General features: G+C 65.5%; 49 protein-coding genes, 1 pseudogene and 1 riboswitch (1 of these 51 running past the window's edge). Of the genes and pseudogenes, 19 read left to right on the top strand and 31 right to left on the bottom strand.

The annotated features are described in order from the left end of the window. Positions 1–68, top strand: partial view of an XRE family transcriptional regulator gene (locus BLP96_RS20490; RefSeq protein WP_340147967.1) — the 3' portion only. 247 nt of this gene lie to the left of the window's left edge; only the last 68 of its 315 coding nucleotides appear in the window; its start codon lies beyond the left edge, outside the window; its stop codon occupies positions 66–68. Between the two features lie 107 nt (positions 69–175). On the opposite strand, the gene BLP96_RS20120 is transcribed toward BLP96_RS20490, so the two are convergent. Together BLP96_RS20120 and ilvD are read right to left on the bottom strand one after the other, a co-directional pair. Continuing rightward, complete coding sequence (locus tag BLP96_RS20120) at positions 176–364, bottom strand: hypothetical protein (protein WP_089685644.1); 189 nt, start codon at positions 362–364, stop codon at positions 176–178. A 119-nt stretch (positions 365–483) separates the two neighbouring features. Next, positions 484–2,172, bottom strand: a complete 1,689-nt coding sequence (gene ilvD, locus BLP96_RS09865; protein WP_089685642.1) for a dihydroxy-acid dehydratase — start codon at positions 2,170–2,172, stop codon at positions 484–486. 152 nt (positions 2,173–2,324) lie between these two features. Between ilvD and BLP96_RS09860 the strand changes: the two genes are divergently transcribed. Continuing rightward, positions 2,325–2,999: a hypothetical protein gene (locus tag BLP96_RS09860; RefSeq protein WP_089685639.1), complete on the top strand. Its 675-nt coding sequence runs from the start codon at positions 2,325–2,327 to the stop codon at positions 2,997–2,999. A 5-nt stretch (positions 3,000–3,004) separates the two neighbouring features. Here the strand turns inward: BLP96_RS09860 and BLP96_RS09855 are convergent, their stop codons facing one another. After that, on the bottom strand, positions 3,005–4,393 hold the full coding sequence (locus BLP96_RS09855; protein WP_089685637.1) for an SLC5/6 family protein: 1,389 nt from the start codon (positions 4,391–4,393) through the stop codon (positions 3,005–3,007). Beyond that, positions 4,383–4,499, bottom strand: a riboswitch (TPP riboswitch). (Overlaps the previous gene by 11 nt.) 146 nt (positions 4,500–4,645) lie before the next feature. On the opposite strand from BLP96_RS09855, the gene BLP96_RS09850 reads away from it, so the two are divergent. Further along, entirely contained in the window at positions 4,646–5,332 is a 687-nt protein-coding gene (locus tag BLP96_RS09850; protein WP_089685635.1) for a hypothetical protein, read from the top strand. Between the two features lie 15 nt (positions 5,333–5,347). On the opposite strand, the gene BLP96_RS09845 is transcribed toward BLP96_RS09850, so the two are convergent. Both BLP96_RS09845 and BLP96_RS09840 read right to left on the bottom strand, forming a co-directional pair. Continuing rightward, entirely contained in the window at positions 5,348–5,947 is a 600-nt protein-coding gene (locus tag BLP96_RS09845) for a peroxidase-related enzyme (protein WP_089685633.1), read from the bottom strand. Positions 5,948–6,141: 194 nt separating this feature from the next. Then, a complete protein-coding gene (locus tag BLP96_RS09840) occupies positions 6,142–7,641 on the bottom strand; it encodes a CoA-acylating methylmalonate-semialdehyde dehydrogenase (RefSeq protein WP_089685631.1) in 1,500 nt (499 codons plus the stop codon). Between the two features lie 187 nt (positions 7,642–7,828). Here BLP96_RS09840 and BLP96_RS09835 point away from each other — a divergent pair, with 187 nt between their 5' ends. After that, positions 7,829–8,818 carry a LysR family transcriptional regulator gene (locus tag BLP96_RS09835; RefSeq protein WP_089685629.1) on the top strand — a complete coding sequence of 330 codons (990 nt, stop codon included), beginning with the start codon at positions 7,829–7,831 and terminating at the stop codon, positions 8,816–8,818. A gap of 190 nt (positions 8,819–9,008) precedes the next feature. Further along, positions 9,009–11,192, top strand: a complete 2,184-nt coding sequence (gene katG / locus BLP96_RS09830; RefSeq protein WP_089685627.1) for a catalase/peroxidase HPI — start codon at positions 9,009–9,011, stop codon at positions 11,190–11,192. 136 nt (positions 11,193–11,328) lie between these two features. On the opposite strand, the gene BLP96_RS09825 is transcribed toward katG, so the two are convergent. The 6 genes from BLP96_RS09825 to BLP96_RS09800 all read right to left on the bottom strand — a co-directional run bounded on the left by BLP96_RS09825 (position 11,329) and on the right by BLP96_RS09800 (position 17,019). Then, on the bottom strand, positions 11,329–11,997 hold the full coding sequence (locus tag BLP96_RS09825) for an amino acid ABC transporter permease (protein ID WP_089685625.1): 669 nt from the start codon (positions 11,995–11,997) through the stop codon (positions 11,329–11,331). Positions 11,998–12,000: 3 nt separating this feature from the next. Continuing rightward, a complete protein-coding gene (locus BLP96_RS09820; RefSeq protein ID WP_089685623.1) occupies positions 12,001–12,741 on the bottom strand; it encodes an amino acid ABC transporter ATP-binding protein in 741 nt (246 codons plus the stop codon). A gap of 19 nt (positions 12,742–12,760) precedes the next feature. After that, positions 12,761–13,429: an amino acid ABC transporter permease gene (locus BLP96_RS09815; protein ID WP_089685621.1), complete on the bottom strand. Its 669-nt coding sequence runs from the start codon at positions 13,427–13,429 to the stop codon at positions 12,761–12,763. A 58-nt stretch (positions 13,430–13,487) separates the two neighbouring features. Then, entirely contained in the window at positions 13,488–14,345 is an 858-nt protein-coding gene (locus BLP96_RS09810) for an ABC transporter substrate-binding protein (RefSeq protein WP_089685619.1), read from the bottom strand. A gap of 233 nt (positions 14,346–14,578) precedes the next feature. Beyond that, entirely contained in the window at positions 14,579–16,060 is a 1,482-nt protein-coding gene (locus BLP96_RS09805; RefSeq protein WP_089685617.1) for a protein adenylyltransferase SelO, read from the bottom strand. 89 nt (positions 16,061–16,149) lie between these two features. Next, positions 16,150–17,019 carry a LysR substrate-binding domain-containing protein gene (locus BLP96_RS09800; RefSeq protein WP_089685899.1) on the bottom strand — a complete coding sequence of 290 codons (870 nt, stop codon included), beginning with the start codon at positions 17,017–17,019 and terminating at the stop codon, positions 16,150–16,152. A 107-nt stretch (positions 17,020–17,126) separates the two neighbouring features. Here BLP96_RS09800 and BLP96_RS09795 point away from each other — a divergent pair, with 107 nt between their 5' ends. Continuing rightward, positions 17,127–18,011, top strand: coding sequence for a DMT family transporter (locus tag BLP96_RS09795; RefSeq protein ID WP_089685615.1), 885 nt, complete (start codon positions 17,127–17,129; stop codon positions 18,009–18,011). Positions 18,012–18,017: 6 nt separating this feature from the next. On the opposite strand, the gene BLP96_RS09790 is transcribed toward BLP96_RS09795, so the two are convergent. From BLP96_RS09790 to BLP96_RS09770, 5 genes are all read right to left on the bottom strand, one after another. After that, positions 18,018–19,283, bottom strand: a complete 1,266-nt coding sequence (locus tag BLP96_RS09790) for a TRAP transporter large permease (RefSeq protein ID WP_089685614.1) — start codon at positions 19,281–19,283, stop codon at positions 18,018–18,020. Further along, positions 19,280–19,846, bottom strand: coding sequence for a TRAP transporter small permease (locus BLP96_RS09785; protein WP_089685612.1), 567 nt, complete (start codon positions 19,844–19,846; stop codon positions 19,280–19,282). The genes BLP96_RS09790 and BLP96_RS09785 overlap by 4 nt, the downstream gene beginning before the upstream one ends. A 9-nt stretch (positions 19,847–19,855) precedes the next feature. Next, positions 19,856–20,839 (bottom strand): TRAP transporter substrate-binding protein, encoded by a 984-nt coding sequence (locus BLP96_RS09780; RefSeq protein WP_089685611.1) that lies wholly within the window; start codon positions 20,837–20,839, stop codon positions 19,856–19,858. 240 nt (positions 20,840–21,079) lie between these two features. Further along, complete coding sequence (locus BLP96_RS09775) at positions 21,080–21,532, bottom strand: hypothetical protein (protein WP_089685609.1); 453 nt, start codon at positions 21,530–21,532, stop codon at positions 21,080–21,082. A gap of 95 nt (positions 21,533–21,627) precedes the next feature. Continuing rightward, positions 21,628–22,584 (bottom strand): 5'-nucleotidase, encoded by a 957-nt coding sequence (locus BLP96_RS09770; protein WP_089685607.1) that lies wholly within the window; start codon positions 22,582–22,584, stop codon positions 21,628–21,630. A gap of 226 nt (positions 22,585–22,810) precedes the next feature. Between BLP96_RS09770 and BLP96_RS09765 the strand changes: the two genes are divergently transcribed. After that, the gene (locus BLP96_RS09765; RefSeq protein WP_089685605.1) at positions 22,811–23,740 is read left to right on the top strand and encodes a siderophore-interacting protein; all 930 of its coding nucleotides are present in this window, start codon (positions 22,811–22,813) and stop codon (positions 23,738–23,740) included. Positions 23,741–23,789: 49 nt separating this feature from the next. Here the strand turns inward: BLP96_RS09765 and BLP96_RS09760 are convergent, their stop codons facing one another. The 5 genes from BLP96_RS09760 to BLP96_RS09740 form a co-directional block, all read right to left on the bottom strand. Then, positions 23,790–25,136, bottom strand: a complete 1,347-nt coding sequence (locus tag BLP96_RS09760; RefSeq protein ID WP_089685603.1) for a TolC family outer membrane protein — start codon at positions 25,134–25,136, stop codon at positions 23,790–23,792. Beyond that, positions 25,133–26,491 carry an HlyD family type I secretion periplasmic adaptor subunit gene (locus BLP96_RS09755; RefSeq protein WP_089685601.1) on the bottom strand — a complete coding sequence of 453 codons (1,359 nt, stop codon included), beginning with the start codon at positions 26,489–26,491 and terminating at the stop codon, positions 25,133–25,135. The genes BLP96_RS09760 and BLP96_RS09755 overlap by 4 nt, the downstream gene beginning before the upstream one ends. Continuing rightward, positions 26,488–28,284: a type I secretion system permease/ATPase gene (locus BLP96_RS09750; protein ID WP_089685599.1), complete on the bottom strand. Its 1,797-nt coding sequence runs from the start codon at positions 28,282–28,284 to the stop codon at positions 26,488–26,490. The genes BLP96_RS09755 and BLP96_RS09750 overlap by 4 nt, the downstream gene beginning before the upstream one ends. 228 nt (positions 28,285–28,512) lie before the next feature. Further along, a complete protein-coding gene (locus BLP96_RS09745) occupies positions 28,513–29,067 on the bottom strand; it encodes a heme acquisition protein HasA (protein ID WP_089685597.1) in 555 nt (184 codons plus the stop codon). Positions 29,068–29,154: 87 nt separating this feature from the next. Next, the gene (locus tag BLP96_RS09740; protein WP_089685595.1) at positions 29,155–31,950 is read right to left on the bottom strand and encodes a TonB-dependent receptor; all 2,796 of its coding nucleotides are present in this window, start codon (positions 31,948–31,950) and stop codon (positions 29,155–29,157) included. A 181-nt stretch (positions 31,951–32,131) separates the two neighbouring features. Between BLP96_RS09740 and BLP96_RS09735 the strand changes: the two genes are divergently transcribed. Then, a complete protein-coding gene (locus BLP96_RS09735) occupies positions 32,132–32,536 on the top strand; it encodes an NUDIX domain-containing protein (RefSeq protein ID WP_218118599.1) in 405 nt (134 codons plus the stop codon). Between the two features lie 32 nt (positions 32,537–32,568). On the opposite strand, the gene BLP96_RS09730 is transcribed toward BLP96_RS09735, so the two are convergent. The 3 genes from BLP96_RS09730 to BLP96_RS09720 form a co-directional block, all read right to left on the bottom strand. Further along, the gene (locus BLP96_RS09730) at positions 32,569–33,171 is read right to left on the bottom strand and encodes a biliverdin-producing heme oxygenase (RefSeq protein ID WP_089685593.1); all 603 of its coding nucleotides are present in this window, start codon (positions 33,169–33,171) and stop codon (positions 32,569–32,571) included. Between the two features lie 33 nt (positions 33,172–33,204). Then, positions 33,205–34,197 carry a FecR family protein gene (locus BLP96_RS09725; RefSeq protein WP_089685590.1) on the bottom strand — a complete coding sequence of 331 codons (993 nt, stop codon included), beginning with the start codon at positions 34,195–34,197 and terminating at the stop codon, positions 33,205–33,207. A 102-nt stretch (positions 34,198–34,299) separates the two neighbouring features. After that, a complete protein-coding gene (locus BLP96_RS09720) occupies positions 34,300–34,806 on the bottom strand; it encodes an RNA polymerase sigma factor (RefSeq protein ID WP_089685588.1) in 507 nt (168 codons plus the stop codon). A gap of 246 nt (positions 34,807–35,052) precedes the next feature. Here BLP96_RS09720 and BLP96_RS09715 point away from each other — a divergent pair, with 246 nt between their 5' ends. From BLP96_RS09715 to BLP96_RS09690, 6 genes are all read left to right on the top strand, one after another. Beyond that, the gene (locus tag BLP96_RS09715; protein WP_218118601.1) at positions 35,053–35,520 is read left to right on the top strand and encodes a 2-hydroxychromene-2-carboxylate isomerase; all 468 of its coding nucleotides are present in this window, start codon (positions 35,053–35,055) and stop codon (positions 35,518–35,520) included. Then, a complete protein-coding gene (locus tag BLP96_RS09710; RefSeq protein WP_245682216.1) occupies positions 35,517–36,383 on the top strand; it encodes an AlkA N-terminal domain-containing protein in 867 nt (288 codons plus the stop codon). Before BLP96_RS09715 ends, BLP96_RS09710 begins: the two co-directional genes overlap by 4 nt. 25 nt (positions 36,384–36,408) lie before the next feature. Next, positions 36,409–36,915, top strand: coding sequence for a methylated-DNA--[protein]-cysteine S-methyltransferase (locus BLP96_RS09705; protein ID WP_089685586.1), 507 nt, complete (start codon positions 36,409–36,411; stop codon positions 36,913–36,915). A gap of 90 nt (positions 36,916–37,005) precedes the next feature. After that, positions 37,006–37,953: a D-2-hydroxyacid dehydrogenase family protein gene (locus BLP96_RS09700; protein WP_089685584.1), complete on the top strand. Its 948-nt coding sequence runs from the start codon at positions 37,006–37,008 to the stop codon at positions 37,951–37,953. A 45-nt stretch (positions 37,954–37,998) separates the two neighbouring features. Beyond that, positions 37,999–38,658 (top strand): response regulator transcription factor, encoded by a 660-nt coding sequence (locus BLP96_RS09695; protein WP_089685582.1) that lies wholly within the window; start codon positions 37,999–38,001, stop codon positions 38,656–38,658. Between the two features lie 9 nt (positions 38,659–38,667). Beyond that, positions 38,668–40,050, top strand: coding sequence for a sensor histidine kinase (locus BLP96_RS09690; RefSeq protein ID WP_089685580.1), 1,383 nt, complete (start codon positions 38,668–38,670; stop codon positions 40,048–40,050). Here the strand turns inward: BLP96_RS09690 and BLP96_RS09685 are convergent. The 5 genes from BLP96_RS09685 to BLP96_RS09665 form a co-directional block, all read right to left on the bottom strand. Next, positions 40,019–41,047 carry an AbrB family transcriptional regulator gene (locus tag BLP96_RS09685; RefSeq protein WP_089685578.1) on the bottom strand — a complete coding sequence of 343 codons (1,029 nt, stop codon included), beginning with the start codon at positions 41,045–41,047 and terminating at the stop codon, positions 40,019–40,021. The genes BLP96_RS09690 and BLP96_RS09685 overlap by 32 nt on opposite strands. 3 nt (positions 41,048–41,050) lie before the next feature. Next, entirely contained in the window at positions 41,051–42,559 is a 1,509-nt protein-coding gene (locus BLP96_RS09680; protein WP_089685576.1) for a tripartite tricarboxylate transporter permease, read from the bottom strand. Between the two features lie 13 nt (positions 42,560–42,572). Then, a complete protein-coding gene (locus BLP96_RS09675; protein WP_089685574.1) occupies positions 42,573–43,028 on the bottom strand; it encodes a tripartite tricarboxylate transporter TctB family protein in 456 nt (151 codons plus the stop codon). 64 nt (positions 43,029–43,092) lie between these two features. Further along, positions 43,093–44,091, bottom strand: coding sequence for a Bug family tripartite tricarboxylate transporter substrate binding protein (locus BLP96_RS09670; protein WP_089685572.1), 999 nt, complete (start codon positions 44,089–44,091; stop codon positions 43,093–43,095). A 133-nt stretch (positions 44,092–44,224) separates the two neighbouring features. Continuing rightward, complete coding sequence (locus BLP96_RS09665) at positions 44,225–44,878, bottom strand: flavin reductase family protein (RefSeq protein ID WP_089685570.1); 654 nt, start codon at positions 44,876–44,878, stop codon at positions 44,225–44,227. 101 nt (positions 44,879–44,979) lie between these two features. On the opposite strand from BLP96_RS09665, the gene recC reads away from it, so the two are divergent. The 5 genes from recC to BLP96_RS19855 all read left to right on the top strand — a co-directional run bounded on the left by recC (position 44,980) and on the right by BLP96_RS19855 (position 55,852). Beyond that, positions 44,980–48,630 (top strand): exodeoxyribonuclease V subunit gamma, encoded by a 3,651-nt coding sequence (gene recC, locus BLP96_RS09660; RefSeq protein ID WP_089685568.1) that lies wholly within the window; start codon positions 44,980–44,982, stop codon positions 48,628–48,630. Continuing rightward, positions 48,627–52,571: an exodeoxyribonuclease V subunit beta gene (gene recB, locus BLP96_RS09655; RefSeq protein WP_089685565.1), complete on the top strand. Its 3,945-nt coding sequence runs from the start codon at positions 48,627–48,629 to the stop codon at positions 52,569–52,571. The genes recC and recB overlap by 4 nt, the downstream gene beginning before the upstream one ends. Next, positions 52,568–54,901 carry an exodeoxyribonuclease V subunit alpha gene (gene recD / locus BLP96_RS09650; RefSeq protein WP_089685563.1) on the top strand — a complete coding sequence of 778 codons (2,334 nt, stop codon included), beginning with the start codon at positions 52,568–52,570 and terminating at the stop codon, positions 54,899–54,901. The genes recB and recD overlap by 4 nt, the downstream gene beginning before the upstream one ends. A 74-nt stretch (positions 54,902–54,975) precedes the next feature. Further along, positions 54,976–55,260, top strand: a complete 285-nt coding sequence (locus BLP96_RS09645) for a BrnA antitoxin family protein (protein ID WP_089685562.1) — start codon at positions 54,976–54,978, stop codon at positions 55,258–55,260. 181 nt (positions 55,261–55,441) lie between these two features. After that, entirely contained in the window at positions 55,442–55,852 is a 411-nt protein-coding gene (locus tag BLP96_RS19855; protein WP_176761504.1) for a hypothetical protein, read from the top strand. Positions 55,853–56,422: 570 nt separating this feature from the next. Here BLP96_RS19855 and BLP96_RS19850 read toward each other — a convergent pair. Both BLP96_RS19850 and BLP96_RS19845 read right to left on the bottom strand, forming a co-directional pair. After that, positions 56,423–56,875, bottom strand: a complete 453-nt coding sequence (locus BLP96_RS19850) for a hypothetical protein (RefSeq protein WP_143005093.1) — start codon at positions 56,873–56,875, stop codon at positions 56,423–56,425. Positions 56,876–57,391: 516 nt separating this feature from the next. Next, positions 57,392–57,493, bottom strand: a pseudogene (locus BLP96_RS19845) (IS3 family transposase); the annotation flags it as partial. Between the last annotated feature and the right edge of the window lie 178 nt (positions 57,494–57,671).

Genomic DNA, 57,671 nt, shown 5'->3' with positions numbered 1-57,671 from the left:
AGCACCTTTCGCTGGACGAGCTGCGCCTCGTCTACCGCACCATCGACCCGGATGGCGCCCCGCACTAGCTAGCCAGCCCGCAACAGCCGCTCGAACGAACCACGCCTCGTCGGAAAGACGAGGCGTGGTTCGGCTTGCAGCCAGTGCAACGCGACGGCGGCGATGAAGCGCCCGGTCAGCTCTCGCGCTGCTCGTAGGCTTCGGCCGCCTGGACGGCGTCTTTCTTGTTGTCGTGCTGGGAGACGATGACCTCGTTCTCGGGCTCCGTCTCGTCGACGACGTTCCAACCGGTGACATTGTGGTGGATACCGTCGACCTCGTAGATCGGCTCGATGCGCGCCTGCTTGTTGCTCGCCTTGGGCATTCTGCCTCCCACTCCGATGACAATGTCTGAGGTGTTTTCCGTCAACCTAGCCAAGGTACCGACGGCTTGCCAACCGTCGCGACGGCGAACCGGCTCCCTCGACGGAATGCCGGCCCGCGTCATCCTTCCTGATCGGTCACCGCTCCGGTACTGGCCGAACTGACCAGCCGAGCGTACTTGGCCAACACGCCGCGGGTGTAGCGCGGCGCCGGCTGTCGCCACGCGGCGCGGCGGCGCATCAGTTCCTCGTCGGAAAGCGCCACCTCGATGGTATCGGCCTCGGCGTCGATGGTGATCACGTCGCCATCCTCCACCAGCGCCAAGGGGCCTCCGTCGAAAGCCTCGGGGGTCACGTGGCCCACCACGAAACCGTGACTACCGCCGGAGAAACGCCCGTCGGTGATCAGCGCCACCTCGCTGCCCAAGCCCCGTCCCATGATCGCCGAAGTGGGAGTGAGCATTTCGCGCATGCCGGGGCCACCGCGCGGCCCCTCGTAGCGGATCACCACCACGTCGCCCGCCACCACGGTGCCGTCGTTGATGCGCGCCTGAGCCTCCTCCTCGGAGCCGAACACCCGTGCGGTGCCGGAGAATCGGGTGCCCTCCTTGCCGGTGATCTTGGCCACCGCCCCCTCCGGCGCCAGGTTGCCATGGAGGATGCGCAGATGACTCTCGGTTTTCACCGGACGCTCCAGCGTCGCGATGATTTTCTGATCGTCGGGATAGGGCGCGACGTCGCTCAAGTTCTCGGCGAGCGTCTTCCCCGTCACCGTCAGGCAATCGCCGTGGAGCAGGCCGGCCTCGAGCAGGGTCTTCATCAGCGGTTGAATGCCACCGATGGCCACCAGCTCGCTCATCATGTAATGGCCACTGGGGCGCAGGTCGGCCACCACCGGCACGCGACGGCCGATGGTGGTGAAGTCGGCGAGCGTGAGCGGCACGCCGATGGTGCGCGCCATGGCGATCAGATGCAGCACGGCATTGGTGGAGCCCCCCAGGGCGATCGCCACGGTGATGGCGTTCTCGAAGGCCTTTCGCGTCATGATGTGCGACGGTCGGATATCGTGTGCCAGCAACTCGAGCACGGCGGCGCCGGCCGCCTCGCAGTCCTCGCGCTTGTCGCGGGAGACGGCGTTCTGAGCCGAGCTGCCGGGCAGGCTCATGCCCAGCGCCTCGATCGCCGAAGCCATGGTATTGGCGGTGTACATCCCACCGCAGGAGCCAGGGCCGGGAATCGCCGTCTCCTCGATCTGCTTGAGTTCGATCCGATCGATGTCACCGCGGCTGTAAGCTCCCATGGCCTCGAACACCGAGACGATATCGGTATGTCCCTTGCCCGGCAGGATGGTGCCGCCATAGACGAAGACGCTCGGTCGGTCGAGGCGCGCCAGCCCCATCAGGCAGCCCGGCATGTTCTTGTCGCAACCGCCGATCGCCACCAGACCGTCGAAGCCCTCGCAACCGGCCACCGTCTCGATGGAGTCGGCGATCACCTCCCGCGAGACCAGCGAGTACTTCATGCCCTCGGTGCCGTTGGCGATACCGTCGGAGATGGTGACGGTGTTGAAGATCACTCCCTTGCCGCCGGCCGCATCGGCACCCGCGCAGGCATGCTCGGCCAGTTCCCCGATATGGCTGTTGCAGGGCGTGACCATGCTCCAAGTCGAGGCGATACCCACCTGGGGCTTGGTGAAGTCGTTGTCGGTGAAGCCCACCGCGCGCAGCATGGCGCGACTGGCCGCCTTGCCGGGGCCATCCACCACCGGGGCGGAGTGACGGCGGCGGGAATCCTGCGGGATATCGCTCATGGGCGGCCTCCTCGGTTCGCTCAGGGAATCTTACAGAGGGTGGCTGCCCGAGCGCCGCCTGACAACTCCCCCGTCGAAAGACAGGGGTCAAACGCCGACGTTTGGCTGCTAGGCTAAGGTATCCACCATCTCGAGAATACACAGGAGACGCTATGCGACCTCTCATCACCGGCCTGCTGATGGCCACCGCCCTGCCCGCCCTCGCCGACGGCATGGCCACCATGGAAAGCGGCAGCGGCCAGAATCACGCCGTGGTGGAAGTGAGCTGGGCGGGAGACGACCTGCGCATGGACTTCCCCGATCAGTCGCAGGCTGGCTTCATGCTGCTCAAGGACGGCGAGGGCTACATGGTCAGCAATATGCAGGGGCAGACCGTGATCATGGAAATGGCCAAGCTCCGGGAAATGGCGGAAGGCATGGCCGGCGATGCCGCTGGCGACCCGGCCATTGCCAGCGAGCAGGCCAGCGAGGTCAACTCGCTGGAAGCCACGGGCGAGACCGAAACCGTGGCCGGGGTCGAGGGCGATATCTACCTAATGTCCTGGACGGACAAGGCCGGCAACCGCCACGAAGACGAGCTGGTGCTCAGCGACGACGCCCGGGTGCGCGAACTCTCGACCGGCTTCGACGCCTACCAGCAGTCGATGACCGGCGAAGCGGATGCCGTCGCCGCTGCCCTGGCCGAGCGCGAGCTGGGCCTGCTGCGCTTCGGCGACCGCTTCCGCCTGACCTCGCTCAGCGGCGAGAGCCCCGACACGGCACGCTTCGAACTGCCCGAAGACGCCCAGACCTTCGAGGACATGATGGGCTCGGCACTGTCCCAATAAGCTCTTCAGCGATGCGCCTGGCGGCACGCCGGCCGGCCCCAGGCGATCGACACGCTGACCAGCGTCGAGGCCACGAGCGCCCCCAGGAAAGGCGGCAGCGTCGGCACCCCGCCGGGGAAGCTAGCCGCCACCAGGCCGGCCGTCAGGCTGCCCTGCACCATCCAGCCCGGCAGCACGGCGCCGGCCATGCCCGCCACGCCGCCGGCCACGGCGGCCAGAGGGCTCATGCGCCGCCACAGTCCCAGCAGCACCGGCACCACGATGGCGGCACACAGCAGATCGGCGATCAGGAACAGACGCAACACCGACAACCCCTGCAGCGCCACGACCACCACCGGCACCATTAGCGCCAGCGTGACCCAGCGCGCCCCACGAATCGCCAGCCCCCGGCGACCACTGCCCGCGACCACCAGCGAGGCAATGCCGTTCTGCAGGGTATCCACGCTGGAAGCCACCAGGGTCACCGCCAGTACCAGCGCCGGTAGCGAGAGCCATCCTGGCGCCTGGGAAAGCAGCGCAAAGAAGGGAATCGGCGGCTCGCCCAACGCCACGCCGCTCATGGCGGCCAGCATGCCCAACCCGCCGACCAGCGCCACGACCAGCACGGTGGTACCTCCGCCCAGCCAGGCACCACGACCCAGCGCCCGATCGTCCCTGGCCGCCCAGACCCGCTGCCAGTAGCCCTGATGGAAGAGGTTGGCGGCCGTCACGGCGATGATCAGGGTCAGCGCCACGCCCAGGGCACTGCCGACGGGAACCGACGGCAGTGCTGCGGCATCGGGCATCGCGGGCAGCCGCACCAGTGCCACGCCCCCCACCACCAGCAGCAGGGCGATCAGCAGCCATGCCTGCCAGCGATCGGTCGCCAGGCTCGCGCGCAGCCCACCCACTGCGGTGTAGAGCAGCGTGGTGACGGCCACGCCGATGATCACCAGCCCCGGCGGCACGTCGGAGAGCAGTGCGGTGATCGAGCCGATGGCGGTCAACTCCGCAGCCAGGAAGCAGGCCATGTAGAGGATCGACACCAGCGACACCCAACGGCGCACGCCGACCCCATAGCAAGCCTCGGCGAACTCCCCGATGCTGCGCCCTTCGGGCAGGCGACGACGAATGGCCGGCCCATAGAGCCCCAGCACGATGAAGGGCAGTGCCGAACCGATGGCATAGCCGGCCAGCGCCAGCGGCCCCACGAAGGCGCCGATTTCCGGCGGCGCGAACAGGATCCAGGCCCCCATCCCCGATGCCAGGAAGGAGAGGCCGAGGGTCTGGGCTCCCTGGGAATTCCGGGCCGTCACATAGTCGTCGAGGGGGCCACCGGCGCGGCGCGCTCTCAGACCCAGAACCGCAAAACACAGCAGCGCCGCGCCGAGCACGGCGGACATCAGATAAGGCATGTCGCACTTCCTCCGCCGGTATCAACCGGATCAGGTTCCAGGGTCAGCGCACGGCGCTTTCTCAGTCTCCGGCCCATCGACGGCCGAGACTCCCCTGGCGACAGTGAATGAATGCAAGCCCGGCAGTGCCGGAAGGTTCATCTTCGGTCGTGGCAGTGCCCCTGTAAAGGTCGCGCAGGCTTCCATCGGCCAGCCCCAATGGTCATACTCCCCATTTGATGCCTGTCGCACGCCAACGACACCGAGACCGCCATGCCTTACTCCGAAGCCAAGGAACACGCCCCCGGCCGCCTGCACGACATCTTCGCCGAGCCCTACACCGCCTTCGGCAACGAGGTCATCGAACGCCTGTTGCACCTGCGCGTGGCCATCGACGCGCTGATCCGTCAGCCCATGGACGAAAGGCGGCTCTGGGTGCGGATCATTCATGGGTGGGAGAACGGTGGCTTCGAACCGGCGGACCTCGAGCACAGCGACCACCGCATCGCTTCGCTGGACGACTTCGCGTCCGTGACCCAGCGCTATCAACGCGCCTTCGAGGCCCAGCAGCCGCTGCCGCAGGACGACGCCACTTCCCTGCTGGCCCAGCCGCTGGCCGAGGCCATCGCCCGCGCCGAAGCCCAAGGTCAGTCTCTCGACGAGGAGACGCGCAACAGCCCCGCACGCTGGCCTGCCTTCGAGCAAGGGCTCTACCTGTATACCTTCTTCAAGGTCTACCACCGCCTCACCTACGGCGAAGACGACACCTACCGCTCCATCTTCTGCGAAACGCCCGAAGGCCCTCGTGAGATTCACGAATTCCACGTCGAGGAGGGCGAATTCGCCGTGGTGGCACCCACCCATGGCGCCAGCGGCGATACGCTCATGGTCCTGCACATCAGCCAGCTGGCGCCGGTCCTGCAGTTGCTGGAGGAGTGCCGGCTCGCCGCGCGGCGCTGATCCAACGCCGGGAGGCTACCGCTCCGCTGGCTTCTCTCGCGGCACCCGCCCCATGAGGTAGAACTCCGGATTGGGCGGCGTGCCGGTGAGCGAGACCAAGCGATTGGAGAGGGCAAAGAAGGCAGCGATGGCACCGATGTCCCAGATGTCGTCGCGCGTGAAACCCACCTCGATCAGCCGCATTTCCCATTCGTCGTCGAGCTCGCCCACCTCCAGGCCACAGTACACAGCGAAATCGAGCATCACGCGATGCCGCTCGCTGAGCGGCGCGGTGCGATGGTTGACCGCGACCTGGTCGGCGAGCAGCGGGTTCTTGCCGTAGATGCGCACCAGCGCGCCATGGGCCACCACGCAGTAGAGGCAGCGATTGCGGGCGCTGGTGGTCACCACGATCATCTCCTTCTCGGCTTTGGTGAGGGTGTCCGACTCTCGCTCCATCAAGGCGTCGTGATAGGCGAAGAAGGCACGGAACTCGTCCGGCCGATGTGCCAGCATCAGGAAGACGTTGGGCACGAAGCCGGCCTTCTCCTGCACGGCGAAAATGGCATCGCGAACGTCGGTAGGCAGATCCTCGAGGTTCTCGGGCACGGGGAAACGGCTGATGGCGGCGGTCATGACGACTCCTGGTGTTGTGGTTGTTGCCGACTCCATCAAAATAGCAGTTAACGTCAACGTAAACACTGCCTGCAAAAGTCGAACCCCGAACCTTCCTCATGCCGCTGCCAGTGCAGCACATCCCTACACCCAAACGGCCCCGCCTCTGGCGAGGCGGGGCCGTGGTGATGCCAGTCGTGACCAGGCGAGGAACGTCAGCTCAGCGAGATCGTGCTGTTGATGCCGCTGGAGACGTTTTCCGGCTCGAACCAGCGAGCGGTGACGGTCTTGGTCTGTGTCCAGAAGGCAATGGCCTGCTTGCCGTTGGGTCCCAGGTCGCCCAGCTTCGAGGCCCGCGAGCCGGTGAAGCTGAAATAGGCCACCGGCACCGGAATCGGCACGTTGATGCCCACCTGGCCGACGTCGATGTCGGTCTCGAAGCGGCGTGCCACCCAGCCGGAATTGGTGAAGATGGAGGTGCCGTTGCCGTTGGGGTTGGCATTGATGAACTCGATCGCCTCGTCCAGGGTGTCGACGCTCACCACGCACAGCACCGGTCCGAAGATCTCCTCGCGGTAGATGGTCATCTCGGCGGTCACATCACTGAACAGGGTGGGGCCGACGAAGTTGCCGTCGGGATAGCCCTCCACCTGACATCCGCGACCGTCCACCAGCAGCCTGGCTCCCTCCTGCTCGCCGGTGGCGATCAAGCGTTCCACGCGCTCCTTGGCCGCTGGCGAGACCAGCGGGCCGAGATCGGCATCGCGCTGGGTGCCGGGGCCCACCTTCATGTTGCGTGCACCCTCGACGATGTCATCCAGCCATTCGCGGGCATCCCCCACCAGCACCACCACGGAATTGGCCATGCAGCGCTGGCCGGCGGCACCGAAGGCGGAACCGAGCAGGTTGTTGATGGCCTGGCTGCGGTTGGCATCGGGCATCACCACGCAGTGGTTCTTGGCCCCCATCATCGACTGCATGCGCTTGCCGGCGGCAGCGGCGCGATTGTAGAGCAGTGAACCCACGTGGGTGGAACCGATGAAGGAGAGCGCCTTGATGTCGGCGTGATCGGCGATCTGGTTGGCTACGTCGGGCCCACCGTGCACCACGTTGAGCACGCCCGCCGGGATACCCGCTTCGTGGGCCAGCTCGACCAGGCGCATGGTGGAACTCGGATCCTGTTCGGAGGGCTTGAGCACGAAGGTGTTGCCGGTGGCGATGGCCAGCGGGAACATGAAGCAGGGCAGCATGATCGGGAAGTTGAAGGCGGTGATGCCGGCGCCCACACCCAGCGGCTGGTGCATGGTGTAGACGTCCACTTCGCTGGCGGCGTTCTCGGCCAGTTCGCCCAGCTGCAGGCTGGTGATCGAACAGGCATGCTCCACCACTTCCAGTCCCCGACCCACCTCGCCGGCAGCATCGGGCAGGGTCTTGCCGTGTTCCTCGGTGATCAGCGCAGCCAGCTCGTCGGTGTTCTCGCGGATCAGCGCCTGCAGCTTGAGCATGATGCGCATGCGCTTGGCCAGCGGCACCTTGCGCCACTCCTTGAAGGCCGCCTTGGCGCTGGCTACGGCACGCTCCACTTCATCGGCAGTGCAGAACGGCACCCGCGCGACCACTTCCTGAGTAGCCGGGTTGACCACGTCGCGCCAGTCCCCGCTCTGGGACGGGACGGCCTGGCCGTCGATGTACATGGGAATTTCGCGAACGGACATGGTGGCGTACTCCTCTCTCGAGACGATCTTGAGTTGTTGTGGCGACACGACGTGCGATTAGACTTTATGTGTATAAAAACACGAAGTGAGTTATCATTGAGTCTATCCAGACGTCGGATGGCGTGACAACGGGCACTCAGGCACATTGCTTGTGCGCTCATGCACAGAACGCCCCGGAGCCGCCCCCATGCTCGACTGGCAGGACATTCACATCTTCCTCGAGGTGGCACGCAGCCAGCGTCTGACCGATGCCGCCCGCCGCCTGGGGCTGGACCACTCGACCCTGTCGCGGCGTACGCGCCGCTTCGAACGGCAGCTCAATACCCAGCTCTTCGAGCGTAGCACCCACGGCTACCACCTCACCGAAGCCGGCCAGCAATTGCTCGCCCATGCCGAAGAGATGGCTCGTCACGCCTTCGAGGCCAGCGAGAACCTCACCGACAAGAACCACCAGATCAGCGGCCAGATCCGTCTGGGAGTGACCGAAGGCTTCGGCACCTGGGTGATCGCCCCGCTGCTCTCGGCCTTCTGCGAGCGACACCCCGGCATCACTCTGGACCTGCTCGCCCTGCCGCGAGTGGTCAACCTGAGCCGCCACGAAGCGGATCTGGCCATCACCGTCGAGCGCCCGGCAAGCCCCGGCTTGGTGATCTCGCGGCTGTGCGACTATCGCCTGCGTCTCTACGGCAGCCGCGACTATCTGGCTCGTCATGGCACGCCAGAAACCCTTGCTGCGCTGAGCCGCCATCGGCTGATCGGCTACGTCGACGACCTGATCTTCAGCGAGCAGCTCAATTACCTCGATCCCCTGCTCGACCCGGCGGTGGTCGGCCATCCCGGCCCCCATTTCGCCATGCGCAGCACCAGCGTGACCACTCAGCACGCCGCCTGTCTGCACGGCGCCGGACTGGCGGTACTGCCCTGTTTCATGGCCGCCCCCAGCGCCTCGCTGGTCAACGTGCTGTCGGGCGACGTCGACGTGGTGCGACAGTTCTGGATCACGGCCCGCCAGGAGCAGCGCCAATTGGCCCGCGTTCGCCTGCTGTGGGATTTTCTTCGCGAAGCCCTTGAGATCAATCGGGACTTCCTGATGGGCGAGACCGACACGCTGAGCCTGACAGTCCCCTCACCCCGAGGCTTCGCAGGGCTCGAGCGTGACCGGTCGCATCGGCGATAAGTAATACCTATCGCAACCTTCGGGAATGCTGCATTGAGCCGGTGAGCCAGCAAGAGGTAACTTGTCGAAAGGTAAACGAGGTGCCGCGAGGCCTGGCCAGCCGACTTACCCCCGCATCGTTCGACGGCAACGGAAGGCACGCTCGTTTATTGGCCGAGACGCCATACAGCCTCAAAACCGGGAGAACACCATGAGCGAACAGAACACGGCGGGCAAATGCCCAGTGATGCACGGCGCCAACACCGCGGAAGGCAGCAACAACCTGGACTGGTGGCCGGAATCCCTGAATCTGGACATCCTGCATCAGCACGACCGCAAGACCGACCCGATGGGCGAGGACTTCGACTACCGCCAGGAGGTCAGAAAGCTCGACTTCGAGGCGCTCAAGAAGGACCTCCACGCCCTGATGACCGATAGCCAGTCGTGGTGGCCGGCCGACTGGGGTCACTACGGCGGCTTGATGATCCGCATGTCCTGGCACGCCGCCGGCACCTACCGCGTCGCCGACGGCCGCGGCGGCGGCGGCACCGGAAACCAGCGCTTCGCGCCGATCAACTCCTGGCCCGACAACGCCAGCCTCGACAAGGCACGCCGGCTGCTGTGGCCGATCAAGAAGAAGTACGGCAACAAGCTCAGTTGGGCCGACCTGATCATTCTGGCCGGCAACGTGGCCTATGAATCCATGGGCCTGAAGACCTTCGGCTTCTCCTTCGGCCGCGAAGACATCTGGCACCCCGAGAAGGACATCTACTGGGGCGCCGAGAAGGAGTGGCTGGCCCCCTCCGACGCGCGCTACGGCAACGTCGACAAGCCCGACACCATGGAGAACCCGCTGGCTGCGGTGCAGATGGGGCTGATCTACGTCAACCCGGAAGGGGTGAACGGCAACCCCGACCCGCTCAAGACCGCCGAGCAGGTGCGCGAAACCTTCGCCCGCATGGCGATGAACGACGAGGAGACCGCGGCCCTCACCGCCGGCGGCCACACCGTCGGCAAGTGCCACGGCAACGGCGATGCCGAGGCGCTCGGCGCCGAGCCCGAGGCGGCCGACGTCGAGGAGCAGGGCCTCGGCTGGAGCAACCCCAACATGCAGGGCAAGGCCTCCAGGGCGGTGACCTCCGGTATCGAAGGGGCCTGGACGAAGCACCCTACCCAGTTCGACATGGGCTACTTCGATGCGCTGCTCGACCATGAGTGGGAGGTGCGCAAGAGCCCCGCCGGCGCCAACCAGTGGGAGCCGGTGAACATGAAGGAGGAGGACAAGCCGGTCGATGCCAGCGACCCCTCCATTCGTCACAATCCCATCATGACCGATGCGGACATGGCGATGAAGATGGATCCGACCTATCGGAAGTACATGGAGGCGTTCCGCAAGGATCCCGAGTACTTCCAGGATTGCTTCGCCCGCGCCTGGTTCAAGTTGATCCACCGCGATCTGGGGCCGAAGTCACGCTATATCGGTCCGGACGTTCCGGACGAGGATCTGATCTGGCAGGATCCGGTGCCGGCCGGCAGCACCGACTACTCCATCGAGGCAGCCAAGCAGAAAATCGCCGAGAGCGGGCTGTCCATCGGTGAGATGGTCAGCACCGCCTGGGACAGTGCCCGTACCTTCCGCGGCTCCGACATGCGTGGCGGTGCCAACGGCGCCCGCATTCGCCTGGCTCCGCAGAAGGACTGGGAGGGCAACGAGCCCGAGCGCCTCGCCAAGGTGCTGAAGGTCTACGAGCGGATCGCCGCCGAGACCGGTGCCAGCGTGGCCGACATCATCGTGCTGGGCGGCAGCGTCGGTCTCGAGCAGGCCGCCAAGGCTGCCGGTCACGACATCCTGGTGCCCTTCATTCCAGGCCGCGGTGACGCCACCGACGCGATGACCGACGCCGACTCCTTCCAGTACCTGGAGCCGCTGGCCGATGGCTTCCGCAACTGGCAGAAGAAAGACTACGTGGTCAAGCCCGAGGAGCTGCTGCTCGATCGCGCTCAGTTGATGGGGCTCACCGCCCCCGAGATGACCGTGCTGATCGGCGGCATGCGGGTACTGGGCACCAACCACGGTGGCACCAAGCACGGCGTGTTCACCGACCGGGAGGGTCAACTGACCAACGACTTCTTCGTCAACCTGACCGACATGAACAACGCCTGGAAGCCGGCGGGCAACAATCGCTACGAGATTCGTGACCGCAAGACCGACCAGGTGAAGTGGACCGCCACCCGCATCGACCTGGTGTTCGGCTCCAACTCCATCCTGCGCTCCTACGCCGAGGTGTACGCCCAGGACGACAACCAGGAGAAGTTCGTCAAGGACTTCGTCAAGGCCTGGACCAAGATGATGAACGCCGACCGCTTCGACGTGGAGAAGCTCCAGGAGGCGTGATGACGGCAGCGGCCGGGCGCCCAGCCCGGCCTGTACAGAGACGCCCGGGTGCCGTTCGGCACCCGGGCGTCTTCTCGTTGCCCCTGTGCGTGACCTCTTGCCCGGCCAGGAAGGTCGCTGGGGTAGCCCGTGAGTGTCAGTGGGTCGTCACCCCGGGCACGAAGGTGCGTCGCTCCAGGAGCCCCAGCAGACTCGCCACCGTTGAGGTGAGCGCCAGATAGATCAGCCCTGCCCAGAGAAAGACCAGGAAGAAGTCCAGGGTGCGCGAACCGATATCCGAAGCAATGGAAGTGATCTCCACCACGCCGATGGTGTAGGCGATGGAAGTGAACTTGAGCTCGATGATCGCCTCGTTGGACCACTGCGGGATCACTCGGCGCAGCGCCTGGGGCAGCATGATATGGCGGATCGCCTGCCATTGGCTCATCCCGCATGCCCGTGCCGCCACCAGCTGTCCCTTGGGCACCGACAGCACCGAACCGCGGAAGTACTCGGCCTGGTAGGCCGCACTATTGAGGGTGATCGCGATCACCGCTGCGGTGAAGGCGTCGAACACGATGCCTACGTGGGGCAGCCCCAGATAGATGAAGAACATCTGCACCAGCATGGGCGTGCCGCGAAACAGCTCCACGTAGACGGTGCTGATCCAGTAGAAGAGCCGATTGCCGTAGACCCTGGCCCAGCACAGCACCAACCCCAGGAAAAAGCCCAGCGTGATGGCGATCACCCACAGCGACAGCGTGACCGGTACCCCCTCGAGAAGCTCAGGCAGCCACTCGATGCCGAATTCGATGAATTCCCGCATGGCTCACCCGTGCTCCGCGATGACGTTGAGGAAGGCCCGGGTCCGCTCGTGAGTGGAGTCGTTGAACATGGACTCCGGAGGCCCCTGCTCGACGATGACGCCGTTCTCCATGAAGATGATCTCATCGGCCGCCTGCCTCGCGAAGCTCATCTCGTGGGTGACCACCACCATGGTCATGCCCTCGATGGCCAACTGCTGCATCACCCTCACCACCTCGCCGGTCAACTCCGGGTCCAGCGCCGAGGTAGGCTCGTCGAACAGCAGTACGTCGGGGTCCATCGCCAGGGCCCGAGCAATGGAGACGCGCTGCTGCTGGCCTCCGGAGAGCTCGGCAGGATAGGCGTCGGCCTTGTCACCCAGGCCGACCCGCTCCAGTTCACGACGCGCCCGCTGAGTAGCGGTTTCCTTGTCCACCCCCTTGACCTTGATCTGGCAGATGCGCACGTTGTCGAGCACCGTCAGGTGAGAGAAGAGGTTGAAGTCCTGAAAGACGAAACCCATCCGTGCCCGCATGGCGTCGATGTTGGAGTCCAGCACCTCATCGCCGTTGAGATAGATGCGCCCGGCATCCGGTACCGTGAGGTGATTGATACAGCGCAGCAGGGTGCTCTTGCCGGAACCAGAGGGGCCGATCAGCACCTTGGTCTCACCCTTTTTCAGACTGAAGCCGATGCCCTTGAGCACCTCGAGGCCGTCGTAAGCCTTCTTCACATCCTGCACGTCCAGAATCAGATCGTCGGCCATTATCGGCGTTCCTCTCGCATCATTTTTCGAAGCCCGGCACGGCCAGCTTGCGTTCAAGGGCATACAGCAGGCTGTTGCCTGTCCGATTGAGGATGAAATACAGCAGCGCCACCACGGCGAACACCGTCAACACGTTGCCCTGGGTACTGGTAATGATGTAATGCGCCTGGCGGGTCAGCTCGACCACCCCGATGACATAGGCCAGGGAGGTCTCCTTGATCTCCGAGGAGAACTCGTTGGTCCAGGGACCGATGGCATGCCGCGACGCCTGAGGGAAGACGATGTGGCGAATCGCCTTGACCTTGGACATTCCCATGGCTCGGGCGGCCATCATCTGCCCGGCTGGCACCGACTGGAAGGCACTGCGGAATATCTGCGACTGATAGGCCGCCGAACGCAGCCCCATGGCCAGTATGGCGGCGCCGAAGGCCGAGATGTCGATGACACCCGATATGCCATAGAAGAAGATGAACAGCATGATGATGATCGGCACCCCCCTGAACACCCGCTCATAGAGGGTCAGCGGCCACTGTATCAGCCGGGTCCTGGGGCCATAGAGCTGCACCAGGCAGATAGCCATGCCCAGCACGAAACCGATCGCCAACAGGGCGGCCAACAGCACGATGGCCACCCCCAGCCCCTTCAACAGGAAGGGGAAATCGCGTAGCAGTACGTCGTAGATGTCCATGCCGACTTCCCTGACGTGACGGGCGCCCCCCAAGGGAGGGCGCCCATGTCACAGCGACTCATTCGTTACCCAGCTCGGGAAGACCGGCCACCGGTTTCTGGTAGGTGTCGACGAAATCCGGCATGTGGCCAGGAATCGCCGGGACAGCGACACCGGGGATGTACTCGTCGACGATCTCGCTCCACTCGCCGGACTCGTAAATGGCCAGGATGCCCTGATTCAAGTCTCCCAGGATCTCCTGGGGATCGTCCTTGGATACCGCCAGCGCCAGCGGCGCACGGATGAATATCTTGCCCGCCATCTTCACCGGCTTACCGGCGTTGATGTACTCCTGGGCGGAGGTGTCGTCGACGATGACCGAGGAGATACGACCGATCGCCATGTCATCCACGGCAGTGACGTAATTGTCGTATTTGGCCAGCTCGACGTCGATATCGCTGGAGTTGACCACGTTCTCTTCCATCCATGCCTGCTGTGAAGAGCCACCCTGAACGCCAATGCGGGCCCCGCAGCATACGGCGGTAAAGACGTTGAGATCGGAGTCTTCGGGCACCAGCACCACGTCGTTGGTTTCCCACCAAGGGATGGTGAAATCGATGTTTTGGCTACGCTCTTCGGTGACGGTGAGGCCGGTGGCGAGGATATCGATCTTCTCCGCCGCCAGTGCCGGAATCAGTGACGGGAAAGGCATGTCCTGAAACTCGATCTCGATGCCGACCTCCTCGGCGATCGCCTCCATGGCGTCGATGGCGATGCCCTTGAATTCACCCCCCTCCACATAGGCCCAGGGCGGGAAGGAGGCCTCAACGCCAACCGTGTAGGGATCCTGTGCAGAGGCCGTCGTGGCCAGCCCGCTGCCGATGACCAGGGTTCCCATCAGGGCGGCGGGCAGAAGCGATGCTTTTATTCCTTTCATGACGTTCTCGCGCGTTGGTGAGTTTTATTATTCCGCCACGTCAATATGAGTGCGCCTTTTCACGGCTGTCAACTCGCCGAGGGTGCCATGGAGCCAGTTCGAGGCGCATCCAACGCGGATCGCGTCGAGTGCGGACGGGAGCGACACCGGCCATTGCCTGCAGAAAACCGACGCTCACTCGCGCTTCGGGAACCACACCGAACGTGGCGCGCAGAGTCCCTTCTGGCCCCGGCTCAAGTACCGCAGAAGGTGCGCAACACCCGTTCGGTCGGCTCGGCCGGCCGGGCAAGGGCCTCACGGCCTGACTGTCGGGAGAAAGGTGCGGCCAGCACCTCGCGCAGCGTCTCGAAGGGGCCGAAGTCGTCCTGCTCGGCGGCATCGATCACCGCCTGCACCTGGTGGTTGCGAGGAATATAGAGCGGATTCGCGGCTTCGAGCCGGGCGACGATCTCGTTCGCCGTCACCGCCTCGCTTGCCAGACGCTGGCGCCAGCGCGGCAGCCAGCGCTCGATGCCCTCGGCGCGCTCGAAGAGCTCGAGCAGCCCGGGGGCATCCGACTCCACCGCCTCGGCCAGGCGGCGAAAGCCCAGGGTGAAATCGGCGCGGCCAGTCTGCAGCGTCTCGAGGAAGCCCTCGGCCAGTTCGCGGTCGCTCTCCTCTTGCGTTGCCAGACCCAGCTTGGCACGCATCACCGTCAGCCATTCGGCCTCATAGCGCGGCTCGTACGCCTCGATGACCTGGGTGGCCTTGTCGATGGCCGCGTGCTGATCGTCGTCGATCAGCGGAATCAGCGTCTCGGCGAAGCGCGCCAGGTTCCACTGGGCGATCCACGGCTGGTTGCGATAGGCATAGCGGCCCTCCTCGTCGATGGAGCTGAACACCGTGGTCGGCGAATAGGCCTCCATGAACGCACAGGGACCGTAGTCGATGGTCTCGCCGGCGATGCTGCAGTTGTCGGTGTTCATCACCCCATGGATGAAGCCCAGCCCCATCCACTGAGCCAGCAGTGACGCCTGGCGGTTCGCCATGGCCTCGATCAGCGCCAGATAACGCTCCCCGGCGGGCTCGGCGGCGGTCGACTCCAGCAAGCGTGGATAGTGGCGCTCGATGGCCATGTCGGCCAGGATACGCACCGCTTCGACGTCGCCGCGTGCGGCGAAGTACTGGAAGGTCCCCACGCGCAGGTGGCTCGCGGCCACCCGCGTCAACACCGCACCGGGCTCCGGCACTCGGCGGAACACCCGCTCGCCGGTGGTCACCGCGGCCAGCGCGCGAGTGGTAGGCACGCCCAGCGCATGCATCGCCTCGCTGACCAGATACTCGCGCAGTACCGGGCCCAGCGGCGCACGTCCGTCGGCCCCCCGCGAGAACGGCGTCATCCCCGCCCCCTTGAGCTGGATGTCGCGCAGCCGGCCCTCACGGTCGGTCACTTCGCCGAGCAGCACCGCACGACCGTCGCCCAGGCGCGGATTGAACTGGCCGAACTGATGCCCGGCGTAGGCCTGGGCAATGGGCTCGGCGCCGCGCGGCACCACGTTGCCGGAAAACCACACCGCCGCCTCCTCGGCATCGAAGCGGCCCAGGTCGAAGCCCAGTTCTTCGGCCAGCGGCCGGTTGAAAGCCACCAGTCGCGGCTCGGGTACCGGCACGGGCTCGAAGCGCAGGTAGAAGCGCTCGGGCAGGCGGGCATAGCGCAGGGTGAACTCGGGAAACATGGCGACTCCGATCGTCGGGGCAGCACGGCCGATGAGTTGATACCCGAGTATAACGGTCAGGATTGGAGTCTTCGAGCCGGCATTGCCGTTCAGCTCGCGTTCCTTGGCGAAAGCTCTTCCCATATCAGCTCGGCCAGGCGTCGGGCCGGCTCGGTGGGGCGGCGCGCGGCGCGGTGCAGGGCCAGCTCCACGGCGGGCAGAGGCGGCAGGCCACTGGTTTCGCCCAGCGCCCGCAGCTGAGGCCCCAGCATGCTGCGAGTGACCACCACGATGGCCAGCCCCGCCTGCACCACCGGCGCCAACCCGGCCATGGACTGACTGGTGTAGGCCACCCGCCAGTCCCGTCCCGCCGCGGCCAGCGCCTCTTCCGCCACCTCGCGGAACAGGTCGGCTCCCGGCGAATAGAGCGCCAGCGGCAGCGGGTCCGAAAGCGCCGGCTGACGCTCCAGCCCCACCGCCCAGGCCAACGGCTCGCGACGGATCACCTCGCCACCCGGTGAGCGACGCTGGCGAGTGACCAGCGCCATGTCCAGCTCATCGGCCCGCACCCGCTCGACGAGGTCGGCACTGGTGCCACACGCCACCTGCAGCCCCACATCGGGATAGAGCTGATGGAAGTCGGTGAACACCGAGGTGAGCAGCGGCGCATAGTCCTCGGGAATGCCCAGGTTCAGCTCGCCGGTGATGCGCCGCGTGCGCATGTCGGCCAGCGCCTCGTCGTTGAGCGCCAGCAGCCGGCGCGCATGCCCCAGCAACCGCTCACCCTCGGCCGTGAAGCGAATGCGCCGGCCTTGTCGCTCGTGCAGGGAAACGTCCAGCAGGCTCTCCAGACGGCCGAGCTGCATGCTCACGGTGGACTGGGTATAGGCCAGGCGACGTGCCGCTGCCGTCACGCTGCCGGTATCGGCCACGGCCACCAGGGTACGCAGCAGGCCAAGGTCGAGGGTCGGGGCACGCATGAATTCATCACCATCATTGATCAATGACATCAAGAACGATCGTTATCGTGATGATTGTGGACCGGCTAGCATGGCGACGCCATCCCCCGACACAGGAGGTCGCCACCATGCAGCTGCAAACTCCACGGCTCACCCGAACGACGTGGCATGGCGCCGGCGCGGCCGGACTGGCGGTCGTGCTGTGGGCCTTGGTGCCGCTGCTGGTGGCCGCTGCCGGAAGCGTTCCTCCCCTGAGGCTTTCGGCACTGGCCTTGCTGGCCGGCGCACTGGGCACCCTGCCCATGGCACAGCGCCGGCGGCGGACCGAACCGCCCCTGGCGCAGCGACATGGCGTGGCGGTGTACGGTGGGGTTTCGCTACTGGTGGCCGGTGCCGTGGGCGCCTGCTTCGCCAGCCTCTCCTTGGCACCGGCCGCCGAGGCGGCACTGATCACCTACACCTGGCCGGTCCTCTTCCTGCTGGCGAGCCAGTGGCTGGCGCGGCGGCGGCTGTCACCGGCCACGCTGGCCGGTACCGGCCTGGCATTCTCGGGGGGTGCCCTGCTGGTGCTTCCGCAAGCCATGGCGGGCGGCTTCTCCGGCGCCTGGCACGGCTACCTGCTGGCGCTGGCGGCAGCCCTCTGCTGGGCGCTTTATTCGCTGGCCTGCCAGGTGCCCGGCTGGCGCCTCGGCGAGCGCATGCCGCACCTGCTGCTCATCGCCAGCGTGATCACCGGCAGCGCCAGCTTGCTGCTGGAAGGCGTCAGCGAGATGCCCTCGGCTCCGGCGTTGCTGGCCATGGCGGCCCTGGGCCTGGGCCCCTACGGCATCGCCATGCTGGCCTGGGACTACGCCCTGAAAGCGCCCAATGGCCGGCACCTGGGCAACCTGGCCCACGGCGTACCGGTACTCGCCACCCTGTTCCTGGTAGTGAGCGGAGTGACGCCCCCGGACTGGCGCCTGCCGGTAGCCGCACTGCTGGTGGTGGCAGGGAGCCTGACGGCCAGCCGGTGACGGCTCTCAGCGCGAGATGAGCCACTCGGTCAGCCACGGCTGCCAGGCCAGCAGCACCAGGGTGGCCAGGCTCGCCAGCAGGAACGGCAGCAGCGCGCGGAAGATGCGCAGGGGTGGCGTGCCGGTCATCGACGAGGCGATGTAGAGCCCCGCCCCCACCGGGGGCGTCAGCAGGCCCAGCACCAGAGTCAGGCACACCACCACCCCGAACTGATAGGGGCTCACGCCGAACTGTTGCTCGGCGATGGGCAGCAGAATGGGCACCACCAGGATCAGCGCGGCGATGCCGTCGATGATCATGCCCACCAGCAGCAGCACGCCCACCAGCAGCAGCAGGAACAGGAACGGATCGGTGGTCAAGGCGGCGATTCCCGCTGCCGCGAGCTGCGGCAGGCGCTCGTAGGTCACCACCCAGCCGAACACGCCGGCGGCGGCGATGAGCATGATCACCAGCCCGGCGTTCATCGCCGTACGCTGCAGTACCATCGGCAGGCACGCCAGGCGCAGTTCGCCGTAGAGGAAACGCCCCAGCAACAGTGCGTCGAGCGAGGCCAGCGCCGCCGACTCGGTGGGCGTGGCCACGCCCAGCAGGATGCCGCCGATGATGATCAGCGGAATGCCGAGCGCCGGCAGCCCCATCACCAGCGCCCGACGCGCCTCGTAACGACTCGGCCAGCGACCCTTGGGATACTGCTGACGGATGCCCACCACGGCAATGGCCAGAAAGAAGGCGAGCCCCAGCAGCAGCCCCGGCAAGATCCCGGCGATGAACATCTCGGCGATCGGCACCTGGGCCATGACCCCGAACAGCACGAACAGCATCGAGGGGGGGATGATCGGCGAGAGCAGCCCGCCAGCGGCGGTGATCGCCGCGCTATAAGGGCGGTCGTAGCCCTCGGCCTCCATGGCCGGCACCATGGCCCGCGACATGATGGCGATCTGCGAGGCGGCCGAACCGACGATGGATGCCATCATCATGTTGGCCACCAGATTGATGTAGGCGAGCCCCCCGCGAAAACCACCCACCAGCAGTCGCGCCAGGTCGATCAAGCGCCGCGTGACGCCGCCCTCGTTCATCAGCTCGCCGGCCAGCATGAACAGCGGAATCGCCAGCAGGCCGTAGCTCTCGATGGCGGCGAACAGCTGCTGGGGATAGGACTCGAACAGCACCGTGTTGCCCGACGCCTGGATGTACACCATGGCGGTGAGTCCCAGAACCAGGGCGATGGGCACGGCCCCGAACAGCAGCAGGACGAAGGCGGCAATGGTCATGGGCCAGCCCCCGGGGTAGTGGATGCCGTTCGAGCATCGCGCAACCCGCGCACGGCCATCCCCAGATTGGCCAGCCCATGGAAAGTGAGCGACACCGCGAACCACGGCACGATCAGCCACACCCAGAACTTGCGCACCCCCAGGGTCTGGGTGTTCTCGGCATAGATGAAATTGAAGGTCTCACCTTGGAACGCCTGGAGGTCGAACCCCAGTCGGGCGAGGGTCAGCGGTTGGTACCAGCGCCAGCACAGCCACAGCAGCAGCACGGCGAAGAGCAGTACGACGGCGTCGACGAAGACCTCGAGCCAGCGGCGTGCCGCCTGGGGCAGGGCATCGGCGAGCAGCGTCACGGCGATGCCCTGACGCCGCTTGAGCACCGCTGCGGCGATCAGGAAGGTCATCCAGATCATGGCATAGATGGCCAGTTCGCTGACCCAGTAGAGCGGACTGCCCGCGGCCCGGAAGGCCACGTTGAGCAGGATCAGCAGGGTGACCGCCGCTGCCAGTGTGGCGGCGGCGATCTCCTCCAGGCGGGCCAGACGGCCGGAGAGGTGCGACAGCATCGGCTCCCCTTACTGGCGCAGCTGCTCGGCTTCCTCGCGCAGCGCCTCGAGCATCGGCGCTTTCTCGGCCCAGGTGGCCTCCCACTCGTCGATGGCCTCGGAGAAGAACTCGGCGTCGGCCTCGACGATGTTCAGGTCGAGCTGGCGAATCTCCTCCTCCTGAGCGGCGTCCATCTCCTGGAAACCGGTCAGCACGTTCTCCAGATGCTCCGACATGGTCGTCTCGATCAGCTCGCGATCCGACTCGTCGAGCTCGCGCCACACGCGGCCGGAGACCACGCCCACCATGGGAAACATCATGTGATTGGAGATCAGCAGGTTCTCGGCCTGCTCGTAGAATTTGAGGATCAGGATGGAATCGAAGTCCATGTCGATGGCGTCCACCTGGCCGTTGGCCAGGGCATCGTAGACTTCGAGCAGCGGCATCGGCTCGGGGGCGGCACCGGTGGCCGTGTAGAAGTCGCGAATCGGCTCGAAGGGGGTGATGCGCAGACGCATGCCTTCGAGGTCCTCGGCGCTCTCGATGGGCTCGCGGCTGAGCACCTGGCGCATGCCCACCATGCCGTACCCCATCCCCACCAGGCCCACGCCCTGGGGCATCAGTTCGAGCAGTTCGCCGGCGGTGTCGGAACGCAGCAACGCCGCGGCATGGTCGACGTCGTCCACCAGGTAAGGGGCGTACAGCGCGCCGAAATCGGGAATGCGGTTGGAAATCTCGGCGATGGTCAGAAACGCCATGTCCAGCGCACCGGTCTGCAGTTGCTGAACCATCTGCGCCTCGTTGCCCAACTGCTGTGCCGGAAAAACGCTGACGCTGTGCTCGCCTTCGGAACGCTCGGCGAGCGTCTCGGCGAAGGCCTCGGCCTCGGTGGACCACAGGTGCTGCGGCGGGGTGATCAGCCCCAAGCGGAATTCCCGCGACTGGGCGGAGAGCGAGGAGGCGGCCAGGGCGGTGGCGACCACGGCCAGGGTCAACGTCTTGATGCGGTTCATGGCAGGGTTCCCTTGTCTGTCCAGCACGGCGGCGCGGGGCCGCGCTCATTCGTTATGAACCCCAGAGCGTACCGCAAGCCAGGCGTTGATGGCACCTGCACCTGCTACGCCGGCGCCATGGCCTACGCTGCCTCTGCGCCCTACCGGCTTTGGCGCAGGCAGGGGGAGAAGCAACGCGTCGAGGCGGAATCGCGGAAAGCCGACAGCGCCGGCCCCTTCACGGGCCCGGCGGCCGGAGCATCACTCGAAGCTGGTGCAGACGGGCGCCTGCGCGGAGGGGTCGTGGCCCACCTCGAGATCGAGCGCTTCGCTGACGTCCGTCAGCGCCACGCGCCACTGGTGATCCACGCTCACCGGATCGCAGCGGCCCTCGCTGCCCTCGCCGAAGTTGGAATCGATCCAGTAGTGCACGTCGTAGAGCCTGCCCTCCTCGAGGACGCCCTCGAAGCTGACGGAGAACGCCGGATCCTCTGTCTGCTCCACGGTGGTGGATTCGGTGGCCACCACCTCGCCCGCCGTGACGTCATACACCGCCACCTCGACCGTCTGGCCGCCGTGGGGCGTGTTGAAGGTGCCGTCGCCGGCGAAGGTCAGGTCGTGGCCCTCGGCGGCCAGTGCAGGGGCCGCCGCGACCAGCAGAGCGGCGGGCAGCAGGTGCAGCAATCCGTGGCCAAGGGGGGTCGACAGCTTCATGACATACCTCCTGCATGCGTTCCTGTGAATGCAAGGGCCACCCGGGCCCGTGCCCTCAGCATAGTTCATGCAGTTTTCCCCGAGCGCACCGTCCTCTAGTCCTGCCCCAGGTCTCCTCGCCCCACGGACTGATTGAGCTGCCCGAACGGTACGTGCACCGACGGCAGCCTATCGCTGGTCGCCGATAGGTGAGAGGCCTGGTCGTCGAAGAAGATGTGCGGCTCGATGATGCCGAGAACGTGCTCCTTGGCGATGCCACCGAGAAAATAGGCTTCGTTGACGGTCACTCCCCAGCTGCGCATGGTGTGAATGACCCGCTCATGCGCCGGGGCGTTACGGGCGGTGACGATGGAAACCCGCACCCTGGGCCGATAGGCGCCCAGGGTCTCCTCCTCGCGCAGTTTTTCCAGCGCCTGGATGTGCGCCAGCTTGCGCAGAAAGGTGGCCAACAGCCCCGACTCGGCAGGCACCTGAGCGTTGGCCCGCTCGTATTCGCGAAACGCCTCGATCCCCTGCTCCTGATAGATGGTTTCCGACTCGTCGGTCACCAGCACGCCGTCGAAATCGAAAGCGATGCGCAGTTCCTCCTCGTCGGTCAGGTCGAGATCGCCCGACGACAGCACCTGCCCCGCCGGATGGCCGGCCAGGATCGCCTGATCGACGTCCTGGCGATTGGCGGACAGGAAGAGGCTGATGTTCAGCGCGGGTATGAAGCGGTGGGGATAGCGCCCCTGCAGGAAGATCGCCCGGGTGATGCCCAGCTCATGATGCTCGATCGACTTCATCACCCGCAGCCCGGTTTCCGGGTCGTTGCGCGACAGCAGCACCACCTCGATGGGCGGATTCTCCGGGCTCAGCTCGTTGAGCGACAGCAGGCGCTTGATGAACGGAAAGGCCACGCCGGTGCCGAGGGGAACGTCCTCGTTGTCGCGCTGGTAGACACGATAGGCCGCCTCGCCCTGCTCACGAAACACCCGGTCGGATTCGGCCAGATCGAAGAGCGCACTGGATGCCAGTCCGATGACCAGGCGTTCACTGAGATCGTAGGGCATGGGCCTTCCCGTCCTGTTCGAGCGTCACGTTCGATCGACCATGCCCCAGCGTTGCCCGGCGAGCAAGTGCCCTGCCGGTCGCCCGTTTCACTCACGGCAGGACGGCGGTTCCGTAACAAGGGGCCGACATGACGCGTTAGCCGGCACGACCCCTCAAACCACCCAAGCATTGAGAATCATTATTATCATTGGTAGTGTTCGACTCTCCCAACAGGAGTTCCATGTCATGGCCGGACGCAGCAGCTATCGCCTCTTCGATATCACCCTGGCACGGCGCACCCAGGTCGGCGCGTCGCTGGTCAGGTTCACCTTCACCGGTCCGAATGTCGGCCGAATGGCCACCCATGCGCCCGACCAACGCATCAAGCTCTTCTTCCCCACGGCCGACGGCGACCTCGAGAGACTCTTCGAGATCGCCAAGCGGAAAGCGCACGACTGGTACGGTGCCTATCGCGCCCTGCCCGAGCAGGCGCGACCGCCGATGCGCACCTACACCATTCGCGCCCTGCGCCCGGAGCAGGGGGAGGTCGACGTGGAATTCGTCCTGCATGGTGACACGGGGCCCGCCTCGCGCTGGGCGCTGCGTGCCCGTCCCGGCGACCGCCTGGCCATGACCGCCCCCGTCGCCGATGCCGAAGGCCCGGCACAGGGCTTCGAGTGGAAGCCACCGCGCGACGTGCGGCGGGTGCTCATCGTCGCCGACGAAACCGCCCTGCCGGCGGCGGCCGGCATACTGGAGAGCCTGGCGTCGCGCTCCCGGCGTCCCAGGGTCGAAGCCCTGGTCGAGGTTCCGCTCGATGCCGACATCCAGCCGCTGGCGCACGACGCCAAGCTGCACTGGCTGCCGCGCGAAGCGGAACCGGGGTGCAGCCACGGCGAGCGCTTGTTACGGGCCATGCAGGACATCGATCTCAGCGACGAGATCCGCGCCCTGGGCGGCGCCCCCGAAACCGCGGACGCCCCCGACGAACTCGACGACGAGCGCCCCTTCTGGGAGGCGGCGACACTCGATGACACCGCGCCCTTCTATGCCTGGATCGCCGCGGAAACCCGAGTGGCAAGGAGCATTCGCCGCTACCTGGTCAACGAGTGCGGCTTGCCCAAGCGCTACGTCACCAGCATGGGCTACTGGCGCCAGGGCAAGGCCATCGGTTGAGCCTGACACCGGCGAGGCGATCGATCCCGCCTGACTCCCGACCGACGCGTCAATCGGCAAAGGCTCCCGCTACCCGCTCGATATCGCCGTCATCGAGTACCCCCGCGTGCCAGCGCAACGACAGCCAGGCGAGCAGGTAGTCATAGCGGGCGCGGGCCAGGTCGCGCTTGGCCTCGAATCGCTGGTGCTCGGCATTGAGAGCATCGAGGTTGGTACGCTCGCCGCCCAGAATGCTGCGTCGAGTGGCTTCCAGCCGGGCGCCGGCGGCAGCCACGGCATTCCGGTAAGCCCGGATGCGCCGGCGACTACTCAGTACCATGCGGTACTGGCGTTCCAGGTCGTTGAGCAGCTCCGCCGTGGTCGCGTCCAGTTCGTGGCGCGCCTGCGCGAGCGTATCGTCGGCGCGACGGCTGGCAGCCAGTACGCGCCCGCCGGCATACAGCGGCACCTCGATCTCGATACCCACGCTATCGGTGTCGTAGCGCTGCCCTACCTGGTTTTCGGCGCTCGAGTCGCTGACCCGGCTGCTGGCGAACAACCGCACGCTGGGCAGGTGTCCGGCTCGCTGCTGATTGAGCCGCTGCCGGGCCGCCTCCAGCCGCTGCCGTTCGGCGGCGAGCTCCGGGTTGCGTGCCAATGCCCACTCCCGCCAGCGATCCAGCGCCGGCGCGCCCTCGCCCATCGTCGGGGATGTCGATTGCAACGGCGCCAGCGACGCCGTTGACGGCAGCCGACCGACCAGGGTCTGCAGCTCATTGCGAGCTGCCTGCAGCCGGTCCTCCGCCTCGATCACCTGCGCCTCGATGACCTGCGACTGGGCCTCGACCTCCAACTGATCGGTCAGGGTTCCTTCACCGCTCGCCACGAAGCGCTGACTGCGCCGCGCCTCTTCCCGCAACGCAAGCCGGTGGGCTTCGGCCAGCGTCATCTCATCCTGGGCATAGAGAACGTCCGTATAGGCCTGCAGCACGCGCACCGCCAGCGCCTGTCGCGCCCGCTCCCGGCTCAGGTCGGCGGCCTCGGCCAGCGCCGCGCCCTCACGGTACTGGGCGTATGCCGCCGCATCGAACAGCGGCTGGGTCAGGGTGAAGCCAGAGGAATGACTGGTGTAATCCAGATCCTGGGTGGTTTCACCGAACGCCGTGCTTTGACGAACTTCCGAGTCGTTGCGCGCCCGCGAATAGCGGTAGCTCAGGTTCGGCAGCAAGGCCGCTCGGCCCAGCGCGTGCTCGTGTCGACCGGCAGCGCTCTCGCTGCGCGCCGCCAGCCAGCTCGGATCATGGCGCAACGCCCGCTCGTAGGCCTCGCGAAAATCCAGTGCCAGGGCCGGCACAGCGACGCTGCACGACAAGGCCAGCAGCAACCCACGGGACAACGCATGCGATAGCCGGCTCATGCATCCCCCCAGGCAGTACGCGCCCGATCCAGCAGCGGCTTGAACAGGTAGTTGAGCAGGGTGCGCTCGCCGGTACGCACGAAGGCCTCCACCGGCATGCCGGCCTTCAGCGGGGCACTGCCCAGCGCTTTCAGCTCGTGCGCCGCCACTTTCACCCGAATGCGATAGTAGGGCGTGCCCGTTCGTTCATCGACCAGGCGGTCGGCGGAAACCATCGTCACCTCGCCGGGCACCCGCGGCGTGGTGCTGCGCTCGAACGCCGTGAACGCCAGCTCCACCGGAAGTCCGGTTCGTATCCGGTCGATGTGCTCCACCGGCAACTGCCCCTCCACCAACAGCGGCTCGTTCCGGGGAACGATCTCCATCAACCGGTCGCCGGCCTGCACCACGCCGCCTTCGGTATGGTGCGACAACCCCACCACGATACCCGTCGCCGGCGCGCGTATTCGGGTATGCGCCAGGTCGAACTCCGCCAAGGTCAGGCGACTCGCCAGCTCGCGCTGGCGCAGGCGGGCCTGGGCCAGGGCATCGCCGACGTCTCGCTGGTACTCGTCGCGCCGCTGCTGCATGCGCAGCTCCAGTTCGTCGATCTGGCGCCGCCCCTGCCCCAACGAACCGCGTTCGGCGACGATCTCGCCATGCAGCTGGGCATGCTGGCTCTCGATCTCCAGCAGGCGATTGCGCGGGATGTAGCCTGCCTCGGCCAAGCCGCGCAGGTTGTCGCGCTGCTCACTCAGGAAGGCGAGCCGCAGCCGCTTCTGCTCCAGAGAGGATTCGAGGCCGGAGACGCGCGCCCGCTGTCCTTCCAGGCTGGCTTCGAGCCCTGCCAGTTCCGCGGCGAGCGAAGCGCGCCGGCTCTGGAACAGTTGCCGTTGCAGGGCAAGCACGGCGAGCCGTTCGGTGTCGGCTTCGGCGGTCAAGGATTCGGGAAATGCCACGCTGTCGAGGGCGTCGCGCTCCGCTTCGAGGCGGGCGATCTCCGCCACCGCCGCGTGGTACTGTCCGCCCAGCATCTCCACCTCGCTGGCGTGGCGCGTGGCATCCAGGCTGACCAGCACCTGCCCCTGGGAAACCAAGTCGCCCTCTTGCACCCACAGGCGCTCGACGATGCCGCCGCTGGGGTGCTCCACCGCCTGTCGGCTGCCGGAGACCACCACGGTGGCGGGGACCGCCACACCGTTGTCCAGCGGTGCCATCGCCGCCCAGACGACGAACAGGGCGAACCCGCCGAGCAGAGTCCAGGCGGCGAGGCGCCGCGGCCGCCGCCGACGACGTTGCATGGCCAGCGCCTCCCAGTCGGGAGAGGCCGAAGTTACAGCACCGCGTGCTTGGGAAGAATCGGCCAGACTCGTCATGCGCCCGCCCCTCCGCCAGCGGCATGAGCGGTGCCGACTGCCGCCGACCGGCTCTCCATCTGGTAAGGCCCATGGGCGATCCGCGTCGCCCCGGCCGGCACCGGTTCGCTTCCGACCCCCATCGCGCGCAACACCTCCTGGGTCGGCCCGAACTTGACCTGCCGCCCCTCCTTCAGCGCCAGCAGATGGGTGGTTGCCTTCAGCACCTGGGGCCGGTGGGTGATCAGTACCGTGGTGACGACGCGTTCGCTCAGCCATTGCAACGCCGCCAGCAGCGCCTTCTCACCCGCCTCGTCGAGATTGGCGTTGGGCTCGTCGAGCACCACCAGCGCGGGAGGACCATACAGTGCCCTGGCCAGCGCGATGCGCTGGCGCTGGCCGCCGGACAGGCCGACCCCGCCATCGCCGAGGGGCGTGTCGTAGCCCTGCGGCAGCGACAGGATCAGTTCATGAACGCCGGCGGCCTTGGCCGCCACGATCACCTTTTCGGCATCCGGTTCGTCGAAGCGGGCGATGTTCTCCGCCACGCTGCCGGCGAACAGCTCCACGTCCTGGGGGAGGTAACCGATATGCGGGCCCAGGCGCGCCTTGTCCCAGTGCTGGATCTCGGCACCGTCCAGGCGCACCGATCCCACCCGCGGCGTCCACACGCCCACCAGCAGACGGGCCAGCGTCGACTTGCCGGACCCCGACGGGCCGATGACGCCCAAGGCCTCGCCCGGCGCCAACCGGAAGCCGATCTGCACCAGGGTCGGGGCCCTGCCGCCCGGCGGCACCGCGCTCACCGGCTCTACCGACACGGCACCGCGGGGTGCCGGCAGTTCCAGGCCCGCCCGTCGCGGCGGATGGGCCTCCAGCAGCGCCAGCAAGCGCCGATAGGCCAGGCGCGTCGACGTCCACTGCCGCCAGGCATTGATGACCTGGTCGATCGGCCCGAGCAGGCGGCCCATCAGGATCGATCCCGCGATCATGGTGCCGGGGCTGATGGCACCGCCCACCGCCAGCCAGGCGCCCAGCCCCAGCACCAGGGATTGCAGTGCCACGCGCAGGCTCTTGGAAACCGCCGTGATCAACGCCGTGCGCTCGCTGGCCAGGCCCTGCAAGGCCACGAAGCCACCGTGCAGCCGCGTCCAGCGGCGGGACAGCGCGCCCAGCATGCCCATGGCCTCGATCGCCTCGGCGTGTCGCAACTGGGTATCGGCCATGTTGCCGGCCTGCACCGAAAGGCCGCCTGCCTTGCGCAGCGGCGGCTGGGAACGCCGCTCGTTGAGCCAGGCCAGGGCGATCAGCAGCACGCCGCCGACCAGCGCCAGGCAGCCGATCCACGGATGGAACAGGAACATCACCAGCAGGTAGCAGGGAAACCAGGGCGCATCGAAGAAGGCGAACACCGCGTTGCCGGTGATGAACTGGCGCAGCGAATCGAGATCCCGGGTCGCCTGTCCGGCCTGGGCGTTGCCGCCCCGCAGCCCCCGCTCGAAGGCGGCAGCGTAGACCCGTTCGCTCAACGTCTCGTCCATGCGCTCGCCGACCTGGATCACCACCAGGCTGCGCACGTACTCCAGCGCCCCCATCAGCGCCAACAGGCCCACGGCCATCAGCGTCAGCAGGGCCAGCGTGGTGGTATTGCCGGAGGCGAGCACGCGGTCGTAGACCTGCAACATGTAGAGCGGCGGTACCAGCATCAGCAGATTGATCACCGCACTGTAGGCGCCCACGGCGCGAAGGCCGCCGCGGTAGGTGCCGAGGGCCCGGCGTATTTCGTTCTGCGGCTGGCCGCGCGAAGGATCCATGATTGGCTACCCCTTGTGATGAGCCGTGAAATTCCGGCGAATCCCTTGCGGGGGACTCGCACGACGATTCGGTTTCGCTCATCGCAGGGTCACGGCGGTCGTGCTTGACATGGCACCGTCGCCAGCGACAATGCCAAGGTGCCGCGCCCCGGGCACCAGGCCCGTGGCGCGGCAGTCAAGCGTTACGGCAAGGGGCCTCCCCTTGCCTTTTTTATCGTTGGGCCACGCTCAGGCGGCCAGTGCGACATCCAGGTCGCTGGTTTCTTGTACGCCAGTCGCAGAGGCCGGGAGGGGGAATAAATCACCGAGTTCCGCAGTATCGAACTCGGACTGGGTCAGCAAGCTTTCGGAGACGATGTAATCCTCCAACTCACTGGTGTCACCGTTCATCAGTCCCCAGACGATATCGTGCACGTCATTTCCTGCACCGCTACCACTGGCATCCAGCCCATCGATGGACAGTTCCCAATCAGTCAGTCCGAAGGAGCCGCCAGAGGGCCCGTTCAGGCCGTGGCCAAACTGCACGTTGTCCAGTTCACCTGACAGAACGTGATTATTGATGTCATACGCCAGCCCATCGGTCGTGTCGCTACCCGCAATAAAGGCGTATGAATTGTTAGCACCGGAAATGGCGTACTCCTCACCGGACAGACCACCACTGTTGAAACCACCTGTATTCGAGCTCCCATGGTTGGAGTTATTGAAATTAAACGACCAGCTATCAAGGTAATCAGCCAGCGTCCAGCTTTCGTATTGTGCGTCGTAGGTAATGTCGAATGCCATGGTACTACTCCTTTTCAATTTGCTATGAAGGAGGCCAATCCCCCTCCATCTTTATTCACCCGAGTGGGTGAAATCGTTGTCCAGGGCCTAGAAACGATATTCCAGCATGCCCTGAAGGGTTCTTCCGCGGGCCAGAGCCACGTTTGAAAGATTCGTATCCCCCATCGCGACCAAGTAAGCCTCGTCAGTAACGTTATCCATGGCCAGGCTGAAGGTGAGATTTTCGGTCATATGATAGAAAGCGTAGAGATCGTAGACCTCGTATCTTGGCCACACGGCCATGGCGTAGTGGGTATAATTACGATTCGCATGGTCAACGTTATTGCCTTCGCTGTAGCGCAGCCTGCCGCCTATATCCAGCTGCCCATCAAGGAAGCGAAAGCCTAGCGTGGCCGAGGCACGGTCCGCCGGCATAAAGACGGCATTACCCATGGCTAGGCCACAGTTGACTCTTGCATTTTTCGCAGGGTCATCGACCAATATCTTTCCGCTCTGACGTTGAGTAAAGGTAAAGCCACTTGGGAGTGTAACCTCTCGTTCGAAGACTTCGCCGCTTGGTTCCAGGCGACTTGCACCCCCGAGATAATATTGGTGATAGCAAAACTCATTACTTCCCATCATCTGGGCATAACTCAAATCCGCATAGAGGAGCCCAGCATCATAACTGAGCTCGTACTCCACACCATGAAAACGAGTGTTGCTCAGGTTATTGACGTAGGCGGACTGGCCCAATGACGCAGTGTGATAGGCATAAGGGAGAGTGACGCCCGTTGCCATGTAAGTGAAGTTGTCGATACTAGTATCGAAATAGGCCACCTTAGCGGCAAACCGATCATTTTGGGTCAGCAGCCCGTGCTTGATAATATTGAAGCCAGCCTCCCAGCTTTCCGAACGTTCAGGTTCCAGGTAGGGGTTGGGATACATCATCTCGTACCCACCGCCATGCGGGCGCCCCGTCTGAAAACTTTCGGTGACTGCCGGCGGTCGCCAGCCCTTGCCATAGCTGGTGTAAAGCTGCAACCAGTCCACGCCGGGATTGATACCGATGCCCAGGGTCGGGGAAAGACGCCCAGCGTCACGATCCACATCGTAGGTGATAGGCACCGGCCGGATTTGTCCATCAGGGTCCCAGGTCGGGGTGTTGTCCATGTACCGGCGTGTGGTCATGCCGGTCTGCCCCTTGAGGCGGTAATGGTCGTAACGCAATCCCCCCCAAACGGAAAGCCAATCGCCATATTGGTAGTCGATGTTGGCAAACAGGCTGCCCATCTGGCGTTCCCCTTCCGGCGTCAGCCCCTCGACATACGGCAGGTCAGTGTCAATTGATGGAGCTGCCTGCTCACCACCCGGTTTGAAGGTATCCTGGAACATCTCGGTTCCATAATTGACTGCCAGATCACCGGCGCTACCCAGATCAAAACGCGAGGTATTTTGTGCCTGAGCGCCCAACGTATCGGTACGGTAGATAGAAGTATAATCAGGGGTAGTATAGGAAGAGGTAACTAGTTCGTTATTCCATTGTTCGTTTTCGGTGGTAACGAAATACAACTTTGAGGAAAAGTCGACCAAATCGTTGCCGAGGGGATTATAAGTATAATCCAGGCCATAGCTTGTTGATGTGATGTCGTTCTCACCCAGCAGCCTATACTCGATGTCTTCGGCAGCGCCGCCATTTCTCGTTACATTCTCGAATCGTGCATCGTAGGCTCGTGAACTTGTATCCAGGTAGGTAAACTGGAGCCTATGGTCCGGGTTGGAGCCGATGTTCCACCCAAACTTGGCCAGCTTCGAGTCCATCTCGCTGGAGGCATATTCGACCGGATTATCCACAAACATTTGCAGTCGTTCCGGTTGCTGCCACGCTGAAGCGATCTCGTCACTGAGGTTGCCGACACCGGAAGAACCAGCATGGTAGTCGCCAAAGTTTCGCTCACTGTAAGCCAGCATCCCATCCACTTCTTCATTACCGAATGCGACGACTGCACTGCCATTGAAGTGTGTGCCATTGCCTTCGTCACCTATACCATGGCCTGCCCGCAAGCGACCACCATAGCCTTTCTCTGTATCAAGAAAGTCGCTGGCGTTGATAGTATTGAAAGTCGCTATACCACCCAGTACACCAGCGCCCCCTTGGGCCGCGCTGGTTCCCTTATCGATAGTGACCTCGGAGATCAGTTCAGGGTCGACATACATAGTGCCATTGCGTTGCTGGTGGCCATTTTGATTATAGTTCTGGCGCATACCGTCGATATTCATATTGACGCGGCCATAATCCTGGATGCCCCGAATATTGACTGACAGACCTGGATCACGTTGGTCAACGGCTGAATATACGCCTGCTGTTTCTTCCAACATGTCGGCGGCATGGCGTGGAGGTCGGCGGTCGATCTGCTCGCGGGAGATCACGCTGACCGAGCGCGGTTCGTGATAAACCCAGTCGTCGCCAATGCGGTCCGCCGACACCGTAAGCGTGCTGAGCGCCACCTGATCGCCGCGAGTGGTCATCGTATCGGGCCGTGGCTCGACGAGTTCGGCGGTACGTGCGTTGCGGTATTCGACTTCCAGGCCCGAGCCTTCCAGCAACGCACGCAGCGCCGCGTCGGCGGTCATCTCGCCGCTGACGGCCGGTGCCGTGGCATCGATGGCCCGATCGTCCGGGCGCAGCACCGAGACGTTGGTGATGGCGGTGAATTCGCCCAGCGAATAGAGCAGCGACTGCTCGGGTATGTCGAAGCGATAGCGCTGCTGGGTTCGTTCCTGCGCATGGGCCTCGCGCAGCCCCAGCAGAAGCACCAGAACCCCCATGAACCCGGCGACGAAGAGCGTCTCGAGCAGCGTTCGGCGTAGCCGCGGTTTGGCGTACAGCAACCTCCAATGTGGCATGTGACCCTACCTTTTCACGTTAATGATTCTGCTTCTCATTCATATAACGTGCAAGGCAGGGTGCACCCTCAACGATTCGCGCAAAATGGTTTGAAATGGCTGCGCAGCGGAGAGCGTGTCAGCGTTACGCTAGGGTGGCAGGCTAAGGCTCGGGGAGGCTCGAGCATCAACGGAGGGCAGTGTGTCGAGGACGATACGAGCGGCTTGTGCGGTCATTCAGCGCGACGATGGCGCCATTCTGATGGTGAAGCGTCTCCACCCACCCGAAGCGGGCTTATGGTCCGTTCCCGGAGGCAAGGTCGAGCCCGGGGAGAGTTTGCGTGCCGCCGCCGCCCGCGAAGCGTTCGAGGAGACGGGGTTGTACGTCAATGTTGGCCAGAGGCTCTGGACGGCACAGCTGGCTTTGGACGATGGCGTCGTTTATGAACTGCATGACTTTGCCGCCACCGCTGTCGGCGGCGTCCTACGCGCTGGCGACGATGCCGCTGAGGTATGCTGGGTGCCTGTCGGTCAGATTCGCCGCCTGCCTTTGGCCGCAGAACTGCTCGATCACTTATGCGCTGCGGGGCTGGCTCCCCGCCACTAGCCGCGCCGGCCCGCGGCAGGCCGATCGGCATATCAATGAGCTAGCGGGCGAGCCAGGGATTCGACATGGGCGAAGGCGTCGCGGGCTCCGGCGATGGCCCAGGCCTTTTCGGAATCGCTCAGCGGTATCGCATCCAGGTACCGGGTGAAGGTGCGCCAGTGCAGGCCTCGCCCCGTCTCGCGAGGTGCCAGATGGCGTGCGCCGAAGGATTCCGACATCCCCAGCTCGACGGCACTCTTGAACAGGAAGGCGGCCCCGAGATTGGAGCCCTCGTTGACGTACAGCCAGCCGAGAGCGGTCGGGGAGCTGACGGGTATCGCCGGCGGGCATTGGGCGTCCAGCGCGGCCAGGTCGATGTCCAGGTCCTCGCAGTCGCGGCGGGCGTCGGAATAGCGGCAGCGTTCCGGCAGGTCGGGAATCCACTCGACCAGGGCCGCATCGCGATAGAAGGCCATCATGTGGCGCTGGAAGAGATACTGGACCGTCAGCAACCTGACGTAGCCCTGGCGGCTCTCGAAGGGGCGCAGCGCCGTCATCGAGCGCTCGACGCTGTCGTGCTGCCACTGCGTGTCCTGCTTCAGCCGCTTGCTCAACGGTTGGATGGCGATGCTGCCTTGCGGGTCGAGAGTTTCCATCGTGGTACCTTCATCGGAAAGTGTCGTGTCGTTTCATTCGTCGGCAGACGCCGAAAGCCAGACGGTGCCCGGCAAGCGTCTCACGTCGATCCCCAGGCTGGCTTCCAGTGCATCGAGCAGCGCACCGGGGTCGTCGGCGGGGAAACTGCCGGAGAGGCGATGCGCGGCGCTACCCTCTCCCGTGACGAGCACCCGCCCGTACGCCATGCGTTCGAGCTGCTCGGCCACCTCGCCAAGCGGCGCGCGGTCGAAGATCAATTGGCCGCGTGTCCAGGCGAGCCGGACGCTTGCATCCACGTCTCGCGGCGCGCCCATGGCGCCGTGGTGGATCGCGAGCGCCTGATCGGCTTCCAGTGTCGTTCGTTGCGCCTCCGTCGACCGATCGCCGGTCGGCGATACCGCGACGCGCCCCTCCTCGACGGTGACGCGAACTTCGCCGGCATGCCGCTCCACGGCGAAGCGCGTGCCCAGCACCTGGGTCGTGGCCTCGCCGGCCACCACCGAGAAAGCGCGTTCGGGTTCGCTGACCACGTCCACCCACAGCCGACCGCGGCGTAGTGTCAGCTGTCGCCGCTCGGCCGTCATCTCGACGTCCACAGCGCTGTCGGCATCGAGAAACAGGCGCGAGCCGTCATCCAGAGTCACGGCCTGCGAACGGCCCGGCGGCGTGGCCAGATCGGCCAGCCAGCGGTCGACGATGCCGGGATCGCGCCACAGGCCGGCAGCCAGCGACACCATCAGCAGCAGGCAAGCGGCCGCCGCCCATGCCGGGGCTTTCGCAAGGCGCCGCGGCGTCTTGCGCTGACGCTCCCGTTCGGCCATCAGACCGGCCGGAACGCCCACGTCCTCCCACAGCGCCTGCGCCTCTGCAAAGGCGGCGGCACGCTCCTCGCTCCCCTGCAGCCACGCCTCGAAGCGTCGGCGGTCCGCTTCGGTGGCGCCGGGGTCCTTCATGGTCAGAAACCACGCCATGGCCTCGTCGGCCAGCGAGTCGTCGCATTCGCGCCCCTTGTCGTCGAAAACCACCGATGACTCGCTCCGCTGCACTGGTTCCACCCCGTTCTTCACAGTCTCGATTACCCGTTATCGTTGTCCTTTACGCTATAACGTGTCAGCCGCCGGATTCCCTCATTCGCGCGACTGCTGTCGCTGCCAGTCGCGGCAGACGCGCATCGCTTGCATCATGTCCTTTTCCACCGTGCTGACCGATACGTTCAACCGCCTGGCAATGGCGGCATAAGTTTCGCCTTCCACCCGGTTGAGCAGGAAGACGCGCCGCGCCCTGGCGGGCAGCGCTTCGAGCATGGCCATGAGCCTCTCCCAGCTTTCCAGGGTCTCGGCAACCGCTTCCGGACCGGGGTCGGCCTGGCCTTCGTCCGCCGCACGCTCGTCCTGTCGATGACGCAGCCTCACCTGCCTGGCCCGCAGATGATCCATGGCCAGATTGTGTGCCGTCAGATGCAGCAGGCCCGGGGAGCTCTCCCGCTCGGCATCGCGCCGCCACAGTTTGACGAAGGCATCCTGAGCCAGATCTTCCGCCACGGCTTCGTCGTTCACCAGGCGGTCGATGCGCTTGATCAAGCGCGACCGCTCGCTGAGGAACAACTGCAACAGGGCACGAGGTGAGGTAGGCATGACGAGAACGGGATCGCAATGGCATCCAAGGAAGTCAGAAAGACATCATTGAACAAATGATATGCATTATCAAATGGTTTGCCTCACTCTCCGCTGCCGAGATCCGGGCTACATCGCCAACGCCCGCTGGCCTCCGGGCAAAATTCCGGCCACGCTAGACCGTGACGAGCCCGCACCGGAGATCAGTCATGCCGACCACCGTCCGTTATTACTACACCCACGTTTCCCCGTGGAGCTACCTGGGCCATGCCCGCCTCGGCGAGATCGCCGCTGCCCAAGCGCTCCCCCGAACGCCAGGCCTATCGCCTGGTGGAGCTGCGGCGCTGGGCTCCGCGTCTCGGCGTACCCCTCAATGCGGAGCCCAGGCACTTTCCCACCGACGACCGCCCCGCGGCTCGCCTGGCGCTCACCGCCAAGGCCCACGGCCACGACATCGCCACGCTCTCGCTGGCCCTGATGCGCGCCTGCTGGGCCGAGGAGCGCGACATCGCCGATCCCGACACCCTGGTGGAGATCGCCACCGCCTGCGGGCTGGACGGGCAGCGCCTGCTCGAGGAAGCGGAAGGCGACGCCGGCCAGCAACGCCTCGACGCCGCCTGCCAGGCAGCCCTGGCGGACGGCTGCTTCGGCGCCCCCTGGTACGTGGTCGACGGCGAACCCTTCTGGGGGCAGGATCGCCTCGACATGGTGGAAGAGGCGCTGCGCACGCCTTGACCGACGAGAATGCACCGATCACCGCAGCGCAGGGCTTTCATCGCCACGCCGGGGAAGCCGGCGAGGCGCTGACTCTGTCGTATCGCCCACCCTACGCCTGGGCGGCCCTGCGCGACTTCCTCGCCGGCCGGGCCATCGACGGCCTGGAGTGGGTCGGCGAGGCGCACTATGGGCGTACCTTCCACTGGGGACGAATCCGCGGTCACTTCACCGCCGAGCATCGTCCCGCACATCACGCTTTCCGGATAAGGCTCGCCCTGGATGACCCGAGCGCCCAGGCCCCGGTGATACGCCGCATCCGCCGCCTGCTCGACCTGGACGCCGACACCGCGACCATCCAGGCCCACCTCGCCCGGGCCGTGCCCACGCTGGCGCTGACCGAGGGATTGCGGCTGCCCGGCACCGGGAGCCCCTTCGAAGCGGGCGTGCGCGCCATCCTCGGCCAGCAGATCTCGGTCACCGCGGCGCGACGCCTCGTCGAAACGCTGGTGACGAACCTGGGCGAGCCGCTGGACGACCGGCGGTGCTTTCCTGCGCCCGAGGCCATCGCCGCGAGCGACCTGGCCTTCCTCGGCATGCCCGGGTCGCGCCGCGCCACCCTGCGCCGCTTCGCGGCCTGGTATGCTGCAGGAGAGGCCGGCGACGAACCGCTCGCCTGGACGACGCTCAAGGGCATCGGGCCCTGGACGGCGCGCTACGCCGCCCTGCGCGGCACCGGCCACCCCGACATCTGGCTGGCCGGCGACGCCGCGGTGCATCGCGCTCTGCCGCAACTGGGCGACACCGACCCGGCCGCGGCCGCCCCCTGGCGCAGCTACCTAACCCTGCAACTCTGGTGTCACGACACGCTGTCACGAACCTAGTGTCACGAACCACGGAGCCACTACCATGACCACCGAGGCCTCGCCGCACGACGCTCTGGACTACTACCGCCCTCCGCATGCCGATGCCCTGGGCCTGATCCGAGTCCGCGCCGATGACGAAGGCATCACCGAGGTCGAGTTCGTCGCCACCGAGGACGAAGCCCCCCGCCCGAGCGCGCTCACGGCACGAGCCAGGCAGCAGCTCGAGGAGTACTTCTCCGGCGCCCGCCAGGCCTTCGACCTGCCGCTCGCCCCGCGGGGCACCGACTTCCAGCGCCGGGTGTGGGATGCGCTGGCCACCATCCCCTTCGGCGAGACCCGCAGCTACGCCGAGATCGCCGAGCAGCTGCGTTGCAAGGGCGGTCAGCGCGCCGTGGGCGCGGCCAACGGCAAGAACCCCATCGCCATCGTGGTGCCCTGCCACCGGGTGATCGGCAGCGACGGGCGGCTGACCGGCTATGCCGGCGGCATCGGCCGCAAGCAGTGGCTGCTGGCCCACGAAGCGGGCGAAATACCGCTGCTGCTGGAATGAGAAACGGGTACCAGCGGCCGATGACGGCTGGCCAGCCATGCCGAATGCGGCGAAGCTAGGGTCCGACATCCCCCGGCAAGGAGCTGCATGATGAAGATCGTGATCCCCGACGACTATCAGGACTGCGTCCGTACCCTGGACGCCTTCGGCAAGCTCGATGGCCACGCGGTGACCGTCTACCACGACACCCTCACCGATGTGGACGCCCTGGCCGAACGCTTTCAGGACGCCGAGGCCCTGGTACTGATCCGCGAACGCACGCCGATCACCGCCGAGCTGCTGGCGCGGCTGCCCAATCTCAAGGCGATCAGCCAGACCGGCGGCGGCGCCGCGCACGTCGACATGGCCGCTTGTCGCGAGCGAGGCATCACAGTGATGGCCGGCACCGGCTCGCCCCATGCCGCCGCGGAGCTGACCTGGGGCCTGGTGCTGGCCGCCATGCGCCACATCCCCGAAGAGGCCGCCAATCTCGAAGCCGGCCGCTGGCAACGCACCCTGGGCACCGGCCTGAAGGGCCGCACCCTGGGCATCTTCGGCTACGGCAGAATCGGCCGGCTGGTGGCTCGCTATGCCCAGGCCTTCGAGATGAACGTGCTGGCATGGGGTCGCGAGGGCACTCGGGAGCGCGCCGCCGCCGACGGCTGCGAGATCGCCGCGAGCCAGCACGAGCTGTTCGAGCGGGCCGACGTATTGAGCCTGCACCTGCGTCTCAACGACGCCACCCGCGGCATCGTCACCGCCGACCACCTGGCCCGCATGAAGCCCAGCGCGCTGCTGGTCAACACTGCCCGGGCCCCGCTGATCGAGGCCGGCGCCCTGGAACGCGCCCTGCGCGCCGGCCGTCCCGGCCAGGCCGCCGTGGACGTGTTCGACGAAGAGCCGGTGACCGCCCACCCGCTGCTCGAAATGCCCAACCTGCTGGCCACGCCCCACCTGGGCTATGTCGAAAAGGACAGCTACGAGCTCTACTTCGGCGACGCCTTCGACAACCTGCTGGCTTTTCTCGACGGCCGCCCAGTGAAGAACCTGGCCGGCTGAATCGCTCGGCCACGGCCCCAGCGCCGAAAGTGATAACATACCGCCATGAAAGTGCTCGTCGTCGAAGACAATCTCAACCTCGCCCGCTCGATCTCCTCCTTCCTGGAAGAGTCGGGCTTTCAGGTCGATGCCTGCAGCGACGGCGAGTCGGCGGAGCACCTGCTGCAGGCCTCCAACTTCGACCTGGTGCTGCTCGACCTCGGCCTGCCCAAGGTCGACGGCATCCACCTGCTGCGCCGCCTGCGCAGCCGGCAAGACCATACCCCGGTCCTGATCATCTCCGCCCGCGACGACCTCGATCAGCGCGTGCACGGCCTCGAGGTCGGCGCCGACGATTACCTGTGCAAGCCGTTCTCCCTGGTCGAAGTGGCGGCCCGCGCCAAGGCACTGGTGCGGCGCGCCAGGCAAGCCGGCAACGAGAGCCTGAAATGCGGCGCGCTGGAACTCCGGCCCGACAGCCACGAGCTGCTAGTGAATGGCGAGCCGGTCATCCTGCATCGCCGCGAGCGCGAAGTGCTGGAATACCTGATGATCAATCAGGGCCGTCTGGTCAGCAAGGAACAGATCATCGACCGCCTCTCCAGCCTCGACGACCCCATCACCCACAGTGCCGTCGAGACCTACGTCTCGCGCCTGCGCAAGAAGCTCGGCACCCATGCCGCACTGAAGACCGTGCGCGGCCTCGGCTACCTGCTCGATGGGTAGGGGCGCGCCATGATCTCCATTCGCACCCGCCTGCTGGTCTGGATCGGTCTGCCGTTCGTGCTGCTCGGCGTTGCCGCGCTCATCGTGGGCAACCTGCTGCTCTCCCGGCAGATCAACAGCACTTTCGATGCCATGCTGCTCAACGCCGCCGAGCGCGTCGAGAGGCGGGTCTACTCCGTCGATGGCGAGCTGCGCATCAACACCCACTACTTCAGCATCAGCACCCTGGGCAGCCGCGGCGAAGGCAAGATCTTCTACCGAATACGGGATGCCCAGGGCAAGATGCTGGCCGGCTTCCAAGGCCTGGAAGGCCCACCAACGCCAGTGGAGGAGCCGGTCTTCTACGATACCCGCTACGCCGGCAACGCCTTGCGCGCCGTGGCCATCACCTTTCCCGTTCAGCGCTCGACCCAGCGCAGCACCATCGAGGTGATCGTCGCGGAATCGACCGAAACGCGTCAGGATCTGATCAACGACTTCCTGCTGACGCTGTCGGGCCTGGTGGCGGCCGGAGGACTCATCGCGGTGAGCATCGCCCTGCTCGCCATCTATCAGGGCCTGGCTCCCCTCAAGGCGATCAGCCGCTCGCTGCGGCGGCGCTCACCCAACGACCTGGAGCCCATCGAGGCCGCGGTTCCCCGCGAAGTCTCGGCGCTGGTGGCCAGCATCAACGGCCTGATGGCCCGAATGCGCCAGAGCATCCACAACACCCAGCAGTTCAACGCCGACGTTTCCCACCAGCTCCGCACCCCCGTCTCCGAGATCCGAGCGCTCGCCGAACTCACCGGCCGGCAGTGCGAAGACGCCGCGGCACGCCGCAACCTGCAAGAAATCGAGCGCATCGCCGAAGGCGCCGGCTACACGGTGCAGCAGCTGCTCACCCTCGCCAAGACCCGTCACGAACTGGTGGACACCGCTTCACTGGCCCCGGTGGACCTCGGCGAGGTCTGCCGTGACGCCTGCACCGAGGCGATCGCGCGCATCTACCAACGCGGCCAGGAGCTCGAATTCCACGACAACGACAGCGGTAGCCGCGTCATGGCCGATGCCATCATGCTGCGCTGGCTGATCCAGAACCTGATCGAGAACGCCAGCCAGCACGCCGGCGGCGGTCAGCCCTATCGCGGCACCATCCACGTGGCGGCGCTCCATCGTGACGGCAAGCCCGCCCTGCGGGTCAGCGACGACGGGGTGGGCGTCTCGCCCGATGAGCTGCAGCACCTCACCGAGCGCTTCTACCGCGCCAGTCCCGAAACGCCGGGCAGCGGTCTGGGTCTGGCCATCGTCGACGAGGTCGCCAGAGCCCATGGCGCCACTCTGGAACTCGCCAGCCCGCCGGGCAAGGGGCTGGCGGTCACGGTCACCTTCCCGACGGCCCCGGCCGCTGGCTGATCCGCTGCCCCAGGGAGATGATCAGGGGCCCCATCAGGATCAGCAGAAGCAGCCTCAGCACGTGATGCGAGACCACATAGACGGGGTCGATGTCCAGAGCCACGGCGATGACCGCCATCTCGCCCACCCCGCCCGGCAGCAGAGCCAGCAAGGCTGCCGTGAACGTGAGATCCGTGAAGGTGCCGATCGACCAGGCGAACGCCACCGCCATCGTCACCGCATAGGCGCCGAACAGCACGCCGTAACGCCCCACGCTGACGATTCGCGACCAGGTCGTATTGGCAAAGCGCGACCCCACCGAGCTGCCCAGAACCAGGAAGGTCAGGATCAGCACGATATCGGGCATGACCACGCCATGGCCCAGGCTCGACATGGCCGCCCCGACCAGAATGGGCCCCAGGAACTCGGGAATCGGCAGACGCAGGAGCCTCCCCAGCCACCAGCAGGCGGGCGCCAGTACCAATAGCGAGAGATCCCGCCACGAGGCGCCATTGCCTTGCCCCACGACGATGTCGCCCGCCATGTGACTGGCGAGCAAGGCCGCCGAGGCCACCACCATCACCAAACGCATGGCGTGGGTGATGGCGATCCAGCGAATGTCCGTCCCCAGGCGCTCGGCCAGCACCACGGCTCCGTTCATGCTCCCCGGAAAGGAACAGAACACCGCGCTCAGGCGACTCATGCCGCTGCGCGAGAACAGCCAGGTGCCACCGATCAGCATCAGCACCATGTAGACCAGCATGGCCAGTACGCTCGGGTACCACTCCACCAGATGCCACAGTTCGGAGAGGTCGATGCGATTGCCGATGAACAGGCCGAGCATGGCGATGGAACTGCGGTGCAGCCGTTTGTCGACCCCCGTTTTCACGCCCCACAGTGAGGCGGCCAACACCATGAACAGCGGCCCCAGCATCCAGGCGAGGGGCAACGACGCCAAGGTGGCGATGCCGCCCCCCACCACACCGATGGCCAGCGTGACGACGGAACGCTGCCCCACCGGTCAGGCGCTCGCCCGCGGCTGACGGCGCGTGATCCGTTTGGCCAGGCGCTGACCGAATAGCGACAGCACCAGCAGCACCAGGATGACCAGCGTCATGGGGCGCTCCAGCACGTAGGCGATGTCGCCGCCGCTGATCTGATAGGAGTGCAGCAGCGACTTCTCCGCCATGGCCCCCAACAGCATTCCGATCACCATCGCCGGCACCGAATAGCCGTAGTGACGAAACAGCCAGCCCACCACCGAGAACACCAGCACCGTGGCCGGCCCCGTCATGTTGCCGGTCAACCCGAAGGAGCCCATCACCGCCAGCACCAGCACCGAGGGGATCAGGTAACGCATCGGTACCTTGACGATGTTGGCGAGCAGCGGGATGAACAGCAGCCCGATGACGACCAGCAGGAAGACCTGGGCGAAGTTGGCGAAGATGATGGCATAGACCACATCGGTCTGCTGGCGGATGAACTGCGGCCCCCCGGTGATGTTGTGCATGGCGAAGGCCGCCAGCATCACCGCCGTGGCCCCGCCGCCGGGAATGCCCAGGGCCAGCAGGGTCGCCATGGAGCCGGCCTCGGAGGTGCTGTTGGCCGACTCCGAGGCGACGACGCCCTTGGGGTTGCCCTTGCCGAAAGAGTCGGGATCCTCGTCGCGGCGCTGGGTCTCGACATAGGAGAGCAGGTTGGAAACCGACGACCCCACGCCCGGCACGGCACCCACGAAGACGCCGATCAGCCCCCCTCGGATCAGCACCCAGGGATAGCTGACGGCCATCTTGAAGCCCTGGAAGATCTCCGAGATCTTCACCTTTCGCGCCGCTTCGGATTCGACGATGAAGCCCTTGTTGGCCAACTTGAAGAGCTCCGAGGCGGCGAACATCCCCATCATCGCCGGGATCACCGGCACGCCGTCGAGCAGGTAGGCCTGCCCCATGGTGCCGCGCGCCATGCCCAGCTCGTTGAAGCCGATGGTACCCACCAGCAGCCCGACGAAGCCGGCCATCAACCCCTTCAAGACCTGTTCGCCCCGGAGGCTGGCGATCAGCGTCATGCCCCACAGGATGACCGCGAACATTTCCGCCGGCCCCAGCTTCAGGACCATGAACGACAGCGGCTGGATCATCACGAACAGGATCAGATACCCCATCAGGACGCCCAGCACCGACGACACCAGCGCCACGCCGAGCGCCTGGTTGTGTCGCCCCTGGCGGGCCATGGGATAGCCATCGAACGCCGTGGCGATCGCCGACGACGTACCGGGAATGTTCATCAGAATGGCGGGGATGCCGCTACCGAACGAGCCCCCGGTGAAGATGGCGGTCAAGAAGAGCATCGCCTGCACGAAATCCATGTAGAGGGTCATCGGCAGGAAGATGGCCATCGACATGGAAATCTGCAGCCCCGGCGTCGCGCCGAACACCAACCCGATGACGATGCCCGGCACGACCACCATCCAGGGCGAGAAACTCGAGAACAGCAGGGCCATCGCCTGCTCTACGGCGGCAAGATCGATCATGGTGTTCCCCTCCTCAGCCCTGAAGGATCAGCATGTGCATGGGATACGGCAGCATCTGGGCGAAGAAGAACGCCACGCCGAAGCCGAACGCCAGGCTGTAGCCCGCCAGAAGCGGCCACTTGCGCTCGCCCTTCAGCACCAGAAAGGCCGCGACGAACAGCACCGTGGCCACGTCGAAACCGACCGTTTCCAAGGAGATGACATAGGCGGCGAACAGGCCCACCACGGGCAGAGTCCGATGCAGGGGTTCGGCCTCTTCCTCCAGACGCTGGAGCAGGGTTCCCCGCTTCACGCGCAGCACCACCTCGAGGGCCACTATCGCCAGCACCACGAGGGAGAGCGGCAGAATGAGCAACAGATTCTGGACGGACGAGGAAACCCGGATGGCATCCATCAGATACCACAGGGTGAATACCGCCAGGGCCATGAGGATCGAGAGATCCCCATAGTCGCGTTTCTTGGCAGACATGGGACGACTCCAGGCGGCCCCGGTACACGACGGTACCGGGGCCGCACTTCGCTGAAGGGTTCGCTCAGAGCAGGTCGGCGTACTTCTTGAAGACTTCGAAGTTGGTCTTCATCAGCTCGTTGGAGCGTTCGGGACCGACCCACACGCCGCCGATGTCGTTGGAGGAGAGGTGCTCCTGGACGTCCTTGCGGGCCAAGGTGTTCTGAATCGCCTCGGCGAGGACCTCATAGCGCTCGGGATACTGGCGCTCGGTCTCGGCGGTGACGGCAAAGCCGCGCATGGAACCCTGCAGAACGGGCACTTCCAGGTCGAGCGGCTCCAGCGCTTCGTTCACCGTGGGCACGTCCCACTGGTCGATACGCTCGTCGTTGACGATGGCCAGCGGCGTGAGGAATTCGCGAATGCCCTCGCTGCCCTGAGCGCTGATGGAGGTGAAATCGACCTGGCCGCCCGCCACGGCGGAGCGTGCTTCGCCACCGCTGTTGTAGGTCACCAGATTGAGGTTGTCCTGCGGGATGCCGGCTTCCTCGAGCAGCAGGCGCACCATCATGTGACCGGCCGAGCCCTGCACCACCGAGGCGCGAACTTCACCGGGATTCTCGCGAATGGCCTCGAGCAGCGACGGCAGATCCTCGTAGCCGGTGTCCTCGTTGGCCGCGATGAGATCCAGGTCGAACCACTGCAGGTTGATGTAGGAGAAGTCGTCGATCTCGTACTCCGCCCCGCCATTCAGGATGGTGTTGGTCAGGTAGGGGGCGAAGGTGGAGGCGTAGACGGTATAGCCGTCGTCCGGCTGGGACAGGATGTAATTCGCGGAAATCTGGGTGCCAGCACCGGGACGATTGGTCACCCGGACCGGCACTTCCAGCTCCTCGGAGAGGTAGTTGGACATGGCGCGGGTCATCCGGTCGGCACTGCCACCGGTACCGAAGCCGACGATCAGGTCGATCGGGCGGTCGGGGTAGTCGGCCGCCGCCGGTGCACTCATGGCCAGCGAAGCCAGCATGGCCGTGACACCGACCGCCAGGGATTTTCCGCCGAGTTTTGCAAATTGTTCGATCATGGCGTGACTCACCTCATGTTATCGCTTTCGTTGTCAGGCCGATGTGCCTGTCAGCGAGAACCTTAGAGGCCCAACCTGTCACCAACCTTGCACACTGCCAATCTCAGACCAAGGTCTAATGGCCTAGCAGACATCATCGACCGCCGCGCCGCTGCCCGCTCATCGCACTGCCCGACTCGGGGCGCTCCACCTCGAAGCGGTCGGTGCAGCGCGCATAGTCGTTGCCGGCCATGCGCCCGATGGGCCGCAGCTCCTCGACGCTGACGTGGCGGCCGTCCCACAGGGCGTCGTCGACGTGGATCGACACCACCTCGGCGAGCACCAGATTGCCGGCCAGCGGCCGGTCGCCGAAGCGGACGATCTCGCGCAGCCGGCAACCGAAAGCCACCGGCGCGCTCGCCACCCGCGGCACCGAGATCCCGGCCATCGCCGCCTTCTCGAGCCCGACGTGAACGAACTCGTCCTCGCCGTGGTCCAGCCCTGCGCTGGTGGCGTTCATCTCCGCGACCAGCCCCTCGCCGCCGATGTGCACCACGCACTCCCCCACCTCCTCGAGGTTGCGGATGGTGTCCTTGGGGTTGGCGTCGCCGTCGAGCAGCGGCGAGAACCCCAGCACCGGCGGATTGACGCTCACCACGTTGAAGAACGAAAACGGCGCCAGGTTGGCGTTGCCCCGGGCGTCCAGGGTGGAAACCCAGGCGATGGGGCGCGGGCACACGCTGCCCGAGAGCAGTCGGTAGATCTTGCCCGGGCTGAGCCCGTCTTCTTCCAGCAGGTAATCGCTCATGGCATGCGTCTCCGTTCATGGGGCGAAGGTTGGATGGTAGCCCATCTCGCCCTGCCCTGTGGCACCATGCCAACTAGACGCAGCCTGCGAAGGAATCGCCCATGCTCCCGGCCTCCCACGCCGCCCCCCTCGAACCCGGCTTCATGGTCATTCACGGCAACCGCCTGGAGGCCCTGCGCAGCCTGGCGGTGGAGTGGATGACCCGCCACCCGCTGGGGCCGCTGGAGAACGAGACGATCCTGGTACAGAGCAACGGCATCGGCCAGTGGCTGAAGCTGGCCCTGGCCGAGGACGCCGCCGACGATGGCGCGGGCATCGCCGCCGCGCTGGACGCCACCCTGCCGGCGCGCTTTCTGTGGCAGGCCTACCGCGCGGTGGTGGAGCAGGTAGAAGGCAGCGCCGAGGCGGTGCCCGCCACGTCGCCCTTCGACAAGACGCGCCTGGTGTGGCGGCTGCTGCGCCTGCTCCCGGGCCTGATGGATGAGCCCGCCTTCGCACCCCTGGCACGCTTCCTGGCGGACGACGCCGACCTTCGCCGCCACCACCAGCTCGCCGAGCGTTTGGCCGACCTTTTCGACCAGTACCAGGTCTACCGCGCCGACTGGCTGGACGCCTGGGCGGCGGGCGAGGACGTGGTGATCTCCGCCCGCGGCGAGGCCCGGCCGCTGGACGCGGCCCAGCGCTGGCAGCCGGCCCTATGGCGAGCCATCTGCGACGACGTGGCTGCCACCCACGGGCCGACCGGCATCGACGCCAGCCGCGCCCGGGTGCATCGGCGCTTTCTCGCCGCCGCCGAATCGCTCACGGCGGAGAATCGGCCCCGCGGACTGCCGCGTCGGGTGGTGGTGTTCGGCATCTCCTCGCTGCCCCAGCAGGCGCTCGAAGCGCTGGCCGCCATCGCCCGGGTCAGCCAGGTGTTGCTGTGCGTGCACAATCCCTGCGAGCACTACTGGGCCGACATCATCGAGCACAAGGAACTGCTGCGCGCCCAGCGCCGCCGTCAGCGACGCCGTGCCGGCATGCCTGAGCGCCTCGACGTGCTGGGCGACGGCGACGGAGAAGAGGCGTTGCACCTGCACGCCCAGCCGCTGCTGGCCGCCTGGGGCAAGCAGGGCCGCGACTACCTGCGCCTGCTGGACGAGCACGACGACGCCGGCGCCTACCAGGGGCTGTTCGAGCGCGAGGCGCTGCGCATCGACCTCTTCGAACCCTGCGTGCCCGACGATGGCCCGGGCCTGCTGCTGCAGCAACTGCAGGACGACATCCGCGCGCTGCGCCCGCTAGCCGAGACCCGCGACACCTGGCCGGCGGTGGACCCGAGCCGCGACGACTCCATCGTCTTTCACGTCGCCCACGGGCCACAGCGCGAAGTGGAGATCCTCCACGACCAGCTGCTCGACGCCTTCAGCAAGGATTCGACGCTCCGGCCCCGGGACGTGATCGTCATGGTGCCGGACATCGACCACTACGCCCCGCACATCCAGGCGGTGTTCGGGCAATACCCCAGCGACGATGCGCGCCACATTCCCTTCACTCTCTCCGACCAGGCCGACCGCCACCGCGCGGCGCTGCTGGTGGCCCTGGAAACGCTGCTGCGCCTGCCGGAGTTGCGCTTCGCGGTGAGCGACCTGCTCGACCTGCTGGAGGTGCCGGCGCTGCGCTCCCGCTTCGGGCTGGCCGAGGCGGACCTGCCCACGCTGGCCCGCTGGATCGAGGGGGCCGGCATTCGCTGGGGGCTCGACGCCCGCCAGCGCGGCAGCCTCGACCTGCCCGAGGGCATGGAGCAGAACACCTGGGCCTTCGGCCTGCGCCGGCTGCTGCTCGGCTATGCGGTGGGCAACAGCGGCGGCGCCTGGCAGGGCATCGAGCCCTTCGACGACATCGGCGGCCTGGAGGCGAGCCTGGCCGGCCCCCTGGCGCAGTTGCTGGAGACCCTCGAAACCCAGTGGCAGCGGCTGCGCGAACCGCATGACGTGGACGACTGGGTGGCGATACTGCGCGAACTGCTGGAGGCCTGCTTCCAGGCCGACGACGCTGCCGACAGCCTGCTGCTCTCGCGTCTCGAGCAGGGCCTGCAGACGTTCCAGGAGAGCGCCCACGAGGCCGGCCTGACCCGCGAACTGCCGCTCTCCGTGGTCCGCGAGCACTGGCTTGCGCAGATCGACGAGCACAGCCTTTCGCAACGCTTTCTGGCCGGTGCGGTCAACTTCGCCACCCTGATGCCGATGCGTGCCATCCCCTTCCAGCGGGTCTGCCTGCTGGGCATGAACGACGGCGACTACCCGCGCAGCCAGCCGCCGTTGGACATCGACCTGATGCACGGCGACTACCGCCCCGGCGACCGCTCGCGCCGCGAGGACGACCGCTACCTGTTCCTCGAGGCGCTGCTTTCGGCGCGCCGCCAGCTCTACGTCAGTTGGGTGGGGCGCAGCATCGTCGACAACGCCGAGAAGCCGCCCTCGGTGCTGGTCGGCCAACTGCGCGACCACCTCGCCGCCGGCTGGCAGGTCGAGAGGAAAGCGGAAAGCGGCGGCCTGCTCGCCGCGCTGACCACCGAGCACCCGCTGCAGCCGTTCAGCCGCACTTACTTCCCCACCGAGGCGCAGCAGGCCGAGCGCGACGTCTCGACCCGGCGGCTGTTCACCTATGCCCATGAGTGGCGGGATGTGCATCCAGCGGGTACGGAAGAGGGAATCGAAGCCCTTCAAAGCGTCACGGGCCCCCTCGCCGCTTTCGAGCAGGAAAATCCGCTCACCCTGGCCCAGTTGGGCAGTTTCCTGCGCGACCCCGCGAAAGCCTTCTTCAATACCCGCCTGAAGGTCTTCCTCGAACGCGAGGACATCACCAGCCTCGACCACGAACCCTTCACCCTCGACGGCCTGACCCACTGGCAACTGCAGGATGCCCTGATTCAGGCCCAGCGCCGCGCCATCGATGCGGGCGAGCCTCGCGAGCCGGCGCTGCACGACACCCTGGCCCGCCTGGAAGGCCAGGGAGTGCTCGCCATGGGCGCCTTCGCCAGCCGCATGCGCGAAAGCCTCGCCGAGCCCATGGAAGCGCTGTTCGAGGCCTACCGAGAAGCGCTCGATGCCTGGCCCCATGCGGTAGAGGAGCCCGAGGCGGTGCGTCTCGACCTGCCCACCCGCACCGCCCCGCCGCTGGAAGACTGGCTGGACCAGTTGCGCAGGGACGACGCCGGCCACCGCTGCCGCCTGCTGCTCTCCAGCAGCAGCCTGATCGGCCAGAGCCGCGGCCGGGGCCAGTACCGCTGGGCCCAGTTGGTGCGCCCCTGGGTCGCCCACCTGGCCGGCAACCTCGCCGCGCCGCTGACCACCGAGCTGCTCTCCAAGGCCGGCCACGTCACCCTGCCGCCGCTGGAAGCGGAGACGGCACGAGAGCGACTCGGCCACGTGATCGCCGCCTGGCAGGCCGGCATGCGCCAGCCGCTGCCACTGGCCTGCGACACGGCCTTCGCCTGGCTCGGCAAGGTCGACGAACGCGACGGCTCGGTCGCCAACAATGGTCCCGACAGCGACGCCTGGCAGGCCGCCCGCAAGGCCTACGAAGGCGACGGTTTTTCCAGCGGCGAGGGCGAACGCAACGCCTATCTCGCCCGCCAGTGGCCCGACTTCGCCGCCCTGATGGCCACCGCGACGGACGATGGCGACGACTTCGCCGCGCTCGCCGAACGGCTGCTGACGCCGCTCTATCTGGCAGTCAAAGGGAAAGGCAACCGGGGAGGTGGCCAATGAGCAGCCTGCAACGCAGTGATTCGTCCGCGCAGCCCGTCGAGCTGGATGCATTGACGTTTCCACTCCACGGCAGCCGCCTGATCGAAGCCAGCGCCGGCACCGGCAAGACCTTCACCATCGCCCTGCTCTACGTGCGCCTGGCGCTCGGCGCCCACTCGACCGAGGATGAGACGGCCTTCTCACGCCCCCTGACGCCGCCGGAAATCCTGGTGGTGACCTTCACCAACGCCGCCACCCAGGAGCTGCGCGAGCGCATCCGCACGCGCCTGGTGGAGGCAGCGGAGGCCTTTCTGCAGGAGCCTGACGGGGCGCCGGGGACAGCCCCGCCGGATGACTTGGACCCACTGCTTGTCGCCCTTCGCGACCAATACGACCCAGCCAGCTGGCCCGCCTGCGCGCGGCGCTTGCAACTGGCCGCCGAGTGGATGGACGAAGCCGCCGTCTCCACCATCCACAGCTGGTGCTACCGCATGCTGCGCGAGCACGCCTTCGACAGCGGCAGCCTGTTCTCGCTGGAGCTGGAGACCGACCAGAGCGAACTCGAACAGGAAGTGGTGCGCGACTACTGGCGCAGCTTCTACTACCCGCTGGATGCCGAGGCGCTGGCCGAGATCACCCAGTACTGGGATGCCCCCACCGAGGGCCGGTGCCCGCTCTACGCCGCCGTGCGCCCGCTGCTGCCCCATAGCGAAGCGCTTCATAGAAACAGAGACGCTGCCCTCGATCACGACGCCCCGCCCCCCGCCGAGACCCTGGCCGCCGCCCGGGCCGAGCGCGACGCGCGCCTGGCCGAGCTCAAGGCGCCCTGGGCCGCCTGGCTCGACGAACTCGAACCGGCCCTGGAAGACGCCGCCCGGCGCAAGGCCTTCAAAGGGCAGAGCTTCAACGCCAAGAGCCGCGCCAACTGGCTGGGCGCACTGCGCGAGTGGGCCGAGGGCGAGGCGATCCGTCCGGCGCTGACCCCAACCGCCTGGAAGCGCCTCACCCCCGAGGGCATGGCAGAGATCTGGAAGGAAGGCACGCCGCCCCTGCCGGAGGCCTGGCAGGCCCTGGCCGCCCTGCCCGAAGCGCTGGCCAGCCTGCCCGAACCTCGCGCCGACCTGCTGATCCACGCCGTGCAATGGTGCCGGGCGCGCCTGGAGCGCGAGCAGGAGCGCCGCGCCGAGATGGGCCCCAACGACCTGCTCACCCATCTCGACCGGGCCCTGAACGGCCCCAGCGCCGAGGCCCTGGCCCAGCGCATTCGCCAGCAGTTCCCGGTGGCGCTGGTCGACGAATTCCAGGACACCGACCCGGTGCAGTACCGCATCTTCGACCGGGTCTACCGCCTGGCCGAGAATTCGCCGGAAACCGGCGTCTTCCTGATCGGCGACCCCAAGCAGGCGATCTACGCCTTCCGCGGCGCCGACATCCACACCTACCTGCAAGCGCGCCGCGACACCGCCGGCCGCCATGTCACCCTGGGCACCAACTACCGCTCCAGCGCCGCCATGGTCGCCGCGGTGAATCGCTGCTTCGCATTCGCCGAAGCCCACCCGCCCGGCGCCTTCCTGTTCAAGGAAAGCGACGGCAGCAACCCAGTGCCTTTCACAGCGGTGAAAGCCAAAGGCAGACAGGATGCCCTGACCGTCGACGGCCAGCCCCAGCCGGCCATGACCCTCTGGCAACTGGACGCCGACGAGGCCCTCGGCAAGGGCGCCTACATGGGCGAGATGGCCGAGCGCTGCGCCTCGCGGATGGTCGCCCTGCTCGAGGGGGGCCGGCGCTTTGATGCGGGCTTCGATGACGGCGAACGCTTCCGGGCGCTGGCTCCCTCGGACATGGCGGTGCTGGTCAACGGCATCAACGAGGCCCGCGAGATCCGCCGCGCCCTGGCCCGGCGCGGGGTGAAGAGCGTCTACCTCTCCGACAAGGACAAGGTGTTCGCCTCGCCCATGGCCGGCGAGCTCGAGGCCTGGCTGCGCGCCTGCGCCGACCCCGAAGACGACCGGCTGCTGCGCGCGGCCCTGGCCACCCCCAGCCTGGGGCTGGATCTCGCCGACCTGGACCGCCTGCAGCAGGACGAGCTGGCCTGGGAAGCGCGGGTGCTGCAGTTCCGCGACTACCACCGGCTGTGGCAGCGCCAGGGCGTGCTCCCGCTGGTGCGCCGGCTGATGAGCGACTTCGAGGTGCCCGGCCGGCTGCTGGCCACCGGGCCGGCGAGCGAAGGAGAGAGGCATCTCACCGACCTCCTGCATCTCGGCGAACTACTCCAGCACGCCAGCCAGGAACTGGACGGCGAACACGCGCTGATCCGCTTCCTGGCCGAGGCCATCGCCGACCCCGACGACCAGGGCGAGGCCCACAAGCTGCGCCTGGAGAGCGACGCCGACCTGGTGCAGGTGATCACCATCCACAAGTCCAAGGGGCTGGAGTACCCGCTGGTGTTCCTGCCGTTCATCGGCAACCACCGCCCCACCAAACCCGACGACTCGCCGCTGCGCTGGCACGACGCCGAAGGGCAACTGCGCCTGAGCCTGACCGCCGACGAGGCGACGCTCGCCATCGCCGAGCGCGAGCGCCTGGGCGAAGACCTGCGCAAGCTCTACGTGGCGCTGACCCGCGCCCGCCACGCCACCTGGCTGGGCATCGCCCCGCTCAAGGGGCTGGAAGCCAGCGCCTTGGGCCAGCTGCTCAGCAACGGCGAGTCGCTGACGCCGGAGAATCTCGGTGACAAGCTGACCGCTCTCAAAGGCAACGAGCCCGCCATCGCCATTCAGCCGGCACCGCCGGCCACCGCCGAGCGCTTTACCCCGGCGCAGGGCGACGGCGAGCTGGGCGAGGCACGGCTGCCCAAACGCCCGGCCCGCGAGCAGTGGTGGATCGCCAGCTACTCGGCACTGCGTATCGGCGGCACCCTGCTCGAACCGCAGGCCGCCCCAGCGAGCACTGACTTACCCGAGAGCCCCGGTGAGAGCGAGACGCTCCCCGAACCCACCACCCCGCTGGAAGCCACCGCCTTCGAGGTGATGGACGAGCCTCGAGATAGGACAGATCCAGATATGGAACGCCATCGAGCGATGGCCAGACAAGGCGATATCTCGCGAGAAAGCGGAGTTTACAAGCCAGTAAATGAGCATTTCGAGCGAGATATCAACGCAGTATGGCCGAGCGCAGATCGTTCCATGCATCGGTTTCCGCGGGGCCCCGGGCCCGGCACCTTCCTCCACGGCCTGCTGGAATGGGCCGGCCAGCACGGCTTCGCCCGCGCCGCAGAGGACGCCGCCCAGCGCGAGGACATGCTCGCCCGCCGCACCCAGCTGCGCGGCTGGACCGGCTGGCTGGAAACGCTCGACGGTTGGCTGGGTGGGCTGCTTTCCACCCCGCTGCCGCTGCCCGACGCCGGCCCGCTGCGGCTCAGCGAACTCACCGACTACCAGGTGGAGATGGAATTCTGGTTCGCCGCGCACCGCGTTTCGACTCAGGCGCTGGACGCCCCCGTAAGCGCTCACACACTCGCCGGCGCCCCGCGCCCGGCGCTGGATGCCGACACCCTCAACGGCATGCTCAAGGGCTTCATCGATCTGGTCTTCGAACACCGGGGGCGCTACTACGTGCTCGACTGGAAATCCAACCACCTGGGGCCGGACGACGATGCCTACACGCCCGCAGCCATGCGGGGGGCCATGGCCAAGAAGCGCTACGACCTGCAGGCCGCGCTCTACCTGCTGGCCCTGCACCGCTTGCTCGCCGCGCGCCTGCCGAACTACGACTACGACCGCCACATCGGTGGCTCGCTGACCGTCTTCCTGCGCGGCATCGGCCCCGCCACGGCCAGCGACGGCCGCGGCGTGCACGCCGAACGCCCACCGCGCGCACTGATCGAAACGCTGGATGCGCTCTTCCAGGGCCACGGGCCGACAGCGACCGCTCACTCCACGGACGCGGAGGCGCCGGCATGAAAGAGATGAACGACCTGTTCGACGACCTGCCCGAGCCGCCCGAGGCCCACCCTGCCCTGGAGGACACCGCAGCATTGCTCGCCCTGCTCGAGCGCTGGGTGGAACGCGGCTGGCTGCGCGCCCTGGACCGCGCCCTGGCGCTGTTCCTGCAACGCGAGGTGCCCGATGCCCCCGCGCCGCTGCTGCTCGCCGCAGCGCTGGCCAGCCACCAGCTCGGCCGCGGCCATGTGTGTCTCGACCTGGCGGCGACCCTTGCCGCGCCCGATCTCGCCCTCTCGCTGCCGCCGGAGGGCGACGATCTCAGCGACCCGCCGCCGCGGCCCAGCGAGGTGCTCGGCGGCCTGACCCTGGAACGCTGGCAGCAAGCACTCGCTCACCCCGAACTGGTCGCCGATGCCGCCCGGGGCGCCCCCGGCCACACCCCGCTGGTGCGCGGCGCCGCCACGCCCGGCCATCCTCACCAAGACCCCCGCCTCTACCTGCGCCGCTACTGGCAGTACGAGCAGGAGATTCGCAGCCGCATCGCCGCCCGGCTCGGCCGCCCCGAAGCCGCACCGGATGCCGAAACCCTGGCCACCGCCCTGGACGCCCTCTTCGCCTCCAACGTGGAGATCGACTGGCAGAAGGCCGCCTGCGCCCTGGCCGCCCGCTCACCCTTCGCGGTGATCACCGGCGGCCCTGGCACCGGCAAGACCACCACCGTGGTCAAGCTGCTCGCCCTGCTCCAGGCCATGGCCCTGGGAAGCGATCACGCCCGCTCGCTGCGCATTCGCCTGGCCGCTCCCACCGGCAAGGCCGCCGCGCGCCTCAACGACTCCATCGCTGGCCAAGTGGCAAGCCTCGACCTGAGCGGTCTTGCGCCCTTGCTCGCGCGCGTAGCGAGCGAAGACGAGACAAGGCGGAGCCCGACGAAAACGCGGAGTTTACAAGACGTAAATGAGCAGTTTGAGGAGGGCTCCAACGCCGTATCGTCGAGCGCAGTAGCGCTGCTCCGAAACAGCATCCCCACGGAAGTCACGACGCTACATAGGCTGCTAGGCTCGCGCCCGGACACTCGCCACTTCCGCCACCACGCCGACAACCCCCTGGCGCTGGACGTGCTGGTGATCGACGAAGCCTCGATGGTGGACATCGAAATGATGGCCGCCGTGCTCAGCGCCCTGCCCAGCCGTGCACGACTGGTGCTGCTCGGCGACAAGGACCAGCTCGCCTCCGTAGAGGCCGGCGCCGTGCTCGGCGACCTGTGCCAGCACGCCGAAAGCGGCCACTACACCCCGGCCACCTGCGACTGGCTGGAACGCGTGACCGGCACACCGGTTCCCGAGCGGTACGAGGAAGCAGGCGGCCAGCCGCTGGACCAGGCCATCGCCATGCTGCGGGTAAGCCACCGCTTCGATGCGCAAAGCGGCATCGGCCGGCTTGCCGAAGCGGTCAACCGCCCGCTCGGCCTCCAGAATCAGCAAGAGTCACAGAACGAGAAAGCGGCGAAGAAGCGCGCGGTGCGCGAGATATTCCAACAGGGTTACGCCGACATCGCCCGCCTCGCGCTGGCGGACGCCGACGACCCGGCGCTGGATCGCCTGGTGGTGAACGGCAACCCGGCCGGCTTCGCCAATAGCGGCGAAGGCCGAATCGACCGCCGCGGCGAGCCAATCGCGCCGCCGGTGGGCTACTGCCACTACCTGGAAATGCTGCGCAGCAAACGTCCCGACTCGAACACCTTCGGCGACGGCGAAGCGCGCCAACCCTTCGATGACTGGGCCCGCGACGTGCTCGAAGCCCACGGCCGCTTCCAACTGCTCTGCGCACTGAGAAAAGGCCCCTGGGGCATCGAAGGCTTGAACCCACGCATCGGCCGCGCCCTGCGCCGCGCCGGCTGGCTCCAGGCCAGCGACCTAGAGTTGGAACAAGGGTGGTTCGAAGGCCGCCCGGTGCTGGTCACCCGCAACGACTACGGCCTGGGGCTGATGAACGGCGACATCGGCATCGCCCTCGCCGTACCCGACGCCCGCCAGCCAGGCAAAAAGTTACTGCGCGTCGCCTTCCCCGCCTCCGATGGCAGCGGCAAGATCAAGTGGGTGCTGCCCAGCCGCCTGCAGGCGGTGGAGACCGTGTTCGCCATGACGGTGCACAAGTCCCAGGGCTCGGAATTCACCCACACCGCCCTGCTGCTTCCCGACGCCCCTAACCCCATCCTCACCCGCGAGCTGGTCTACACCGGCATCACCCGCGCCCGCCACTGGCTCACCGTGGTGGAAACCGGCCGCGGGATGCTGGATGAGGCGGTGACGAGGGAAGTGATGCGGGTGAGTGGGTTGGGGAGGTTGTAGAGTCAGTCGACACAACGGCATGATGTTTCGAGTGAACTCCGCTCGCACCATGCACCGCAAAGAGAGGGCGGTTTATGAGCAAGCAAAAAAAGATTCCTGAGTTCAAGACCGAAGAAGAAGAGCGTGAGTTCTGGGAAACCCACGACTCCTACGACTACGTGGATTGGAGCCAGGCAGAGCCCGCCTCTTTCCCGAAACTGAAACTATCCACGAAAACCATCTCGCTTCGCCTGCCTGAAACGTTACTAGACCGGATCAAGATAGAGGCCAACAAGCGAGACATGCCCTATCAATCCCTGATCAAGGCCTGGCTGGCGGCAGATGTCAACGACAGCCGGCGAACCGGGGCGAAGCCATGATCAGTAAGATGATGTAGCTAAGTAGGGGGACACCTTATTTCGTTACTCAGGCGACTTTTAGCATCGGTACTGACAGAGTGGGCTGGGAGGCTTGAGAAAATCATGATAAGCGCCAATGCTCCACATAAAAACTTTTCTGTATTGAATAAAATAACTTTATAAGTCTATCCAGGAGAGAATGATGTTAATAAAGCCTATAGAAAAACTCCGCACGGAAGAAGATGTTGGACAGCGAATAAAGGCGTTGTTAGCAATTCAGTTTCTTTTGTATATAGCTTGCATGGTAGCGGCTTTTTCTGCGACGTTATCTTTGGTTTTTTTGGGATGGAAACCGGAAAGCGAGAACTGTCTAACCTGGCTCCAAAAAACAGGGGGAGTTGTGACGGCAGGTGCAATACTAGCGGAATTTCCGGCTATCAAGGCTAAGAAATTGTGTGCAGATGAGGGCTTCGGGAGTAATGTGATAAGGGAGATTCGACAGCGAATAATGTGGTTATTGGTAATCGCTGAACTTGGTGTTATAGTGGTGGCAATTATTGGTATCGTGATTAGCACGTTTGGTGGTTATTTTTCTACTGGCTTGTGTCCTTGAACAAGGGTTTGATAGGTTTTTTATGATACGTTCGATACGAGGACTTTTTTTGCCTAAAGGTTACCCTAAGTATTTTCCAAAGGAGTTTAGCATTCTTTTTTTTCTTTCTAAAAACCAATCTAGAAAAGTTTATAATGACTACAGATTGATAACTAATTTTGGTAGAGAGAGCACGTTCTCTGAGTTTGTATTTTCTCATAGGAAAGACCTTAAGTCTGTAGCTGATTTTTTATCTTTTCGGTACGGAGTACAGGGGAGCAAAGCGGGTAACTTATCTCGGTTTTTTGCAATATTGCTAATTATAGAGAGTCTCAAGTGCGGTGGGAGGAGCTGGGTATTCATAAATGTGTCTGGAAAGTGGGGGTATGTGGGGGCAAAGATGGGATAGGTTATAAAGAACATAAGGGATATGAAGGCATGATTTTCAACCCGGAAGTCGGTATTTTGACTAGTGATGGTTATAAACTTCCAGGCTTGGAGGTTGGATGTAGTTGTTTTTCTTCAGCTTTAGTGGAAGGTTTTGATTGAAAATTGGATATATTGAACAGCCCTCCCGAAACGATTGTTTTTTTATGGGTTAATGTTGTCGAGGGCGTCATTTACCGCTTCGTAACCTCGCAAATCATAGGAAAATGTATTTCCCCCTCCAAACTCGATTGTAAGTGAATTGCTGCCTGACACTTCGTTTCTTATGTAAACTTTTCCAGCGGGTGAGGCTGCACGGTAAACCTCAGTGCCATTGAGGCATGATAAAGACATTTCAACATGCATCCCGTTGACTCTAGGAGCCCCAATGGAGGGCAAAAAAGAATTTTGTTCAGGAGCACAAAAAAAATGTTCTAGGCCAACAAAAAAAATACTTTTAGAACCATGTGTGTCATGAGAGGCGAAGATGTGGACACCTCCTCCGGAGGTTGGTCTATTGACAAATATTCCTGGCTCTACCTCAGTCCAGTTTTGATTGTCTGAATGGGCTGAATAAGGAATCATCATTAGTGTTACTAAAGCTGCAATTTTAATCACTTTAAAACCCCTGGCTGTGGCAATAATTTTCCTGAAAACAGTTTTTTAGCATGCTTTTATTTGAATTTAAATATATGTATATTGCATATATATTCCTGGGATTCATCTGGAGGCCTAACGCGGCTAGCCGGCCCGGATAGGACTCTAGTTTTTTGAAAAGTCTGCACGTAGGCAACGGGTCGATTTCTGTACGCTCTGCACACTGCCCTCCCTGCCGCCCGATCCGACAGTTTTATCGTAAAGAAATCGCGTAAAGATTTCTATGGATAGCTTTCTTTTCGGCTGGTGACGGCCAGCAGGCTCACCAGCCATCACTCGTACTCGGCAGGAGTGCGGGTGAAGGGTGATACGAGGCTCGGAGGAAGCCGGTGCCATGGTGCCATCCCTTGCGTACGGGTTGTGTCGTTATGGTGTTACGAGATTCAGCCTAGCACTAAAGAATGTTTTGTCCCATCCGCTGGATCAACGGACCAATGTAAGTCACTATGATCTTACCCAGCAATCGTGGACACCGATCTAAGCGATCACTCGGGCCTCGAAGGCCTCTGGGCTGATCATCCCAATCGCACTGTGCCGGCGCTGCCGGTTGTAGTCCATCTCGATGTACTCGAACACTTGCCGGAGTCTGTCAACATAGTTGGCATATGAAATAGTTCTGGCTCTTTAAAACCCTGCTGCCTGCGGCACTGGGTCCCGCTCGGGATTCAGGTGCACGATCTCAGGCAGGCTGAGCTTCCGGATGTCACCCGACCAGCGCTCCGGGTGACGCTGCTTCGCCGCCTCGAAGACCTCCCGG

Origin of the sequence: Billgrantia gudaonensis (assembly GCF_900100195.1) — a bacterium.
Taxonomy (GTDB): domain Bacteria; phylum Pseudomonadota; class Gammaproteobacteria; order Pseudomonadales; family Halomonadaceae; genus Halomonas; species Halomonas gudaonensis.
The sequence above is the reverse complement of the archived record's forward strand: the minus strand, read 5'-3'. Positions and strand labels throughout refer to the sequence as shown.

Bases quoted from the DNA above. Each gene is read 5' to 3' on its own strand.
- BLP96_RS20120 (WP_089685644.1), bottom strand. From the start codon at position 364: ATGCCCAAGGCGAGCAACAAGCAGGCGCGCATCGAGCCGATCTACGAG.
- ilvD (WP_089685642.1), bottom strand. From the start codon at position 2,172: ATGAGCGATATCCCGCAGGATTCCCGCCGCCGTCACTCCGCCCCGGTG.
- BLP96_RS09860 (WP_089685639.1), top strand. From the start codon at position 2,325: ATGCGACCTCTCATCACCGGCCTGCTGATGGCCACCGCCCTGCCCGCC.
- BLP96_RS09855 (WP_089685637.1), bottom strand. From the start codon at position 4,393: ATGCCTTATCTGATGTCCGCCGTGCTCGGCGCGGCGCTGCTGTGTTTT.
- BLP96_RS09850 (WP_089685635.1), top strand. From the start codon at position 4,646: ATGCCTTACTCCGAAGCCAAGGAACACGCCCCCGGCCGCCTGCACGAC.
- BLP96_RS09845 (WP_089685633.1), bottom strand. From the start codon at position 5,947: ATGACCGCCGCCATCAGCCGTTTCCCCGTGCCCGAGAACCTCGAGGAT.
- BLP96_RS09840 (WP_089685631.1), bottom strand. From the start codon at position 7,641: ATGTCCGTTCGCGAAATTCCCATGTACATCGACGGCCAGGCCGTCCCG.
- BLP96_RS09835 (WP_089685629.1), top strand. From the start codon at position 7,829: ATGCTCGACTGGCAGGACATTCACATCTTCCTCGAGGTGGCACGCAGC.
- katG (WP_089685627.1), top strand. From the start codon at position 9,009: ATGAGCGAACAGAACACGGCGGGCAAATGCCCAGTGATGCACGGCGCC.
- BLP96_RS09825 (WP_089685625.1), bottom strand. From the start codon at position 11,997: ATGCGGGAATTCATCGAATTCGGCATCGAGTGGCTGCCTGAGCTTCTC.
- BLP96_RS09820 (WP_089685623.1), bottom strand. From the start codon at position 12,741: ATGGCCGACGATCTGATTCTGGACGTGCAGGATGTGAAGAAGGCTTAC.
- BLP96_RS09815 (WP_089685621.1), bottom strand. From the start codon at position 13,429: ATGGACATCTACGACGTACTGCTACGCGATTTCCCCTTCCTGTTGAAG.
- BLP96_RS09810 (WP_089685619.1), bottom strand. From the start codon at position 14,345: ATGAAAGGAATAAAAGCATCGCTTCTGCCCGCCGCCCTGATGGGAACC.
- BLP96_RS09805 (WP_089685617.1), bottom strand. From the start codon at position 16,060: ATGTTTCCCGAGTTCACCCTGCGCTATGCCCGCCTGCCCGAGCGCTTC.
- BLP96_RS09800 (WP_089685899.1), bottom strand. From the start codon at position 17,019: ATGCGTGCCCCGACCCTCGACCTTGGCCTGCTGCGTACCCTGGTGGCC.
- BLP96_RS09795 (WP_089685615.1), top strand. From the start codon at position 17,127: ATGCAGCTGCAAACTCCACGGCTCACCCGAACGACGTGGCATGGCGCC.
- BLP96_RS09790 (WP_089685614.1), bottom strand. From the start codon at position 19,283: ATGACCATTGCCGCCTTCGTCCTGCTGCTGTTCGGGGCCGTGCCCATC.
- BLP96_RS09785 (WP_089685612.1), bottom strand. From the start codon at position 19,846: ATGCTGTCGCACCTCTCCGGCCGTCTGGCCCGCCTGGAGGAGATCGCC.
- BLP96_RS09780 (WP_089685611.1), bottom strand. From the start codon at position 20,839: ATGAACCGCATCAAGACGTTGACCCTGGCCGTGGTCGCCACCGCCCTG.
- BLP96_RS09775 (WP_089685609.1), bottom strand. From the start codon at position 21,532: ATGAAGCTGTCGACCCCCCTTGGCCACGGATTGCTGCACCTGCTGCCC.
- BLP96_RS09770 (WP_089685607.1), bottom strand. From the start codon at position 22,584: ATGCCCTACGATCTCAGTGAACGCCTGGTCATCGGACTGGCATCCAGT.
- BLP96_RS09765 (WP_089685605.1), top strand. From the start codon at position 22,811: ATGGCCGGACGCAGCAGCTATCGCCTCTTCGATATCACCCTGGCACGG.
- BLP96_RS09760 (WP_089685603.1), bottom strand. From the start codon at position 25,136: ATGAGCCGGCTATCGCATGCGTTGTCCCGTGGGTTGCTGCTGGCCTTG.
- BLP96_RS09755 (WP_089685601.1), bottom strand. From the start codon at position 26,491: ATGACGAGTCTGGCCGATTCTTCCCAAGCACGCGGTGCTGTAACTTCG.
- BLP96_RS09750 (WP_089685599.1), bottom strand. From the start codon at position 28,284: ATGGATCCTTCGCGCGGCCAGCCGCAGAACGAAATACGCCGGGCCCTC.
- BLP96_RS09745 (WP_089685597.1), bottom strand. From the start codon at position 29,067: ATGGCATTCGACATTACCTACGACGCACAATACGAAAGCTGGACGCTG.
- BLP96_RS09740 (WP_089685595.1), bottom strand. From the start codon at position 31,950: ATGCCACATTGGAGGTTGCTGTACGCCAAACCGCGGCTACGCCGAACG.
- BLP96_RS09730 (WP_089685593.1), bottom strand. From the start codon at position 33,171: ATGGAAACTCTCGACCCGCAAGGCAGCATCGCCATCCAACCGTTGAGC.
- BLP96_RS09720 (WP_089685588.1), bottom strand. From the start codon at position 34,806: ATGCCTACCTCACCTCGTGCCCTGTTGCAGTTGTTCCTCAGCGAGCGG.
- BLP96_RS09715 (WP_218118601.1), top strand. From the start codon at position 35,053: ATGCCCGCCTCGGCGAGATCGCCGCTGCCCAAGCGCTCCCCCGAACGC.
- BLP96_RS09705 (WP_089685586.1), top strand. From the start codon at position 36,409: ATGACCACCGAGGCCTCGCCGCACGACGCTCTGGACTACTACCGCCCT.
- BLP96_RS09700 (WP_089685584.1), top strand. From the start codon at position 37,006: ATGAAGATCGTGATCCCCGACGACTATCAGGACTGCGTCCGTACCCTG.
- BLP96_RS09695 (WP_089685582.1), top strand. From the start codon at position 37,999: ATGAAAGTGCTCGTCGTCGAAGACAATCTCAACCTCGCCCGCTCGATC.
- BLP96_RS09690 (WP_089685580.1), top strand. From the start codon at position 38,668: ATGATCTCCATTCGCACCCGCCTGCTGGTCTGGATCGGTCTGCCGTTC.
- BLP96_RS09680 (WP_089685576.1), bottom strand. From the start codon at position 42,559: ATGATCGATCTTGCCGCCGTAGAGCAGGCGATGGCCCTGCTGTTCTCG.
- BLP96_RS09675 (WP_089685574.1), bottom strand. From the start codon at position 43,028: ATGTCTGCCAAGAAACGCGACTATGGGGATCTCTCGATCCTCATGGCC.
- BLP96_RS09670 (WP_089685572.1), bottom strand. From the start codon at position 44,091: ATGATCGAACAATTTGCAAAACTCGGCGGAAAATCCCTGGCGGTCGGT.
- BLP96_RS09665 (WP_089685570.1), bottom strand. From the start codon at position 44,878: ATGAGCGATTACCTGCTGGAAGAAGACGGGCTCAGCCCGGGCAAGATC.
- recC (WP_089685568.1), top strand. From the start codon at position 44,980: ATGCTCCCGGCCTCCCACGCCGCCCCCCTCGAACCCGGCTTCATGGTC.
- recB (WP_089685565.1), top strand. From the start codon at position 48,627: ATGAGCAGCCTGCAACGCAGTGATTCGTCCGCGCAGCCCGTCGAGCTG.
- recD (WP_089685563.1), top strand. From the start codon at position 52,568: ATGAAAGAGATGAACGACCTGTTCGACGACCTGCCCGAGCCGCCCGAG.
- BLP96_RS09645 (WP_089685562.1), top strand. From the start codon at position 54,976: ATGAGCAAGCAAAAAAAGATTCCTGAGTTCAAGACCGAAGAAGAAGAG.
- BLP96_RS19855 (WP_176761504.1), top strand. From the start codon at position 55,442: ATGTTAATAAAGCCTATAGAAAAACTCCGCACGGAAGAAGATGTTGGA.